Origin of the sequence: Falsiroseomonas selenitidurans, assembly GCF_012103215.1 — a bacterium.
Lineage (GTDB): Bacteria > Pseudomonadota > Alphaproteobacteria > Acetobacterales > Acetobacteraceae > Falsiroseomonas > Falsiroseomonas selenitidurans.
This window is the reverse complement of record NZ_JAAVNE010000028.1, coordinates 1-55867: the sequence shown is the minus strand read 5'-3', so window position 1 is coordinate 55867 and position 55867 is coordinate 1. Positions and strand designations below refer to the sequence as shown.

Sequence of the window (55867 nt, the reverse complement as noted above, 5' to 3'; positions counted from 1 at the left end):
GTCACCCAGGCCAGCGCCGCCGCGTGGCCGTCCAGATCGGCCATCACCTGTGCGCCGGAATTGCCGCCGCCCACCACCAGCACGCGCTGCCCGGCGAAATCCTGCGGCCGGCGATACTGGGCGGAGTGGATCTGCCGACCGGCGAAGCGGGCGCGGCCGGGCAGGTCCGGCAGGTGCGGCGCGCTCCAGGTTCCGGTGGCGCTGATCACGGCGGGGGCGGTCCAGCTTCGCCCATCCTCGGCTTCCGCCCGCAGCCCCGCCGCCGCGCGATGCAGGCCGGTGACCCGCACCGGGCGCAGCACCGGGATGGCATAGCGCGCTTCATAGGCGGCGAGGTAGGCGATGACGGCGTCGCGGCCGGGAAAGCCGCCCCCGGGCAGCGGCGGCATGGCCCAGCCGGGCAGCGCATTGTGCTGCGCCGGGGAGAACAGGGTGAGCGTGTCCCACCCATGCTGCCAGGCGCCGCCTTGTGCCGGGCCGGCATCCAGCAGCTGGAAGGAAAGCCCGGCGCGGCGCAGGAAATAGCCGGCGGCGAGTCCGGCCTGGCCGCCGCCCAGCACCAGGACCTGCGGCATGGTCACGCCCGGGGCGTGGCCGGCGCGGCCTGCAGCAGCAGCAGCGCCAGGCAGGCGGCGACCGAGAGCCCGCCGGTCAGCAGCAGCGCGGCGCCGACGCCGCCGGCTTCCAGCAGCAGGCCGAACAGGAAGGGCGCGCCGGACTGCAGCAGCCGTGCCGGGGCGCCGAGCAGGCCCTGCCGCGCGCCATAGCCGCCGGGACCGAAGACGGCGAGCGGCAGCGTGCCCTTGGCGATGGTCATCACGCCATTGCCCATGCCGTGCAGCACCGCGAAGGCCGCCGCCGCCGGCCCGCCGAACACGGCCAGCACCAGCGCCCCCAGCGGATGGCCGAGCGCGGCCAGGCGGGCGGACACCAGCGGGTGGAAGCGCCGCAGCAGGCCGAATTCGGCGACGCGCGCCGCCACCTGCGCCGGGCCGATCAGCGCCCCCGCCGCCACCGCCGCGGCGCTGGTGGCGCCGGCCGCCTGCAGCAGCGTGGGCAGGTGCGCCGCCATGGCGCCGGCAATGAACCAGGTCGCGGCGAAGACGAAGGCCAGCAGCGGCATGGCCAGGCGCGAGGGCGGCGGCCCGGCTTCCGCCGCCGCCGCGGCGTGGCGTTCCGGCGGCGGCGCCGGCGGCACCAGCAGCCGGTTCAGCGGCAGGCCCAGCAGCAGGTGCAGCCCGGCCCAGGCGAGGCAGGTGCCGCGCCAGCCGAAGCCTTCCTCCAGCAGGGCGGAGACCGGCCAGGCGACGGTGGAGGCGAAGCCGGCGATCAGCGTGATGCCGGTGATCGGCGCCCGCGCGGCGCGGCCATACAGCCCGGCCAGGGTGGCGAAGGCGGCATCGTAGAGGCCGAGCGACATGGCCAGCCCCATCACCAGCCAGGCCGCCGCCAGCCACCAGAAGCCGGGCGCCAGCGCCAGCCCCGCCAGCCCCGCGGCGAAGACCAGGTTGGACAGCGCCAGCACGCCGCGGCCGCCGCGCACATCGATGGCCCGGCCCACCGCCGGGGCGACGAGCGCGGAGAGGATCAGGCTGGCGGAGAAGGCGCCGAAGACCCAGGAGGAAGGGATGCCGAAGCTGTCCGCCATCGGCACCGCCAGGATCGCCGGCAGGTAGTAGGAGGACCCCCAGGCCAGGGTCTGCGCCGAGCCCAGCGCGATGACGACGCGGCGCGACCCCGCCGGGGCAGGCTCGTTCACGGCGTGCCGCAGCAGGGGGCGGTGGCGGCCAGGGCGGGCTTCGGCGCGCAGCAGGCACCCTGCGGCGTCACCGGGGTGCAGCAGGCGGCGGCCGCGGTGTCGGTGCGGCAGACGCCGGTTTCCGGCAGCACCAGTTCCACCCGCCGTGCCGCGGCCAGGTCGCCGGCCAGATGCGCGGCGATGCTGCGCACCTGCTCATGCCCCGTGGCCAGCAGGAAGGTGGGCGCGCGGCCGTAGCTCTTCATGCCGGCGATCCAGAAGCCGGGCTCCGGATGCCGCAACTCGGCCTCGCCATGCGGGCGTACGGTGCCGCAGCTGTGCAGGTTGGGGTCGATCAGCGGCGCCAGGGCGGGGGTTGCCTCCACCGCCGGGTCCAAGGCCAGCCGCACCTCCCCCAGGAAGGACAGGTCCGGGCGGAAGCCGGTGGCGGTGACCAGGCGGTCGGCGCGCAGCGTGACCGTTTCCTCCCCCTGCCGGCCCTGGATCGCCAGCGCACCCGCCTCCTCCGAGATGCCGTCGAGCAGGAAGGGGGCGATGAGGCTGACGGCGCCGGCTTCCACCAGCGCCCGCGCCTCCGCCCCCAGCGCGCCGCGCGCCGCCAGCCCATCCGCCGCGCCGCCGCCGAAGCTGATCGCATCCGGTGCCCGGCGCATCGCCCAGAGGATGCGCGTGCCCGGTGCCTGCCGCGCCAGTGCCACCAGATCCAGCACCGCGTTCATGGCCGAATGGCCGCCGCCGAGCACCAGCGTGGTGCGGCCGGCATGGGCGGCCCGCGCCGCGCCCAGCACATCCGGGATGCCGGTGGCGATGCGCGCGGCGTGCGCCGCCTCGCCCGGCGCCGGCATGCCATGCGCGCCGGCGGGGTTGGGGCGGGACCAGGTGCCGGAACAGTCCAGCACCGCCCGCGCGGCCAGCACCGCCTCGCCCCGTGCGGTGGCCAGGTGCAGCATCAGCGGCAGGGCGGCACGATCCGCCGCATCGCGCAGCCGGCCATGGTCGCGCCGCGCCACGCCGAGCACGCGCGCGCCGGTGCGCACCACCGGGCCCAGCGCCTCGGCCAGCGGCTCCAGGTATTGCGCGACCATCTCCGCCCCGGTGGGGAAGGTCTCGGGGTCCGGCGCCGTCCAGCCGCCGGCTTCCAGCAGGCCGCGCGCCGCGGCATCCGTGTTGTAGCGCCAGGGGGAGAACAGCCGCACATGGCCCCATTCCCGCATGGCGGCGGCAATGCGCGGCCCGGCTTCCAGCACCACCGCTTCCTGCCCGCGGGCGCGGAGATGCGCGGCGGCGGCCAGCCCGATGGGGCCGGCGCCGATGATGGCGACGGGCAGGGTCATGCGGGATCGTCCTTTCCACAGCCAAAGGCGCGGCCGGTATCGGCCAGCGCGGTGGTCGCTTCCATCCAGGCCTCCAGCGCCACGGCGAAGGCGGCGCGGCCGGCGGGTGTCAGGGCATAGACCCGGCGCGTGCGCCCCTGCACCAGCGCATCCTGGCCGGTGACGAAGCCGCCGGCCTCGAAATCACGCAGCACCGGGTAGATGGTGCCCTCGCTGGGGGAACAGCAGCCGCCGGTGACGCGGGCGACGCGGCGCGCGATCTCGTAGCCATGCAGCGCCTCGTCATGCAGGACGCGCAGGATGAAGAATTTGGACAGGCCCATCTTGATGGTGCCCGCCCAATAATCCCGGGCGCCGTAGTCGATGCGCGGCGGGGCCGCGCGGGGGGGGTGTTCCATGCCCCGCAGTCTAATACCGCAAGGCTCAAGGCATCAACCCCCGATGCAGTACCTCAGGCCGGCGCGGGCGCCACCGGCAGCCGGGCCCGGCGCGGCGTCGCCAGCCGTTCCAGCGCCAGGTAGACCGCCGGCGTGGTATACAGAGTCAGCAGTTGGGACAGCACCAGCCCGCCGATGATGGTGATGCCCAGCGGCTGGCGCAGTTCCGCCCCCGGCCCGGTGGCGATGGCCAGCGGCACGGCGCCGAACAGCGCGGCCAGGGTGGTCATCAGGATGGGGCGGAAGCGTTCGCGGCAGGCTTCCAGGATCGCCACCATGCCGCCCGCGCCGCCTTCGCGTTCATGCGCCAGGGCGAAATCCACCATCATGATGGCGTTCTTCTTCACGATGCCCATCAGCAGGATCACGCCGATCATCGCGATCACGCTGAAGGGGGTGCCGGTGGCCAGCAGTGCCAGCAGCGCGCCGATCCCCGCCGTGGGCAGGGTGGACAGGATGGTCAGCGGGTGGATCAGGCTTTCGTACAGCACGCCCAGCACGATGTAGATGGTGACCAGCGCCGCCAGGATCAGCAGCGGCAGGCCGCTGAGGAAGCTCTGGAAGGTGCGGGCATTGCCGGCGAATTCGCCGCGGATGCCGGGCGGCATCTGGATATCGAGCGCCGCCTGCTCCACCAGCCGCGTCGCCGCCCCCAGTTCCACCCCCTCGGCCAGCGAGAAGCTGATGCTGGCGGCCGGGAACAGCCCCTGATGGGTGATCGAGCGCGGTGCCACGCTGCGTTCCAGCCGCACCAGCGCGCCCAGCGGCACCGGCCCGTCGCGGCCGGGGACGAAGATGTCCTGCAGCTGCCCCGGATCCTGCGTCAGCAGCGGGTCGATCTCCAGCACCACGCGGTACTGGTTGCGGGTGCGGTAGATGGTGGAGACCTGGCGCTGCGCGAAGGCGTTGTTCAGCGCGCCACCCAGGGCGGAGATGGACACCCCGAGCCGCGCCGCCGCGTCGCGGTCGATGACGAGGCGGGAGATCAGCCCGGTGCGTTCCTGGTCCGAGGACACGTCCACCACCTGCGGCAGGCTGCGCAATTGCTGCACCAGCCGGTCGCTCCAGATGCCCAGCTCCTCGAGGTCCGGGGTCAGCAGCACATACTGGTAGGAGGCATTGCCCTGCCGCCCGCCGACATTGATGTCCGCCTGCGGCCGCATGAAGGTCTGCACGCCGGTGACGCGCGAAAGCGGCGCGCGCAGCCGTGTGATCACCTGCACCGCGGTCAGCCCGCCGCGTGCCGCGCGCGGCTTCAGCCCGATCTGCAGCCGGATGTTGGAGGAGGAGCCGAAGAAGCCGCCGCCGCCGACGGAGGCGGAGATGCTTTCCACCGCCGGATCGGCGCGGATGATCTCCACCACCTGCTCCTGGTAGCCGACCATCGCCTGGAAGGAGGTATCGGGCTGCGCCACGGCGGCGCCGAACAGCAGGTTGGTGTCCTGTTCCGGGAAGAAGGCCTTGGGCACCTGCATGTAGAGCCAGACGGTCAGCACCACGAGGCCGAGGGTGAAGACCACGGTCAGGCGACGCCAGCGCAGCACCACGGCCAGGCTGCGCATGTAGCCCGCCACCAGCGCATCCATCGCGCGCTCGAACCCGCGGCCGAACCGGCCGGGCGGGCGGGGCGCGGCGCTGCCGAGCGCGACGGCGACCATCGGCGTGACGGTCAGGGAAATGACCGCGGAGATGGCGACGGCGACCGACAGCGTCGCGGCAAACTCGAAGAACATCCGGCCGACCAGCCCGCCCATGAACAGCAGCGGGATGAACACGGCGATGAGCGAGATGCTCATCGACACCACGGTGAAGCCGATCTGCCGCGCGCCTTCCAGCGCCGCCTGGCGCGGCTTCATGCCGCGTTCCACCAGGCGGGCCATGTTCTCGATCATGATGATGGCGTCGTCCACCACGAAGCCGACCGAGATGGTCAGCGCCATCAGCGAGAAGTTGTTCAGCGAGTAGCCCAGCATCCACATCACGCCGAGCGTGCCGAGCAGCGACAGCGGCACGGAGATGCCGGCGGCCACCACCGCGGATTTGCGGCGGAGGAACATGGCCACCACCAGCACCACCAGCACGATGCTGATCAGCAGCGCGTGCTGCACCTCCGCCACGCTGGCGCGGATGGTCTCCGACCGGTCGCGCATCACGGTGATGTCGATGCCGGCAGGGATCCAGCGCTGCAGTTGCGGGATCAGCGCGGTGATGCCGTCCACCACCTCCAGCACATTGGCGTCGGCCTGCTTGTAGACGGTGAGGATGACGGCCGGGCGGCCGTTGAAGGATCCCGCCTGCCGCCGGTCCCGCGGCCCCTGGGAAACCCGGGCCAGGCTGGACAGGCGCACGATGGCGCCATCCGCCTGGCGCACCACGATGTCGCCGAACTGCTCCGGCGTCACCAGCCGGTCGTTCACCGCGATGGCGGCGGATTGCTCGGGCCCGTCGATCAACCCGGTGGCCTGGGTGACGTTGGCGCCGGTGATGGCGGCGCGGATCTGCTCCAGCGAGACATTGGCCGCCGTCGCCGCGCCCGGGTTCACCGCGACACGGATCGCCGGCTGCTCGGCGCCGGAGATGTTCACCTGCGCCGTGCCATCCACCTGCGACAGGCGCGGCACCACGATGCTGTCCGCCGCGTCGTAGATCTCGCCGGAGGTGACGGTGTCGGACGTCATCGCCAGGATCAGCACCGGCGCATCGCCCGGGTTCAGCTTGCGGAAGCTGGGCTGGCTGGTGAGGCCGGAGGGCAGATCCGCCTGCGCCGCGTTGATCGCCGCCTGCACGTCCCGTGCCGCGCTCTCGATGGAGCGGGAGAGTTCGAACTGCACGATGATGCGGGTGGAGCCGAGCGAGGAGGTGGAGGTCATCTCGCTGATGCCGGGGATCTCGCCCAGCTTGCGCTCCAGCGGTGCGGCGACGGAGGCCGCCATGATGGCGGGGTCGGCGCCGGGCTGGCTGGCCGTCACCGCGATGGTCGGGAAATCCACCTTCGGCAGCGGCGCCACCGGCAGGTCGAAATAGGCCACCAGCCCGGCCAGGGCCAGGCCGATGGCCAGCAGCGTGGTGCCGATGGGCCGCGCGATGAAGGGGGCGGAGATCGACATGCCGCTATTCCGCCGGCGCCGGCGGGGGCACGGGCGCCCGGCCTGCCCAGCGCTGCGCCGCCCCCCGGATCCGCTCCATCGCCAGGTAGATCACCGGCGTGGTGTAGAGCGTGATGACCTGGCTCAGCAGCAGCCCGCCGATGACCGACACGCCGAGCGGCAGCCGCAATTCGCTGCCCGCGCCGCTGCCCAGCACCAGCGGCAGGGCGCCCAGCAGGGCCGCCATGGTGGTCATCATGATGGGGCGGAAGCGCAGCAGGCAGGCTTCGCGGATCGCATCGCGCGGGGCCAGGCCGTGTTCGCGCTGCGCCTCCAGCGCGAAATCGATCATCATGATGGCGTTCTTCTTCACGATGCCCATCAGCAGCACGATGCCGATCAGCCCGATCACCGACAGGTCCAGCCCGAACAGCGCCAGCCCCAGCAGCGCGCCGATGCCGGCGGAAGGCAGGGTGGAGAGGATGGTGATCGGGTGGATGACGCTTTCGTACAGCACGCCCAGGACGATGTAGATGACGACGATGGCGGCCAGGATCAGCCAGCCCTGCCCGGCGAGCGACCGGGTGAATTCCGCCGCATCGCCGCCGAAGGTCCCGGCCGTCGAATCCGGCAGGCCGAGGCTGGCGCGCGTCTCCCGGATCGCCTCCAGCGCGGCGCCGAGCGAGGTGCCGGGGGCGAGGTTGAAGCCGATGGTCACGGCCGGGAACTGGTCCGCGCGGGTGATGGTCAGCGGCCCGCGGCCGCGGGTGATGGTGGCGATCTCCGCCAGCGGGATCTGCGGCGCGATGCCGGTTGCGGTGCCGCCGAGCTGCGTGCTGCTGCCCGGCACGCGCAGCAGGCCGATCGCCGCCGGGTCGCCGGCCTGCGCCGGATCGGCTTCCAGCACCACGCGGTACTGGTTGTTCTGCGCGTAGATGGTGGAGATCTGCCGCTGGCCGAAGGCGTTGTAGAGCGTGGCATCCACCGCCTCCATCGTCACGCCCAGCCGGGCGGCGCGCAGCCGGTCCACCTGCACCATCACGCGCAGCCCGTCCTCCCGCTGGTCGCTGTTCACATCGGCCAGTTCCGGCCGCTGGCGCAGCGCCGCCACCAGCCGCGGCGCCCATTCGCCCAGCGTCGCCGCATCGCTGTCCATCAGCGTGTACTGGTACTGCGTGGCGCCGGGCCGGGTGCCGATCTGGATGTCCTGCACCGGCTGCATGAAGGTCTCGACGCCGGGGATGGCGGCAAGCCGCGGCGCCAGCCGCGCCATCACCGCGCCGACATCGTCCTCGCGTTCCGCCCGCGGCCGCAGCACCGCGGTCAGCCGGCCGGAGTTCTGCGCCGCGTTCACGGTGCCGGCGCCGGCGACCGAGGTGACGGACACCACATCCGGGTCCTGGCGCACCACCTCCGACACCTGGCGCTGCAGGGCGGACATGCGGGCGAAGGAAACGTCCTGCGGCGCCTCCGTCGTGATGGTGATGAGGCCGGTGTCCTGCAGCGGCAGGAAGCCCTTCGGCATCACCACATACAGCGCGATGGTGCCGGCCAGCGTCAGGCCGGCGATCGCCAGCATCAGCGCCTCCCGCGCCAGGGCCCAGTCCAGCGTGCGGGCATAGAGCCGGCGCAGCGCCTCGAACCCGGCCTCGAACAGCTGGGAGATGCGGCCGGGGCGGTCCTGGCCGTGGTCGCGCAGCAGCAGGCCGCACATCATCGGCGTCAGTGTCAGCGACACCACCATGGACACCAGGACGGAGACCGTCAGCACCATGGCGAATTCGCGGAACAGCCGGCCGACCACGCCTTCCATGAACAGCAGCGGGATGAACACCGCAATCAGGGAGACGGTGAGGCTGACGATGGTGAAGCCGATCTGCCTCGCCCCCTCATAGGCCGCGCGCAGCGGCTTCTTCCCCTCCTCGATCAGGCGGACGATGTTCTCGATCATCACGATCGCATCGTCCACCACGAAGCCTGTCGCGATGGTCAGCGCCATCAGCGAGAGGTTGTCCATCGAATAGCCCAGCAGCGCCATCACGCCGAAGGTGCCGATGATGGAGAGCGGCAGGGCCACGCCGGGCACCAGCGTGGCGCGGAGGGTGCGCAGGAACAGGAAGATCACCAGCACCACCAGCACGATGGACAGCACCAGGGTGAACTGCACCTCGTGCACCGAGGCGCGGATCGTCTCCGTCCGGTCCGCCACCACGGAAAGCTGCGCGCCGGCGGGCAGGGCGCGTTGCAGCCCTTCCAGCTGGCCGCGCAGCGCCTCCACCGTCTGCACGATGTTGGCGCCCGGCTGGCGCTGCACGTCGAGCAGCACGGCGGGCTGGCCGTTGTACCAGGCCGCGGTCAGCGTGTTCTCCAGATCCTCCACCGCCACGCCCACGTCGCGCAGCCGCACCGGCGCTTCGTCGCGCCAGGCGATGATGAGGTCCTGGAAGCCCTGCACCGTGGTGATCTGGTCGTTGGCCATGACGGCGGAGGCCTGCTGCGGCCCATCGACCGAGCCCTTGGCGCCGGCGACGTTGCCGGCGGTGACGGCGGTGCGTACCGTCTCCAGCCCGATGCCGTAGGCGGCCAGCCGCCGCGGGTCCACCTGCAGCCGGACCGCCGGGCGCATGTTGCCCTGCACGCCGACGCGTCCCACCCCGCCCACCTGCGCCAGGCGCTGCGCCAGCAGCGTGTCGACGATATCCGAAAGCCGGGCCACCGGCAGCGTCTCGCTGGTCAGCGCCAGGGTCAGGATCGGCGGGTCCGCCGGGTTCACCTTCGCATAGGTTGGCGGGTAGGGCAGGGAGGAGGGCAGGGTGCCGCGCGCCGCGTTGATCGCCGCCTGCACGTCCTGCGCCGCATCGTCGATGTCGCGGCCGAGGTTGAACTGCAGGGTGATGCGGCTGACCGAGGGGCCGGAGACCGAGACCATCTCCGCCAGCCCCGAGATCTGCGCCAATTGCCGTTCGAGGGAGGCCGTGACCAGCACCGCCACCGTGTCCGGCGAGGCGCCGGGCAATTGCGTGGTGACCTGGATGGTGGGGAAATCCACCTCCGGCAGGGAGGAGACGGGCAGGCGGAGATAGCCGTAGAGGCCGGTCAGCAGCACCGCGATGGCGAGCAGCGAGGTGGCGATCGGCCGGGCGATGAAGGGCGCGGAAATGTTCATCCGGGCGCCGCCTCAGCGCCCGGGCGGCGTGGCCGGCGCGCCCCCAGCGGGGCCAGCCGGCGGGGCGCCTGGTGGACCACCCGGGCGGCGCCGCGCCTGGCGCGGGATGGCCACCGGCACCACCGGTTCGGCCACCTGCACGCGGCTGCCATTCACCAGGCGCAGCGCGCCGGAGGAGACGGCGCGTTCGCCGGGCCGGATGCCGCGCTGCACCACGGCCTGCGGCCCGGCGATGGTGCCGAGCGTCAGTGGCCGCTGTTCCACCGTGCCATCCGGCTTGACGATGAAGGCGTAGGGCCCCTGCGGGCCGCGCTGGATGGCGACCAGCGGCAGCAGCACCACGTCGCGCAGCTCCGCCACCTGGATGCGGGTGTTGACGAAGGCGCCGGGCCACAGGCGCTGGTCCGCGTTGTCGAACACCGCCTTCAGCTTGATGGTGCCGGTCGTGGCGTCCACCTGGTTGTCCAGCGTCACCAGCCGGCCGATCGGGTTGGGCGGCGGCGCGCTGCCATCCAGCGGCGCCGGCGCGGCCTCCGCCAGCCGCGCCTCCACCGGCACTGCTCCCGCGGCCAGCGCGTCCCGCACCTGGCCCAGCTGCTGCTGCGGCAGGGTGAAGGTGACGTTGATCGGCCGCAGCTGCGTCACGGTCACGATGCCGGTGGTGCTGCTGCTGCTGACGAAATTGCCGATATCCACCTGCCGCAGCCCGACCCGCCCATCGAAGGGCGCGCGGATGGTGGTGTCGTCCAGATTGGCCCGGGCGTTGGCGATGGTCGCGTCATCGAACTGGAGCTGCGCTTCCAGCTGCGCCACCGTGGCGCGCTGCGTGTCCAGCGTCTGCTGCGAGGTGCCGTTGCTGCGGGCCAGCTGGACATATCGTTGCAGGTCGCGCCGGGCATTGGCCAGCTGCGCTTCCCGCTGCGCCCTTGTCGCCACCGCCTGGTCCAGCGCCGCCTGGTAGCTGCGCGGGTCGATGCGCACCAGCACGTCGCCGGCCGCTACCTGCTGGCCTTCCTCGAAGACGATCTCCGTGATGCGGCCGGAGACCTGTGGCACCACGGTGACGGTGTTGAAGGCCTGCACCGTGCCCAGCGCATCCAGCAGGATGGGCAGGTTGCCGACCGCGGCCGTGGCGGCGGTGACGGGGATGGCGGGCGGGCCGCCGCGCGGCCCCCCGGCGGTGGTGGCCGGCGGCGTGGCGCCGACCCAGCCCTGGCGCCAGGCATGCCAGCCGCCCGCGCCCAGCAGCAGCAGCAGCGCCAGCAGCAGCCAGGGCCAGCGGCGGCGGCGCCTGGCGGAAGGCGGTGGCGCCGCGGCTTCCGGCGCCGGCACCCCGGGCGGCGGGGCCAGGGCGGCTGTGGGCGCGCGCGTGGCCGCGGGTGTGGTCGCGGAGGTGGCGGCTTCGGGCCTGGGGGGGCGGGGCAGGTCGTTCATCGGGCGGAACTCGCTTGGCCGGGCAGCGCAACCGGAAGGGGGGCAGGCGCCGGCGGAACATCGCTCCAGCCGCCGCCCAGCGCCGTGAACAGCCCGGCGGCGGCCAGCAGCCGGTCGGTCTGCGCATCGGCCAGCGCGTTGCGGGCGCTGAACAGGCTGGATTGCACGGACAGCACGGTCAGCAGGTCCACCGTGCCGGCCTGCAGCTGGGCCTCCGCGATCTGGTAGGCGCGCTGGGCGGCACGTTCCCGCGCCCGTTGCAGCGCCACCGCTTCGGTTGCGCGTTGCAGGGCGGAGAGGCTGGTTTCCGTGTCCTGCAGCGCGGCCAGGATCGCCAGGCGGTAAGTCGCCAGCAATTCCTGCTGCCGGGCGCTGAACTGCGCCACCTGGGCGCGCAGCGCGCCGCCGTCGAAGATCGGCGCGGTCAGGCCAGCAGTCAGGCTGTACAGGGTGGAGCCGGGGCGCAGCAGCGTCTCCAGCGCCAGGGACTGCACGCCGCCGCTGCCGGTCAGCGCGATGGTCGGGAACAGCGCGGCGCGGGCGGCGGCGACATTGGCATTGGCAGCCAGCAGGTTGGCCTCCGCCTGCTGCACATCCGGCCGGCGCGCCAGCAGCTCGGCCGGCAGGCCGGGCTCGATCCCCGGCACGGTGATCTCCTCCAGCCGCAGGGCGGCGATGTCGATGGCCCCGGGCGGCACGCCGGTCAGCGTGCCGAGCGCGAAGGCGTTCTGCTCCACGGTCCGTTGCAGGCCGGGGATGGCGGCGCGCTGCTGCGCCACCACGGTTTCCTGCTGCGCCACGTCCAGCCCGGTGGCGGTGCCCACCGCCAGGCGCTGGCGCAGGATGGTCAGGTTGCGGGTCGCGACCTCCAGGTTGCCGCGCTGGATCTCCAGCTGCTCCAGCGCGCCCAGCGCGTTGAACAGGGCATTGGCGACCGCCGACTGGGTGCTGAGCGCGGTGACGCCGATGGCATAGCGTGCGGCGGTGGCGGAGGCGCGGGCGGAGTCCAGGATCGCCCGGTTGCGGCCCCAGAAATCCACCTCGTAGCTGGCGGACAGGCCGGCGCCGAAGCTGTTGCCGGCGGGCGCCGCGCTGCCCGGGTTGCGGTTGCTGGCGCGGGAGCGGCGGGCGGAGGCATCGGCATCCAGGCTCGGCAGCAGCGCGGCGCCGGAAATCCGCACCTCCGCATCCGCCTGGCGCAGCCGCGCGGCGGCGGCGGCCAGGTCGAGATTGCCGGCCATGGCGGCGCGCATCAGCGCATCCAGCTGCGGCGCGTTGAAGCCCTGCCACCAGGTGGCGTCGGGCCAGCGCATCGCCCCCGGCACCGGCGCGGCGGCGGCGCCGCGGAACAGGCCTGGCAGACGAAGGCCGGAGGCGGCCGGGTCGATCCGGGCGGCGCAGCCACTCGCCAGCCCCCCGAGCAGGAGAAGGGCGGAGGCGCGGAGCAAGGGGCGGCGGGTGGCTGGGGAAACCGGCATGCGGCTGTCTATGGACCTGCTGTTGGGCATGGGCGTGGCGCTGGCCGGCGCGATGAAACCTTCTTTGGCCCCACAGCCCGCCGGCCGCCACAGACTTTTGGCTACGAAGCGTTGCGCCGGGTAAGCCGCTGCGACAGCGCCCCGCCACGGCCCGCGGCCGCGTCACAATGCCGGGAGATGCCCCGCCGCCACCCCGGCGCGGGCCAGCCGCCTGGATGAGTCGCGGACATGTCCGGAGACAAGGTTAACGCGCGTTAAGCAAAACTGACTTCTGGACGTAATACGGGGCGGATAGGTGTCCGGCGATGAAACGGCAGCCGACCCAATCCACACGCATGCGCGCCTTCCAGGGACGGCCACCGGCCAGCCCGGGTGCTATGCCGAGTCGCCCCGCCGCATCCCCTATCGCCTGACGCCCTTGGCCGGCCACGCGGTCGGCGACGTTCCGGAGTAATGCCATGAGCCTCAGCACCACCGCGACCAACGCCCTGACCTTCAGCCAGTCCGGCAACCTGGCCCTGGCCGGCGCCGAGATTTCGGCCTTCGATCCGGCGAGCGACAGGCTCTTCGTGACCTCCAGCGCCGGGCTGCAGGTGGTTGACCTGTCCGACCCCGCCGCGCCGTCGCTGGTCTCGACCATCGACTTCACGACGCTGGGCTTCGCCACCACGGACATCACCAGCGTCGCGGTGAAGAACGGCCTGGTCGCCGTGGCCCTGCCGAACGCCGACAAGACCCTGCCGGGCCAGGTGGTTTTCCTGAACGCCGCCGATGGCAGCCTGATCAACGCCGTCACCGTCGGCGCCCTGCCGGACAGCGTGACCTTCACCCCGGACGGCACCAAGCTGCTGGTCGCCAATGAGGCCGAGCTGAACGAGACCGGCACGGATGCCGATGGCAGCGTCAGCATCATCGATGTCAGCGCCGGCGCCGCCAACGCCACCGTCACCACCGCCACCTTCGATGCCTTCGACGGGCAGGAGGACGCGCTGCGCGCCGAGGGCGTGCGCATCTTCGCCGGCCGCAGCGTCTCCCAGGATGTGGAGCCGGAATACATCGGCGTCTCCGCCGACGGCAGCACCGCGCTGGTGACGCTGCAGGAAGCCAATGCCGTGGCGGTGCTCGACATCGCGACCGCCACCTTCACGGACATCGTGGCGCTCGGCACCAAGGATTTCTCGACCCTGCTGGCCGACTACAGCGACCGCGACGGCCCGGGCAACGACCCGCTGCCGGCCAACCTGGTCAACGCCCCGGTCTTCGGCCTGTACATGCCGGACGCGATCGACAGCTTCCAGGCGAACGGCCAGACCTTCTACGTCATCGCCAATGAGGGCGACGACCGTGACGACTTCCTGCCGGATGGCGAGACCATCCGCGTCGGCTCCGGCAGCTACGACCTCGACGACACGGTGTTCCCGAACGAGGCGGATCTGAAGGACAGCGACAATCTCGGCCGCCTCACCGTCTCCAACGCGCCGGGCTTGCGCGGCGACACGGACAATGACGGCGACATCGACCAGATCCTGATGTACGGCGCGCGCTCCTTCTCCATCCTCGACGCCGGCGGCAACATCGTGTTCGACAGCGCCGACGTGATCGAGCGCATCGTCGCCGAGCAGTTCCCGGCCCTGCTGGCCGACGGCCGCAGCGACAACAAGGGTCCGGAGCCCGAGGGCGTCGAGATCGGCCAGATCGGCGACCGCGCCTACGCCTTCGTGGCGCTCGAGCGGTCCAACATGTCGCTGGCCTTCGACGTGACGGACCCGGCGAACGTGACCTACACCGGCGCCATCCAGCGCGACGGCGACGTGAGCCCGGAAGGCGTGCTGCTGATCCCGGCCGCCGATTCGCCCACCGGCCAGGCGCTGCTGGTCACCAGCAACGAGGTGAGCAACACCATCTCCGTCACCGTGGTGGAGGAGACTCCGGCCTTCACGCTTCAGCTGCTGCACTTCTCCGACGGCGAGGCCGGCCTGCTGGCCGGCGAGACGGCGCCGCTGCTGGCCGCGCTGGTCGACGGCTATGACGACACCTTCGCCAACACGCTGATCCTGGCGGGCGGCGACAACTTCATCCCCGGTCCCTTCCTGGCCGCCGGCACCGACAGCTCGGTGGGCGCGGTGCACAGCCGCGGCACCAACCCGGGCGCGGCGGACATCGAGATCCACAACCGCATCGGCGTCGAAGCCTCGACCATCGGCAACCATGAATTCGACCTGGGCACCAACGCCTTCGCCGATGCCGTGGCCGACGCGGCCTTCCCCTACCTCTCCGCCAACCTCGACTTCTCGGCCGAGAGCTCGCTGAACGCCCGCTACACCGAGACGGTCGGCGTGGGCGGCCTGGAGAACGCGACTTCCCTGAACGGCCGCATCGTCTCCTCCGCCGTGGTCGAGAAGGGCGGCGAGGTGATCGGCCTGGTCGGCGCCACCACCCAGGTGCTGGAGGACATCTCCTCCACCGGCAATGTCGAGGTGAAGGGCTTCGAGGGCGAGAACGAAACCAACGACATGGCGCTGCTGGCCGCGCAGCTGCAGCCGGTGATCGACGACCTGATCAGCCAGGGCGTCAACAAGATCATCCTGATGGCGCATCTGCAGCAGATCCAGTTCGAGAAGGAGCTGGCCACCCTGCTGCGCGGCGTGGACATCATCCTCTCCGCCGGCTCCAACACCCGCCTGGGCGACGAGAATGACGAGGCGGTGGCCTTCCCGGGCCATGCCGCCGACTTCGCCGACACCTACCCGCTGATCGCCACCGGCGCCGATGGCGGCACCACGCTGATCGTCAACACCGACAACGAGTACACCTATCTCGGCCGCCTGGTGGTGGACTTCGATGCCGAGGGCCGGATCATCGTCGAGAACCTCGACAACACGATCAACGGTGCCATCGCGGCGACCGAGGAGAACGTGGCCGCGGCCTGGGGCGTCGGCGTCGAGGATCTGGACACCACCGCCTTCGCCGAAGGCACCAAGGGCGCCGAGGTGGCCGAGATCACCCAGGCCGTCGACGCGGTGATCGCCGCCAAGGACGGCAACGTGTTCGGCTTCACCGACGTCTACCTGGAAGGCGAGCGCGCCCAGGTCCGCAGCCAGGAGACCAACCTCGGCAACCTGACGGCCGATGCGAACCGCGAGGCGGCCTCCGACGCGCTGGGCGACCAGCCCTTCATCTTCTCGCTGAAGAATGGCGGCGGCATCCGCGCGCAGATCGGCGCCATCGACGTGGTGAGCGGCGACAAGGAGCCGCCGCTGGCCAATCCGGATGCCGGCAAGCCGGAAGGCGGCATCTCCGAGCTCGACATCGAGAACGCTCTGCGCTTCGACAACCGGCTGATGGTGTTCGACACCACGCCGCAGGGCCTGCTGAACATCCTGGAGTTCGCGGCCGGCATCAACCCGGGTGCCGGCGGCTTCATCCAGCTCGGCGGCGTGCGCTTCGCCTATGACCCGGACAATGCGGCCGGCGAGAAGGTGACCAGCGTCGCGCTGACCAACCAGGCAGGCGAGGTCATCGCCCGCGTGGTGGAGGATGGCGAGATCCTGGCCTCCGCCCCGTCGCTGATCAGCGTGGTGGCGCTGAACTTCACCGCCAACGGCGGCGACGGCTACCCGGTCAAGGCGAACGGCACCAATTTCCGCTATCTGCTGACGGACGGCACGCTGAGCGCGCCGATCGACGCCTCGCAGGATTTCACCGCCTCCGCCAACGTCCCGGCCAATTCGCTGGGCGAGCAGCAGGCGCTGGAGGCCTTCCTGCAGGAATTCCACGGCACGCCGGAGACCGCCTTCAACCAGGCGGACACCCCGGCTTCCGAGGACACCCGCATCCAGAACCTCAACGCCAAGGCCGCTGACACCGTCTTCATGGGCGAGGAAGCGACCGGCGGCGACGGCGCCGACCGCTTCGTCGGCACCGCCGGCGACGACACCCAGACCGGCGGCGCCGGCGCGGACCGCCTGCTGGGCCGCGATGGCGACGACCTGCTGGCCGGCGATGCGGGCGCGGACCGCGTGGTCGGCGATGCCGGTGCCGACACGCTGCTGGGCGGTGACGACAACGACACGATGTGGGGCGGCGCGGGCAACGACACGGTCGTCGGCGATGCGGGCAACGACCGCATCCTGGGCGATGCCGGCGACGACAACCTGTTCGGCCTGGCCGATGACGACGTCATCCTGGGCGGTGCGGACAACGACTTCATCAACGGCGGCGAGGGTGCCGACCGCCTGCTGGGCCAGGCCGGCAACGACACCATCTATGGTGGCCTGGGCGCCGATGTGCTGCTGGGTGGCGCCGGTGCGGACATCTTCAGCTTCGCGGCCTTCGAGGAGAGCCTGCGCGGGCAGTCCGACCGCATCCGCGACTTCTCGATCGCCGACGGCGACAAGATCAGCTTCCAGGATATCGACACCAACGGCGACCTGCCGGGCGACCAGGGCTTCACCTTCGTCGGCGAAGGCGCCTTCCTGGGCGGCGGCGAAGCCTCCATCCGCCTGCTGTTCGGCGCCACCGGCACGGCCATCCAGCTGGATGCCGGCGATGGCGGCGCGGCCGAGATGGTGGTGCTGCTTGTCGGCCAGCCGGCGCTGACGGCGAGCGACTTCATCCTGTAACACCCGTCACGGCACCAGATCCCGGGCGGGCGCCTCGGCGCCCGTCCGGCCTGCCGCCCCGGCGCGGCCCCCTGGCGCTCCGATGATCCATCGGAGCGTTTTTTCGCGTCAGGCGAGGGCCGCGGTGGCGGGCAGCGCCGCGAAGCTCTGCGGTGGCAGGGGCCCCAGGCAGCGCAGGTCGAGGCGGCCAGCCTCGGCAAGGCCCAGGCGGCGCACGGCCGCCTGGAAGTCCGGCACCGCGGCGCGCCGCAGCAGGTAGGCGCGGTGCAGAACCACGCCATTTTCCACCGGCGGCAGCGCCAGGCCGCGTTCCGCGAGCGGGTCCAGCACGGCGGTCAGCGCCGCGGCCTCCGCGTCGCGCAGCGCCGCGAGGGCGGTGTCCACCCGTTCCGCCAGCTGCCGTCGTTCCGCCGGGTCGGACTCCGGGTCGCGCAGCCTTTCGCGCTGATCACGCAGCGCCGGGTCGGCTTCCAGCGCGGCGCGCAGGGCGACGCCATCCTGCCAGCTTGCCTGCACCACCAGTTCCACCCGCCCGGCGATGGCGTCCAGCCCCTCGATCAGCGCCGTGGCATGGCGAGAAAGCCAGGCATCCAGGCCGCGCGGGCCCGGCAGCAGCGTGGCGAAGCGGGCCGGCAGCAGGTCCGTGCGCGCCAGCAGCTGGTCCAGCACCCTCGCATGCGCCAGCAGGTTGCGCCGCGTCGGTTCCGGCACCGCCATGGCCGGCGCCACCAGCGCCGCCAGCTTCCCGATGCGCCGCAGTTCCAGCCTTCCGCCATCCGGTGCCTGGTCCAGCTCCCGCGGGTCGAGCGGGGCATCGGCGCGCATCACGCCGATCAGCTGCAACTGCGCCGGGCAGCCCTTCGCCTGTGCGACACCAATCATGGCGGTCGCCATCGGACTCAGCCTCCACTTCTCGGGCCGCGAGACCCCCTCGGCGCGACACTAGCCGGGCTCGGGTTACCCGCCGGTAAAGGCGGGCCGCAGGCTGGACTTGCGTGCGCCGGCAGTCAGGCGAGTCTTTCCACCGAGACCTCGTGCAGCGCGCGCCCGGTGGCGGCGAAGGCGGAAAGGTTGCCCAGCGTGGTCGCGGCGATGGCGGTCATCGCCTCCGCCGTGAAGAAGGCCTGGTGGGCGGTGACCAGCACATTGGGGAAGGTCAGCAGCCGCGCGAAGACATCGTCCTGCAGCATCCGGCCGGACAGATCCTCGAAGAACAGGTCGCCCTCCTCCTCGTAGACATCCAGGCCGAGCAGCCCGATGCGGCCGGATTTCAGCCCGGCGATCACCGCCCGCGTGTCGACGATGGCGCCGCGGCTGGTGTTCACCAGCATGGCGCCGGGCCGCATCCGGGCGATGGCGGCGGCGTCGATCAGGTGGTGCGTCGCCGGCGTCAGCGGGCAGTGCAGGGTGACGATGTCGGCCTGCGCCAGCAGGGTCTCCAGCGGCACATAGGCGAGGTCCAGCGCCGCGGCTTCCGCCGCCGGGTGCGGGTCGTGCGCCAGCAGCCGGCAGCCGAAGCCGCGCAGGATGCGCGCCACGGCCAGGCCGATGCGCCCGGTGCCGACGATGCCGGCGGTGCGGCCGTGCATGTCGAAGCCGAGCAGCCCGTCGAGCGCGAAATTCCCGTCCCGCACCCGGTGATAGGCGCGGTGGATGTGGCGGTTCAGCGCCAGCATCATCGCCACCGTGTGCTCCGCCACCGATTCCGGCGAATAGGCCGGCACCCGCGCCACGGTGATGCCCAGGCGCTGCGCCGCCACCAGGTCCACATTGTTGAAGCCGGCGCAGCGCAGCGCCAGGATGCGCACGCCGGCCGCTGCCAGGCTCTCCAGCACCGCAGCGCCGGCCTGGTCGTTGACGAAGACGCAGGCAGCCTCCGCCCCCCGCGCCAGCGCCGCCGTCTCCGGCGCCAGCCGCGCCTCCTGGAACACGAGGCGGTGCGGATGCCCCGCCGCCGCATTGGCGGCTCCCAGGAACCGGCGATCATAGGGCTTGGTGCTGAAGACGACGATCTGCATGCGCGGGTCTCTCCCAGGGCGGTCGGTCAGGCGGGCGGGCGGATTGTCATCGCATCGCAGGGCAGGCAGGCCAGCAGGTGCCGGGCGACGCTGCCGGGGAGGAAGCCGGCCAGGCCGCTGCGGCCCCGGGTCCCCAGCACCACCCGCGGAACGCGCCCCGCCTGCCCATCGTCGCAGATCAGCGCCTGCGCCGGGCCATGGTCCAGCAGCGGCGCCACGCGGCTGCGCCAGCCGGGCGTGCCGGGCCCAGCCTGGAGTTCGGACTGCGACATGGCGTGCCCCCGCCTGTGAGGCTGCAGGCTGACAAAAGGGCAGGGCGCTGGCATTGATGAAAATCAATGTGGCCCGCCGAAGATCACGCCAGTCTGGCCTGAAGGAAAGATGGGCGTCGCGAGGCATTGCGGGGCGCCGCCTGGCGCGGCGAACAGCACAAAGGTCACGTTGGCGTGTGAATCGGGGGCGTTGTTCTGAAGGGTTGCATGGCCGATGGAGGTGGCACCGGGCGTGGTGCTGGCGGCGCTGCTGCCGGTCGGGCTGATCGTGCTGCTGATGGCCGGGCTTGGCCGCAGGGCGTCCGTGGCGGGGCTGGCCGGGTTGGTGGTGGCGCTGCCGGTGGCGCTGCTGGGCTTCGGCTGGCCGGCGCCCGGCCGGGCCCTGGGCGCGCTGGCAGGGGTGGCGGCGGAGGCCGGGTTCACCACCCTCACCATCCTGTGGATCGTCGCCCCGGCGCTGTGCCTGCATGAATGGCAGCAGGCCAATGGCGGGGCGGCGGTGCTGCGCCAGGGGCTGCTGGGCCTGTCGGCGGACCGGCGGGTGACGGCGCTGCTGGTTGCCTGGTTCTTCGCCCTGTTCGCCGAGGGCGCGGCCGGCTTCGGCACGCCCGTGGTGCTGGCGGCGCCGATCCTGGTGGGGCTGGGCTTCCCGCCGGCCCAGGCGGTGGCGATGGCCCTGCTGGGGCATGCGGTGGGCGTCTCCTTCGGCGCGGTGGGCACGCCGGTGCTGCCGCAACTGGCGGCCAGCGGGTTGGATCCGCGGGAGCTGGCCGGTGCCACCGCCCTGCTGCACGCCGCCGGCGGCTGGATCATGGCGCTGGCGCTGCATCGGGTGACAGGCAGTGGTGGGCTGCGGCTGGCGCTGGGCGCCGCGCTGGCCTTCCTGCTGCCCTTCACCGCCATCGCCATGCTGGTGGGGCCGGAACTGCCGACGCTGGGCGGCGCGCTGCTCGGCGGGCTGGTCTTCGTCCTGGCCCTGCCGCGCGCGGCGCCACCGGCGGCGGCGGCCCCGGACAGGCGGGCGCTGCTGCTGGCGGCGCTGCCCTACCTGCTGCTGCTGGGGCTGATCCTGGCCACCCGGCTGGTGCCGCCGCTGCGTCAGGCACTGGAGGGCGTGACGATCGCCTGGTCGCTGGCCGGCGGCGCCTTTCAGGGGCAGGTGGCGCCGCTGTACCACCCGGGGACGCTGCTGCTGGCCAGCCTGCTGCTGGCCGCCGCCATCCGCTGGCGTGCGGGGCACCAGGGCGCGTCGGCCGGTGCGGCAGCGCTGCGCCGGGCCGCCGGCCGCGCCCTGGCCGGCCTGCCGCCGGTGCTGCTGGCGCTGCTGCTGATGCTGGGGCTGGCCCGGCTGATGGTGCATGCCGGCATGATCGACGCCCTGGCCCTGGCGGCCGCCGCCCTGGCCGGTGCCGCCTGGCCCGGCTTCGCCGCCGCGGTCGGCGTGCTTGGCACCTTCGTCACCGGCTCCGCCACCGCGTCCAACATCCTGCTGACCGACTTCCAGCTGGCCGCCGCCGCGGCGCTGTCGCTGCCGGCGCTGCCGCTGCTGGCGGCGCAGGGGGTGGGGGCGGCGATCGGCAACGTGATCTGCCCGCACAACATCGTCGCCGGCGGTGCCAGCGTCGGCCTGGCGGGGCAGGAGGGCCGGGTGCTGCGCGCCACGCTGCCGGCGGCGCTGGCCTCCGCCGCGCTGGCCGGGGCGCTGACCCTGGCCGCCCTGGCGATCCGCCCCGGATGAGGTAGGTTGCACGCCATGCACCAGGACAGCCTGATCGTCACGCTGACGCCGAACCCCTCCGTCGACCTGGCCTGCGAGGCCGAGGCGGTGCGCCCGGTGCGCAAGATCCGCACCCGGCATGAGCGCTTCGACCCCGGCGGTGGCGGCGTGAACGTCGCCCGCGTGCTGCGGGAGTTGGGCGGGCGGACGCTTGCGGTGGTGCTGGCCGGCGGCGTCACCGGCCGCTTCATCGAGGAATTGATCGATGCGGAGGGCGTGCCCCGCCGCAGCGTGGCGATCGCCGGCCGCACCCGCATCAGCCAGATCGTGCAGGACCTGTCGAGCGGCCTGGAATACCGCTTCGTTCCCGAGGGGCCGGAGGTCTCCGCCGCCGAGGCGCAGGCCACCCTGGCCGCCCTGGCGGAGGCCGGTGGCGGCTGGCTGGTGCTCAGCGGCAGCCTGCCGCGCGGCATGCCGGAGGATTTCTTCGCCCGCGCGGCGGCGGAGGCCCGGGGCCGGGGACAGCGCGTGGTGGTGGACAGCTCCGGCGCCCCGCTGCGGGCCGCGATCGCTGCCGGGGGGCTGGAACTGGTGAAGCCCAGCCTGGGCGAGTTCGAGTCGCTGCTCGGCCGCAAGCTGCCGGAGGCCGCGGCGCAGGAAGAAGCGGCGCAGGCGCTGGCGCGCAGCGGCGCGGCGCGGCTGGTCGCCGTCACGCTCGGCCATCGCGGCGCCGTGCTGGCAAGTGCGGAGCAGGTGTGGCGGCTGCCGGCGCCGGACGTGCCGGTGCGCGGCGCCGCCGGCGCCGGGGACAGCTTCGTTGCCGCCATGACCCTGTCGCTGGCGCGCGGCGAGCCGGCGGCGGAGGCCTTCGCCTGGGGCAGCGCCGCCGGGGGGGCCACCGTGGCGCAATCCGGCACTGCGCACGCCCAGCGGGCGGAGGTCGTGGCGCTCCATGCGCAGATGCGGCGGCTGCTGCGCGCGGTCTGAACCCGCTACGGGGGTTCGGGAACCGCCGACCAGCCGATGGTGACGACCTCCGGCGCCGGCCCGGCCTCCTCCTCCAGCACGAGGGTCAGTTCCAGCCGCAATGGCGCCGCCCGTTCGGCCAGCCGCCAGGCCAGCACCAGCAGGTCCAGGTCGCGGCCGCGCCGGCGTTCCTGTTCCCGGCGCTCCGACACAGGCGGGCCATGCCGGGCAATGGCGACAGCGCGCAGGGCCGCAAGCGGCTGCGGCACGGACAGGACCCAGCTTTGCCAGATCGCCTGCACCGATGCCTCCGGCCCGGCGCTGGCGACGGCCAGGCGCAGGCCGGGGCAGAGCAGCCAGGCGGCACGGGGGCTGCAGGTATCGGCGGCCGGCGCTGCCAGATGCAGGACCAGCCCGCCCGGCATCGGCGACGGCGCCGCGGGCACCAGGCCGGATCCGGCGGCATGGCGCAGGGCGGCCGAAAGGGGCATCGGGGGCAGGGGCAGCGCGGGCAGCGAGGCCGGGGCGTCGGCCGCCAGCGATGACCTGGGCGCAAACAGCGTCAGCAGCAGGCCGGGGATGGCACGTCGCTTCATCCTCCAAGACTAGGCCAAACGCCAGGCGCAGGATTGATGAGCATCAATGATTTGAGGCGGCGGCCTGCTTTTATGCACAGGACGGATTCAGGTACGCTTCGCTGCTGGGAGATTTCATTGTGCAACTTGCTCCGGCCGCCCTTGCCGCAATCCAGCGTCCGGCCGAGACTGCACGTATACGTTGAGGGAAGGCGCCGGACATGCAGCCGCCGCCCGTGCTTCCCCGCGCCAGACAGCGCCCGATCACCCGCCGCGGCATGGCGGGCCTTGGCGCGAGCCTTGGTGCCACGCTTCCCGCGGCGCTGCCCCTGGCAGCCCGTCCTGCCCTGGCGGATGTCGGTGCGGAGCGCGACCGGGACAATTGGCAGGTGTTCTGTGGCCGCTGGCTGGACCGCAGCGGCCGCGTCATTGATTCGGCCAACCGGGGCGTCTCGCACAGCGAGGGACAGGGCACCGGCCTGATCTTTGCCGTCCGCCACGGCGACCGCGCGACCTTCGAGCGCATCCTGGCCTGGACCGAGGGCGCCCTGCGCCGTCCGGGCGATGCGCTGCATCCCTGGCGCTGGACCCCCGGCGCCGCCATCCCGGTGGATGACCCGAACAATGCCTCGGACGGCGACCTGCTGATCGCCTGGGCCCTGGTGCTGGCGCATGACCGCTGGGGCGAGGCGGCGCATCGCAGCCTGGCCGAGGCGATCGCGCGCGACCTGCTGCGGCTGTGTACCCTGCGGCAGGGCGCTTCCCTGCTGCTGCTGCCGGGCGTGCAGGGCTTCACCCATCCCGACCGCATCGTGGTCAACCCCTCCTACTGGCTGTTCGGTGCCCTGCGCGACCTGGACCGGGCGTTTCCGGACCCGGCCTGGGGGGCGCTTCGCGACACCGGGCTTTCGCTGATGCGCCAGGCCCGCTTCGGCCGCTGGGGCCTGCCGCCGGATTGGCTCAGCCTGCCGCGCGGCGGCGGCAACCCGGCACCGGCGCCACCCTGGCCGCCCCGGTTTTCCTGGGATGCGGTGCGGGTGCCGCTGCACCTGGTGTGGGGCGGCCACGGCCGGGAACCCGCGGTGCGCGCCTGCGCCGATTTCTGGGCCGATGCGACGCGCCCCTTCATGCCCGCCTGGGCGGATCTGCGCACCGGTGCCCTGGCGCCCTATGCGGCCACCGCCGGCATCCTGGCGGTGGCGCAATTGACCATGGCGGCGCAGGCCGGCTGGGGCCGCCACACGGCCCTGCCGCGCGTCGTCGCAGCACGCGACTACTACGCCGCCAAGCTGGTGATGATGGCCCATTACGCCTGGGACGCGCACGACCTGGACATGACGGAGGAACCCCGGATGCGGCAGCGCCAGGCGCAGGCCCGCCAAGGCTGAGGTGCCGGCAGCGAACGCTTTGTTCATCGGGCGGGGGCAGACTGCGCCGAGCAATGCTCGATGCCCCCACCACCGCCTTCGATGGTTTTGCCGCGGCGCTGCCCGAGCGGCAGGGAAGCTTTGCCGAACGCGGCTGCGCCATGCCCTTCACCGCGCCGCTGCTGGGCGGCGCCCGGCTGCGCCGCAGCCCGCTCGGCCGGGCCGAGGTGATCCTGCCGGCGCTGAGCGGCCGCGGCTTCTACGTGCTGGACTGGTCCGCCTGCCTGCTCCATTGCGCGCCCTCGTTGCATGACCGGCGGCTCTGGTTGCTGGTGTGCGACCAGGAAAATCCCACGCCCGCCCTGGTGCGCGCCGCCGCGCGGGAAGTGGCGCGCCAGGGCTATGCCGGGCGCGGCGCGCAATCCGCGGCGGATGCGGCGCTGCGCCAGCAGGATCAGGTGCGGGACGGCGTGCGCGCCGCCCTCGGGAAGCGCTTCGCCGGCGTGCCGGGCGCTGCCGGCATCCTGGGCGCCATGGTCGCCGTGCTGGCGCAGGCCGGCGTCGGCCCGGGCCACCTGGGTAACGCCGCCGCCGCCGCGCTGCCGCAAGCCCTTGTCGCGCTGGAAGCCTTCGCCGCGAGTCTCGTCGTCTGGGCGGAGATGGCGTCAACCCCGCAGGCCCGTCGCGCCGCCGCCGTGGCGCAGGGCGCGGCGCGGATGACGCTGCCCGCCGCCGATGCGGCGCTGGAGGCCCTGTGGCAGGAGGTGGAGGATCTGCCCGCCCGCCTGGCGCGAGAGGAACTGCGCCCGGATCATGCCCTGCAACGCCTGGTGGAACTGGCGGCGCGGCCCGACTGGCTGCTGGATGGCTGGCCGACGATCTGCGCGCTGTGGGCTGCGGCAGGCCCCTCCGGCAGGCAGGCGGCGCTGACCGAGGTGGTCGCCATGCTGCCCATCCCGCCGAAGGAAGCCGATGTCTGGCCCGGCCCCCGGGTGGACTGGGACACGCTGATGCGCGCCCGCCGCGTGGTGGCGCCAGCCGGTGGCGGCGGCGGCGGCGGGCTGGTGCAGCTGGTGCAGCGCAACGAAACCCTGCGGGGGCTGGCACCGTGAGCCTGCTGGGCGGCCAGGCGCGGCAGTTGCGCGTCGCCCTGCAGCAGGCGCCGGACCACGCCGTGGGCCGCGTCGTCGCCATGCTGGACGGGCTGAACGACCGCGGCGCGGCGGATGCCGTGCTGGACAGCGTGCGGCCGCGGCTGCGGCGGCTGCAGCCACCGCGGCCCCTTCGCCTGCCGCGCCTGCTGTTCCTGCCGGTGGAAGGGGCGCTGGTGGAAGCCCGGGACTGGCGGCCGGGCAACCCTTATGTGCCGCGCAGCGCCATCGCCCCGATCGCCGCGCTGCTGGCCCGCGACATGCCCGCCCTGGCGGAGGAGATCGAGGCGGCGGCACTGGGCCACACCCTGGCCAACCGCGCCCTGGTGTCCCAGCTCGGCGGCCTGCTGTGGCCGGCCGCCGGTGCAGGCCTGCGCTTCGCCATCCCGCCAAACTGGGCCGCCAGCGGCCTGCCGCCCGAGGCGGCGGAGCCGATCCTGGCGCTGTGCTGCGGGCTGTGGCGGCACGCCGTGGCGCTGTGGCAGGCTCGCAGCGCGGCCGAGGAAGGCCCGCCCGAGCCGCTGGTGCGCGCCGCCCTGGCGCCGCTGGCGCTGGAGGGCAACGGGCCGCTGACGGCGGGGATGACCCTGCTGCTGCGCAGCGCCACCCAGCCCGCCCAGGTCGCCGCCGTGGCCGCCACCCTGTCCAACATCATGAGCCCGCTGGTGGAGCGTGAGCTGACGGCCCTGCTGGTGGCGGATGCGGCGGCCGTGGCGGAAGCCGAGACGGCGCGGGAAATGGCGGATACGGCCGGGCGGCTTGGCCGACGCCTGGCGGATATGGAATGCACCGGCACCGCCACGCAGCGCGAGGAGCGGCGCCGCCAGGCCGTGACCCTGCGGCGGGACACCAGCCAGGCCTGCCACCAGCATCTTGCGCAGGCGGTGGTCAAGACGCTGCTGCTGCCGGCGGTGCGCGCCGCGGCCGGCCCGCCGGCGGCAGACGAAACCGTGCTGGCGCTGGAGATCGCGGCGCGGGACCTGCGGCAGCTGGAGGTGGCGGGACGGCGGCTGGGGCACGAGGCCGCCTTCGACCGCACGCTGCGCGACGCTCTGCAGCAACTGCACCGCCTGGCCCAGGCGCCGGGCGGGCTGGGGCGGATCGAGCTGGCGCGGCTGGCGGAGATCCTGGCCGGCCCCGAGGCCGGCTGCGCCCTGCTGGCCGACACCGGCCGCCCGGCCTGACCCCAGCGCCGCGCCTCCCCAGGCGCCGGGGGGGTGTCCTCCCTCAGGCGCCGGGAGGCTGTCCTCCCTCAGGCGCCGGGAGGCTGGCCCTCATGCGTTTCGCTGCCCGCCCGCCAGCGATGCGTGGAGGCGCCGAAGGCCACCATCTGGCCGGCGGCGTCGAACACCTCGGTGCGCACGAAGAAGATGTTGCGGCCGCGCTGGGCCACCCGCCCCTCCGCGATCAGGCGCCCGCCCTTCACCTGCCCGGTGAAGCGGCAATCCAGGTCCAGCGTCACCGCCTTGCGGACATGCCCCGGCACGCTGCACCACAGCCCGGCATAGCCCGCCGCCTGGTCGATCATCGACAGGATCAGCCCGCCATGGATGATGCCGGAGCGGTTGCGATGCGCATCCCCGGCCTCGCAGGCCAGCCGCGCGAAGCCGTCCTCCCAATGCACCAGGGTGAGGCCGAGCAGCGCGTGATACGCCGCACCAGGGTCAAGGTCTGTCATGTCCGTCATGCGATCCCCGTTGCCGCGAAGCGCGGCGGCGGTCAACCTCGGCGCGGCCCTGGATGGCGGAGGCGGCAATGGCGTGGCCCGACCGGGTGGAGATCGACGCCGCCGGCGACGTGGCGCTGACGGCGGAACAGGCGGCCGGCCTGCTGGGCTGCGCGCTGGAGGACTTCCTGGCCGATCTGCGCGCCGGCCGCGTCTTCTCCGTGGTGGAACGGGGCGAGGGCGCGGATGCCGGACGGCTGCGCCTGACCCTGCAGCGGCGCGCGACGCGCCGGCAGATCCTGGTTGCGGCGCAGGACGGGCGGGTGCTGCGGATCACCTGACCTTCCCATCATGGGATTGAGGTTGCCGCCTTAACACAATCGTAGCAGCTTTGTCGCAAGTCGCCGCGGCGTGCTTCCCGGATCATGCGCGACGTGCGAGCCCAGCCGGCCACCGAGGTCGCCCTTGAACCAGAACCCGCTGCTCGATCGCCTTGCGGAATGCCTGCCGGACGGCGCCATCATCCGCCTGGCGGGTGATGGCCGCATCGCCAGCTGGCCCGCTGCCGCGCAACAACTGCTGGGCCACGCGCCGGATGCAGCGCTGGGGCAGCCGCTCGCCCTGCTCTACCTGCCGCATGAGGTGTCGGAGGACCGTCCGCGCCACGACCTGGGCCGCGCCAGGGCGGAAGGCCGGCTGGTGGAGGAGGCGGCCCGCCGGCACCGGGAGGGTAGCCCGGTCTGGATCAACAGCACGCTGCTGCCGGACCCCGGGCCGCCGCCGGGCTTCCTGCTCCTGCTGCAGGATCGGGGCCCGCGGCGCCGCGCGCAGCAGGCGCTGGAATCCGCCGGGCGGACGCTGGCGGCGCGGGAGGCGGAGATCGCCGCGCTGCGGCGGGCGGCGGGCGCCGGCAGCGGCGACCGTTTCCGCCAGATGGTGGAAGCGGCGCCCGACGCGATGGTGATGGTCGATGCCACCGGGCGGATCGAGGTGGTCAACGCCCAGGCCGAGCGCATCTTCGGCTATGCGCGGGAGGAGATGCTGGGCCGGGCGGTGGAGATGCTGGTGCCCGCGCGCTTCCGCGGCCAGCATCCCGCCCTGCGCGGCGCCTTCGGCGCCGACCCGGCCTCCCGCCCCATGGGCGCGGGGCGGGACCTGCATGGGCTGCGCAAGGATGGCAGCGAATTCCCGGTGGAGATCGGGCTCAATCCGATCGGGACCGAGGACGGCCCGATGGTGCTGTCCGCCATCGTCGACATCTCCGCCCGCAGGCGGCAGGAGGAACGCTTCCGCCGCGTCGTGGAAGCGGCCCCCAACGCCATGGTCATGGTGAACGCCGCCGGCCGGATCGAGATGGTGAACGCCCAGGCGGAGCGCGTCTTCGGCCATGCGCGGGAGGAGATGCTGGGCCGGATGGTGGAGATGCTGGTCCCGGCCCGCTTCCGCGGCCAGCATCCAGGCCTGCGCGGCGGCTTCTTCCACGCACCGCAATCCCGCCCCATGGGCGCCGGCCGCGACCTGTTCGGCCTGCGCCGCGATGGCAGCGAGTTTCCGGTGGAGATCGGGCTGAACCCGATCGAGACCGAGGACGGGCCGATGGTGCTGTCCTCCATCCTCGACCTCTCGGCCCGCGTGCAGCTGGAGGCGCTGCTGCGCCAGGCGCAGAAGATGGAGGCGGTGGGCCGGCTGACCGCCGGCGTGGCGCACGATTTCAACAATCTGCTGCAGAGCATGATGGGCAGCCTGGAACTGCTGCGCGACCAGGTGCAGGACGATGTCGAGGCGGAGGAGCTGGTCGGCGGCTGCATCGATGCCGCGATGCGCGGTGCGCGGCTGACGCACCACCTGCTCGCCTTCTCCCGCAAGCAGGTGCTGCGGCCGAGCCGGATCGAGATCGCCGGCCTGCTGCGCAAGACGGTCGCGATGCTGGAACGCACGCTGGGGCCGAACATCCGCATCCAGGCGACGGAGGAAGCCGGCGGGCTGCACGCCTTCGCCGATTCGGCGCAGCTGGAAGCCTGCATCCTGAACCTGGCGATCAATGCGCGGGACGCCATGCCGCGCGGCGGCAGCCTGACCATCCGCGCCTTCAGCCGCCGCATCACCGCGGCCGAGGCGACCGAGACGCTGCAGCCGGGCGACTACGCCGTGCTAGCCGTGGAGGACACCGGCGCCGGCATCGAGGCCGGGATCCTGGACAAGATCTTCGAACCCTTCTTCACCACCAAGAATGTCGGCGAGGGCTCGGGCCTCGGCCTGCCGATGGTGCTGGGCTATGCGCGGCAATCCGGCGGCGACGTGCGCGTGACCAGCAGGCTGGGCCAGGGCACGCGGGTGGAGGTGCTGCTGCCGCGCGTGGCGCCCGCGCTGTCGGAGGCGGCAGCGAAGGCGCTGCGGGCGCAGGACGGCGCAGGCGGCCATGTGCTGCTGGTGGATGATGCGCCCGCCGTGCTGCTGACCCTCGGCCATTTCCTGACCGGCGCCGGCTACACCGTGACCAAGGCATCCGGTGCCGACGAGGCGATGCGCATCGTCGCCGGCGCTGCGCCGCTGGACTGCGTGGTGACGGATTACGCGATGCCCGGCATGTCCGGCGTGGAGCTGCTGGTCCGGGTGATGGAGCAGCGCCCCGGCCTGCCGGTGCTGGTGGTGACCGGCTACCCGACGGTGGAGAGGCTGCGCAACCTGCCGGATCACGTGCAGATCCTGCGCAAGCCCTTCCTGCGGGCGGAGTTGCTGCGCCGCGTCGGGGCGCTGATCCGGCGCGCGGCGGAGCGGCAGGGCTGAAGGTCAGGCGATCTGCAGGTTCTGCAGCGCCTCCTCCAGCTCCGCGAAGCTCGGCATGGAGTGGCTGGGCGCTGCCTTGCGGCCGGCCTCCACCGCCACCTGCGGCGCATTGCCGTGCAGATGCGCCACCAGCACGGCGCGGATCACCTCGTAGTACTTGCAGTCCTCCTCGATCACGCCGTTGAGCCGCGTCGCCATGGGCCCCATCACGCCATAGGCCAGCAGGATGCCGAGGAAGGTGCCCACCAGCGCGCCGCCGATCATGCCGCCCAGCACGGCGGGCGGTGAATCGATGGCCGCCATGGTCTTGATGACGCCCAGCACGGCGGCGACGATGCCGAGCGCGGGCAGCGCATCCGCCGTGTTCTGGAACACATGCGCGACGTGCAGCTCCTCCTCCCGCACCTTCTTCAGCTCCTTGGACATGATGTCCTCGATCTGGTGCGGGTCGTCGGCGTTCATGCCGACCATGCGCAGGTAGTCGCAGATCATCGCCAGCGCGATCTTGTCGGCCAGGATCTTCGGGAATTTCTGGAAGGCCGGGCTTTCGGAGGGCTTCTCGATATGCGCTTCCAGCGCCATCGCGCCCTTGGTCTGCGCCAGCCGCACGAACCAGTACAGCAGCGACAGCAGGTCGACATATTCGTGCTTGTGGAAGCGCTCGCCCTTGATGATCTTCCCGAAGCCGCCCAGCGTGTGCTTCACGCTGTGCATGCTGTTCCCCATGACGAGCGCGCCGATGGCGGCGCCGCCGATCATCATCATCTCATAGGGCAGCGACTTCAGGATGATGCCGAACTTGCCGCCGGCGATCACGTAGCCGCCGAACACCATGGCCAGCAGGAAGACCAGGCCGCCGATCGTCGTCATCGGCCGGGTGCCTCCGCGGCCCGCGGCGCCGTCGCGGGGGCTGCGGGCTCGGCGCGCAGCAGGGTGATGGAGACGCGCCGGTTGGCCGCGGCGTTCGGCGTTTCCGGCAGCAGCAGGTCGCGCTCCGCATTGCCGGTGACGCTGCGGATGCGCGCCTCCGGCAGCCCGGATTCGGCCAGCAGCCGGCGGGTGACGTTGGCGCGGTCGGCGGAGAGATCCCAATTCGACCGTGCGCCGCCGTCGCGGAAGGGCGTGGCGTCGGTATGGCCGGCGATGGCGATGCGGTTGGGCAGGCGCCCGATCACCTGGCTGATGCGCGCCAGGAGCTGCCGGGCACGGTCGTTCGGCGCGCTGCCGCCGAGCGCGAACATCGGCTGCCGGTCGGCATCCAGAAGCTGGATGCGCAGCCCTTCCGGCACCTGTTCCACCAGCATCTGCCGCGCCAGGTCGGCCAGCGCCGGATCCTCCTCCACCGCCTGGCGCAGCTCCTCCGCCGCCTGCTCGAAGGCCTCGCGTTCACGCCGCTCATGCTCCGCCCGCAGCGCGGCATCGGACAGGGCGCGCGCCTCCGCCTCCGCCGCATCGGCCTGCAGCGCCAGGGCGCGCGGATCGGAATCGCCCGGCGGCGCATCGGCGCGGGCCTGGCGCACGCGGCGCGGATCGGCTTCGTCATCCTCGCCATCCGGACCCTCGCGCATCGGCACCGGGCGGGCGACGGTGGGCACGTCCTCCTCCACCTCCACATCCTCCAGCACCGGCAGCGGGCCGCGCTGCAGGCGGATGGCGCCGGCGTTCTGGGTGTTCTGGGCCGATTCGTTGGGCGTGCGGCCGCCGAAGGGCTGGCCGCTGCCGGTCTGGTTCTGGCCCAGCACGTTGGTCGGCGCGAAGTAGTCCGCCAGCCCCCGGCGCTGTTCCTCCGTGGTGGCGTTCAGCAGCCACATCAGCAGGAAGAAGGCCATCATCGCCGTCACGAAGTCGGCGTAGGCCACCTTCCACGCGCCACCATGGTGGCCGTGCCCGCCCTCCTCGATGCGCTTGATGACGATCGTGCCACCACCCTTGCCGCCCTTGGCCATGAAGCTCCGCGCCATCTGCCCGCGCCGGTCCCGGCGCCGTCGCAGGGTAGGGCAGGGGCGGTTAAGGCGGGCCTAAGCGGGCGCCGGCGGGCTCGAACCGCCAGGGGCTGGCGGTGTCCTCGTTGGGGTCCAGTTGCAGCCGATGTTCCAGCGGCGGGAAGGCGCGGCTGCGGCAGGTGGCGCGGTCGCACAGCCGGCAGGACAGGCCGATGCCGACCGTCGCACCCGCCAGATCCAGCCCGTCGCCATAGACCACCTCCGCCGCCCGCCCCACGTCGCAGCCCATCGCCACCACATGCAGCGGTGCGGGTTCCCCCCAGTGCGGCGCGGGCGCGGCGATGGCGCGCGCAAAGCACAGGAAGGCGGCACCGTCCGGCAGTTGCGCCACCTGCACCCGCGTCACCGCCGGCGTGGCGAAGGCCTGGTGCACCACCCATTTCGGGCAGGACCCGCCGAAGCGCGCGAAGGGAAAGCCGGCGGCGGAGAAGCGCTTGTCCACATTGCCCGCCGGGTCGACGCGCAGGAAGAAGAAGGGCAGGCCGCGCGCTTCCGGCCGCTGCAGCGTGCACAGCCGGTGCGCCGCCTGTTCGTAGGAGACACCGAAGCGTGCCGCCAGCGCCTCCACCTCGTGCCTTAGGGCGCGGGCGGCGGCCAGGAAGGCGGCATAGGGCATCAGCAGGGCGCCCGCGGCGTAGTTCAGCAGGCCGATCCGCACCAGCGCCACCGCGTCCGGCGTGGAAAGCCCGGCGCGGGCGACAACCGTCTCCACCGTCTCCCGCGCTTCCAGCAGCATCAGCTGGAAGGCCAGCTGGAAGCCGCGGCTTTCGCGCGGCAGTGATTCCGAAAGGTCCAGCCGCCGGCGGGCCGGGTCGAAGCGCCGCAGCGCCCCTTCCAGCGGCCCGACGGCGACAGCCACGCCATGCGCCTGGCGCAGCCGTTCCGCCACCGCGTGGTTCATCTCCGCCGGTGCGGCGCGCAGCGCGGCGCCCATCGCTTCCGCCACCTGCTCCAACTCGGGGAAGTGGTTGGCGTGTTCATGGAAGAAGTCCCGCGCCTCCTCCAGCGGCAGCAGCAGGCGACGGCCCGACGGCAGGGTCAGGCCGGAGGCATCCTCCCGCGCCACGCGCCAGGCGCGGTACAGTGCCAGCATGGCGCGCGCGGCCTGCGGTGCGCTTCCGGCCAGCATCGCAACCTCCGCCTCCGGCACCGAATCCAGCCCCAGCAGCGGGTCGGCCAGCACCTCCCGCAGCCCGGCCTCCACCTCCCGCTCCCGCGTACCGGAAAGCGCGGCCAGGTCGACGCCCAGCACCTGCGCCAGCTTGATCAGCAGGCTCGCGGTGACGGCGCGCTGGTCGTGCTCGATCAGGTTCAGGTAGCTGGCGGAAATGCCGAGCCGGAGCGCCAGGGCCTGCTGGCTGAGGCCCTGCTCACTGCGCAGGCGGCGGATGCTGCGGCCGATCAGGGGACGGGTCATCGGTTAAGTCTTTACAGATTTTCCGGCGAACTGGTGAAGGGCAGCACAGGATTGCGGCGCCCGACGCAGGATTCCAGAGGATTTTCGGCGCCGCAATGTGAATGATTGACAGGCGCCGCACCCAGAGCGGCCCGTCGAGGAGAAAACGAGCATGCGTCCTTCCCCCGCCCCCTTGTCGGCCCCGGATGGCGGCTTCGGTGGCGGCCCGGCCCAGCCAGGTCGCTTCGACGGCATCCGCCGGGACTACACGCCGGCCGATGTCGCCCGCCTGGCCGGAAGTTTTCGCATCGCCCACACCCTGGCTGACCGCGGTGCGCGGCGGTTGTGGCAGTTGCTGCAGTCGGAGCCCTTCGTGCCGACGCTCGGCGCGCTCACCGGCATGCAGGCGGTGCAGCAGGTGAAGGCGGGGCTGAAGGCCATCTACCTGTCCGGCTGGCAGGTGGCGGCGGATGCGAATTCCGGCGCGCAGATGTATCCTGACCAGTCGCTGTATCCGGTGGATTCCGTGCCGACCGTGGTGCGGCGGATCAACAACGCGCTGCGCCGCTGCGACCAGATCGCGGTGCAGGAAGGCAGGGGCGACGCGACGCCGTGGATGGCGCCGGTCATCGCCGATGCCGAGGCCGGGTTCGGCGGCGCGCTGAACGCCTATGAGCTGATGCGCGCGATGATCGATGCCGGCGCCGCCGGCGTGCATTTCGAGGACCAGCTCGCGTCCGAGAAGAAGTGCGGCCATCTGGGCGGCAAGGTGCTGGTGCCGATCAGCCAGCACATCCGCACGCTGAACGCCGCGCGGCTGGCCGCGGATGTGGAGGGCGTGACCACCGTGCTGCTGTGCCGCACCGACGCGGAATCGGCGCAATTGCTGACCAGCGATGTGGACGAGCGCGACCGCCGCTTCCTGAGCGGCGAGCGCACCCCGGAGGGCTTCCACCGCATCGCCCCCGGCATGGGCAAGGCCTACGCCATCGCGCGCAGCCTCGCCTATGCGCCCTATGCCGACCTGCTGTGGTGGGAGACATCCGACCCCGACCTGTCGGATGCCCGCGACTTCGCCGAGGCGATCCATCGCGACTTCCCCGGCAAGATGCTGGCCTACAACTGCTCCCCCAGCTTCAACTGGCAGCGCAAGATGGGCGTGGAGGCCGCGGCGCGGTTCCAGCGCGAACTCGGCGCCATGGGCTACAAGTTCCAGTTCGTCACGCTGGCCGGCTTCCACAGCCTGAACCTGTCCATGTTCCAGCTTGCCCGCGGCTATGCCGAGCGCGGCATGGGCGCCTATTCCGACCTGCAGCAGGCGGAATTCGCGGCCGAGGCCGAGGGCTTCACCGCCATCCGTCACCAGCGCGAGGTCGGCGTCGGCTACTTCGATGCCGTCGCCACCGCGGCCAGCGGCGGCACCGCCAGCACCACGGCGCTGGCGGCCAGCACCGAGGCCGCGCAATTCGCGCCCGCCCCGCTCGCCCACGCCCATTGACCCGAGGAGAGGAGGAACGACCATGACCCAGGACCAGTACGATGACGGCCTTGTCCACGCGCATGGCTGGGCGTGCCGGGAGCGCGGCCGCATGGTGCACCGCCCGCAGCCGGCGCCGGTGGAGCCGGACGCCTATGATGACGGGCTGGTGCACCCGCATGGCTGGGCCTGCAGCGAGCGCGGCCGCATGGCCGGCGGCTGACCCGCGCGCAACCATCGCTTCGGCCGGGCGCTGACCGGGCATTGCGGGAGGATCATCGCGATGCCCGGGAAGCACATTCCCGATCGGTCCCTCAGGCCGCCAGCGCCTGGGCGAACACCGCCGGGTCCACATTGCCGCCGCTGACGACGACGCCGACAGTGCGTCCGCGCGTCTCCAGCTTGCCCGCCAGCACCGCGGCCAGCGCCACGGCGCCGCCCGGCTCCGCGACGATCTTCAGGTGCAGGAAGGCGAAGCGCATGGCGGCGAAGACCTCCGCCGCCGTCACCACCAGGCCGCCGGCCAGGCGCGGCTGGTTCACCGCGAAGGTTAGCGCGCCGGGCCGCAGCGACAGCAGCGCATCGCACAGCGTGGCGCCCTGCCCGTCATTCGCCACCCGCGTCCCGGCGGCCAGGGACAGCCGCGTGTCGTCCCAGCCCTCCGGCTCCACCGCCCAGAGGCGGGTGCCGGGTGAGGCATCCTCCGCCGCCAGGGCGCAGCCGGCCATGAGCCCGCCGCCGCCGGTGCAGACCGCCAGCGCATCCAGCGACAGCCCGGCGGTGGCCGCGTCCTCGAACAGCTCCAGCGCCAGCGTGCCCTGACCGGCGATCACGTCCGGGTGGTCGAAGGGCGGCAGCACGGTGCCGCCGCGCGCCGCCGCCAACTGCCCGGCGAGCGCTTCCCGATCCGTCTTGGCACGGTCGAAGAAGGTGATCTCCGCGCCCCAGCGGCGCGTGCTCTCCACCTTGATGGCGGGGGCGTCCTGCGGCATTGCGATCAGCGCGCGCATGCCCAGCATCGCCGCCGCGCAGGCCACGGCCTGGCCATGATTGCCGGAGGAATGCGTCACCACCCCGCCGGCGCGGGCGGCTTCCGGCAGCAGCAGCGCCGCGTTGGTGGCGCCGCGCAGCTTGAAGCTGCCGGTGCGCTGCAGCGGCTCCGGCTTCACCAGGATGGTGCCGCCGGTCATCTGGTCCAGCAGCGCGTGGCGCAGCATGGGCGTGCGCACCACATGCGGGGCGATGCGGGCGGCGGCGGCGCGGACATCGGCCGCGGTCGGCAGGGGGCTCATGCGCGGGCGCTCCTGAAGCGGGCGGGATCGACGAGGGGGACCACCGGCATCAGCGCCTCCGCCACCGCGCCGGCCACGAGCCCGGCCACCAGCCGGCCGGCCGCCGGCGCGGTCTGGATGCCGTAGCCGCCCTGGCCGATCATCCACAGGAAGCCGGGCGCGTCCGGGTCGAAGCCGATGGCCAGGCTGCGGTCGGGGGTGAAGCTGCGCAGCCCGGCCCAGCGGTGCTCCACCCGCGTCACCGGGATGTCCAGCGCCTGCTGCATGCGGTCGATGGCGATGGCGATGTCGAGCTCGTCCGGCTGCACGTCGTGCGGCGGCATGTCGGTCTCGTCGGCCGGGGAGACCATCAGCTTGCGCCGCGCCTCCGGCCGCACGTACCAGCTGTGCGCGGCATCGCCGACCAGCGGCCAGGCGCTGCAATCATGCTGGCCGGGATCGATGATCAGCGCGGTGCGCCGCTTCGGCTGCAGGCCGATGGGCGCGACGCCGGCCAGCGCCGCCACCTCGTCGCCCCAGGCGCCGGCGGCGTTCACCAGCACCCTGCCGCGGAACACGGTGCCATCGGTCGCGGCGGCGTGCCACAGGCCCCTGTCGTGCCAGATGCGCCCGGCGCGCGTGCGCAGCGCCAGCACGCCGCCGGCGGCGCGCGCCGCCTTCAGGAAGCCGGCATGCAGGGCGGCCACGTCGATGTCGAAGGCATCGCGCTCGATCGCGGCGGCGACGGCGTAGCCCGGGCGGAGCGGCGGGCCCATGGCCGCCACCTCCGCCACCGGCAGCGGCTCCAGCCCCTCGCCCTCGCTCAGCATGGCCTGCATGACGGCGGCCTGCCCGGCGGGCGCCACGGTCACCACCGGGCGGCGGGCGAACAGCGGCCCGGCGGCGAAGCCCGCGGGCGGCGCGGCGAAGAAGGCGCGGGAGGCGGCGGACAGGCGGCGGACATCCGGCGGGCCGTAGTTCTGGATCCAGATGGCGGCAGAGCGCCCGGTGCTGTGGAAGCCGGCCGTCTCCTCCGCCTCCATCAGCGCCACGCGGGCGGTGGCGGCGCAATGCGCGGCGGCGGTGGCACCAGCGATGCCGGCGCCGATGACGAGAACGTCGAAGCTTTCCATGCGCGGCATCGTCCCGCGCCGGGGCCGCGCCGGTCAATCCTCGCCGCCGGCGTCCCCGGATCAGCGCCCGTCGTGGCGCACGCCGCGGTGGCGCGGGGTGGCGCTGTCCGCGGCGGCGGCGGCCCAGCCCTGGCGGCGCCAGTCGCCCTCCCGCGCATGGTCCGGCATCAGCAGGTCGGCCAGCGCCGCCAGCACGCCGCCTTCCTCCGGCGCATGGTGGGGCGCCCGCGCCGGCTGCCCGGCGGCGTGCAGGCGCAGCCCGGTGGGGTTGAGGTCGCGCAGCGCCAGCGCGGCACGGGCGGCTTCGCGCGTGTCGAACAGGGCGGTGAGGGGGCGGGTCAGGGCGAACATCCTGCAATCTGTCGCGCGCACCTTTCGGCGCGCCGGAGCGCAACGGGTCGGAGGCCGCCACGTTCCGCGCCGTGGCGCGCGGCGTGCTCTCCGCCTTGTGTGCGACGGGGGCCGGGCGATGCCGGCGCCCCGGTGCGCGAAGTGTTTTCGCATCCTGGGATTTCCTGGGGAAATCGCTGCGGTGCAGCACGGAACGGCGCAGTCGGGATGCCCTGCCGGATGCCAACACGCCAGCCCCGCCAACGGCTTTCGGGGTTGCGGCGCGCGCGGAGCGGTGCCTAACCTGCGGCATAATCACCCAGGCCGGAAAACGGCTGGAGACAGGGCAGGAGGAGTACAGGGATGAGCCACGGAATTTCCCGTCGCGATGTGCTGCGTGCTGGTGCCGCCGCCACGATCGTCGGATCCAGCCTCGCCGCGCCGCATGTCCATGCCCAGGGCACCGGCGGGCGCCTGGCGCTGGGCCTGTGGGACCATTGGGTGGGCGCCGTCGCGAATGACGCGCTGCGCGCCATCATCATGGATTGGGGCCAGAAGAACCGCGTGGAGATCACGCTGGATTTCATCACCTCGGTCGGCAACAAGAACCTGATCACCATCGCGGCGGAAGCGCAGGCGCGGTCGGGCCACGACGTGCTGTCCTTCCCCACCTGGATGATCCACGACCAGCAGCGCCTGCTGGAGCCGATGGACGACGTGATGGGCCGGCTGACCGCCAAGTACGGCGCGGTGAACGACGCCAGCGCCTATCTGGCGAAGATCGAGGGCCGCTGGCTGGCGGTGCCGCAGACCACGGGCAGCCAGTTCAAGGGCTCCGCCGCGCGCGTCGACCTGATGAAGCAGCATGCCGGCATCGACGTGCAGGCGATGTACCCGGCGGAGAACCGGCTGGGTGACGCGGCCGCCAGCTGGAACTGGGAAACCTTCCTGACGGCGGCGGACAAGTGCAACAAGGCGGGCTTCCCCTTCGCCCTGCCGGCCGGCACCTTCACCGACGCCACCGACTGGATCGGCGCCATGTTCGCCGGCTACGGCGCGAACCTGGTGGACGCCAACGGCAACATCACCATCCGCAACAACGACAAGGTGCGGCAGGTGATGGACTACGCCAAGCGCCTGTTCCAGCACATCCCGAACGAGATGTTCGCGGCCGATGACGCGACCAACAACCGGGCGCTGATTTCCGGCCGCTCCGCGCTCATCTTCAACCCGCCCTCCGCCTGGGCGGTGGCGAAGCGCGATGCGCCGGACGTGGCGAGCCAGGTCTGGCACTTCCCGAGCCCGATGGGCCCGGCAAGCCACACCGTGCCGCACCTGCCCTACTTCTTCGGCCTGTGGAGCTTCAGCCGCGCCAAGTCGCAGGCCAAGGCGCTGCTGGAACACCTGTCGCAGATCGAGCAGGTGCAGAAGATGGTCGATGCCTCGGTCGGCTACGACATCCCCGCCTTCGCCAGCATGTTCGACGACATCGCCACCTGGCGGAATGTCAGCCCACCGGCCGGCGTGGTCTACAACTACCCGGTGCGCGCCCACCACAAGGCGGTGCCCGGCATCGCCTATGCCCCGGCGCCGGCGGAAATCGCCGTGCAGATGTACAACCAGGGCATCCAGGCGAAGATGATCGCGCGCATGGTCCAGAACAACGAGCCGCTGGACCGCGTGCTCGCTTGGGCCGAGCGCGAGGTCGAAGGCTTCAAGCGCGGCTGATTCGGCGCCGCGGCCGGGCGGGAAGGCCCTGCGGGGCCCGGGGGAACCCGGGCAACGCGGGGCTTTCCGCCCCGGACCGCGGCCGGTTCGGACCTGGAACTTCGGACCTGGAACAGGGGGTGGCCGCATGGCCGACGGCAATCTGGTGATGCAGGGGGGATCGGCGCGCCCGCAGGGCGGCACGCTGGCGCGGCTGGCGCGCAAGCGCTCCACGCTGGCGTTCCTGATGACGGTGCCGCTGCTGGCCGTCATCGGCGGGCTGGTCGCCTATCCGTTCTTCTACGCGCTGTATCTCTCCATGTTGAACAAGCGGATGACGCGCTTCATCGGCCTGGAGAACTACACCTTCCTGCTGAGCCGGGAGACCTTCCAGTCGGTCATCTGGCAGAGCGTGCTGTTCGCCGTCGGCGCGGTGATCGCCAAGGCGCTGATCGGCTTCATCCTGGCGCATGTGCTGCACGAGCTGCCTTCGAAGGGCCAGCGCAAATGGCGCGGCATGCTGCTGGTGCCCTGGGTGATCCCGCCAGCCGTCTCCACCCTTGCCTGGTGGTGGCTGTTCGACCCGTCCTACTCCGCCATCAACTGGGCGGTGGCCACCATCGGCATCCCGCCGGTGGCCTGGCTGGGGGAGCCTTCCTGGGCACGGTTCTCCGTCATCCTGGTGAATGTCTGGTACGGCGCGCCGTTCTTCATGATCATGTACCTGGCGGCGCTGAAATCGGTGCCGGACCAGCTGTACGAGGCGGCGGCGATCGATGGCGCCACGGGCTGGCAGAAGCTGCGCCACGTGACCGTGCCGATGATGCGCAACATCATCTCCATCACCGTGCTGTTCAGCCTGATCGTCACCTTCGCCAATTTTGACATCGTCCGGATCCTCACCAATGGCGGACCGCAGGACAAGACGCACATCTTCGGCACCTACGCCTTCCAGGTGGGCATCCAGTCCGGCGACCTGCCGCTCGGCGCCTCCGTCTCGTTGTTCATGTTCCCGATCCTCGCGATCTTCGCGGTGTTCGTGCTGCGCGGCGTGACGCGCCGTTCCAAGGAGATGGCCGGATGAGCACCACCGCCGCCACCGAGTCGACGGCGCCGCTGCCGATGTACCACGCGGCGGGCAGCATCAAGCGCGAACGCCGCTGGGCGCTGATCGGCGCCTATGTCGCGCTGGCCGTCTTCGTCATCTTCTTCATGTTCCCGCCCTTCCACATGCTGATCACCAGCCTGAAGAGCAGCGCGGAGATCGCCGACCTGAACGGCAATCCGTGGATCGTCAGCGCGCCGACGCTGCAGAACTACCGGGAGCTGCTGACGGAGGGCAACTACGTCATCCACTTCAGGAACTCGATCATCGTCACGCTGACGGTGGTGGCCATCACCATGGTGATCAGCACGCTGGCGGCCTTCGCCCTGGCGCGGATGCGCTTCTGGGGCAGCGCGGCGCTGGCCACCGGGGTGTTCCTGACCTACCTGGTGCCGGAGACGCTGCTGTTCATCCCGCTGTTCCAGATCATCGGCGGGCTCGGCCTGTACAACAACCTCGGCGCGATGATCCTGATCTACCCGACGCTAACGGTGCCCTTCTGCACCTGGATCATGATCGGCTACTTCTCCTCCATCCCGAAGGAGCTGGACGAGGCGGCGCTGATCGATGGCGCGAACCACCTGCAGATGCTGTGGAAGATCTTCATCCCGGTGGCGCTGCCCGGCATCCTGGCGGCGACGATCTTCGCCTTCACCGTCTCCTGGGCGCAGTTCCTGTACCCGATGGCCTTCCTGGTCAGCTCCGACCAGATGGTGCTGACGGTCGGCATCGTCTCCGACCTGATCCGCGGCGACACCTTCCAGTGGGGCAAGATCATGGCCGGCGCGCTGATGGCGGCCGCGCCGCCGCTGCTCGTCTATGCCTTCCTGATGGACTACTACATCGCCGGGCTGACCGCCGGCGCAACCAAAGGCTAGGGGCTCCCGATGGCGCAGGTTTCCGTCCGCAAGATCGTCAAGGCCTATGAGGGCAACGTCCAGGCGGTGAAGGGCATCGACCTGGAGATCGCGGACCATGAGTTCGTCGTCCTCGTCGGCCCGTCCGGCTGCGGCAAATCCACCACGCTGCGCATGATCGCGGGGCTGGAGGAGATCACCTCGGGCGAGATCGCCATCGGCGGCACGGTGGTGAACGACATCCCGCCGCGCGACCGCGACATCGCCATGGTGTTCCAGAACTACGCGCTGTACCCGCACATGTCGGTGTACGAGAACATGGCCTTCGGCCTGACGCTGCGGAAATTCCCGAAGGACGAGATCGCCCGGCGCGTGAACAACGCGGCGCGGATCCTGGACATCGAGCCGCTGCTGGAGCGCAAGCCCAAGGCATTGTCCGGCGGCCAGCGGCAGCGCGTGGCCATGGGCCGCGCCATCGTGCGCGACCCGAAGGTGTTCCTGTTCGACGAGCCGCTGTCCAACCTGGACGCCAAGCTGCGCGTGCAGATGCGCACCGAGATCAAGAAGGTGCACCAGACGGTGCGCACCACCACCGTCTACGTCACCCACGACCAGGTGGAGGCGATGACGCTGGCGGATCGCGTGGTGGTGATGAACCACGGCATCATCGAGCAGGTCGGCCCGCCGCAGGAATTGTACCACCATCCGAAGACGCGGTTCGTCGCCGGCTTCATCGGCAGCCCGGCGATGAACTTCTTCCCGGCGCGGGTGGAGAACGCCTCCGGCGCGCTGCGCGTGCTGCTGCCCAACGACATCGTTCTGCCGGTACCGGCCGAACGCACGGCGCGCTACCAGGGGGCGGTGGGGCGGGAGGTGCTGTTCGGCATCCGTCCGGAACACCTGACGGAGGTGAAGAACCTCGACCGCGACAACATCTCGGTCTTCGAGGTGACGCCGGAGGTGATCGAGCCGATGGGCATGGAGACGCTGGTGCATTTCTGGATGCAGGGGGCGGAGATCTGCGCCCGCATCGACCCGACCACCCCGGCGGAACCGGGCCGGCCGATGCAGCTGGCGGCAGACCTGAACCACATGCATCTGATCGATGCCGAAAGCGGGCGGGTGCTGTAGTTCCGCGCGCGCGGGGTCTGGCCTACACTTCCGCACCGGAAACCTTCGAAAGACCCTGCGCAAGATGGCCGCCCAATACGTCACCGTGCCCGCTCCGGCGCTCGAATCCGTGGTGGAGAAGATTTTTGGCGCCGCCGGCTGCGACGGCGCCGAGGCCAACCGCATCAGCACCCATCTGCTCGGCGCCAACCTGGCCGGGCATGACAGCCACGGCGTGGCGCGGGTGCCGCGCTATGTGGAATGGCTGGAATCCGGCTTCGTGCTGAAGGGCCAGACGGCGGAGATCGTCACCGATGGCGGCTGCTTCGCGCTGCTGGACGGCAAGTTCGGCTTCGGCCAGACGGTGGCGCCGCAGGCGGTGGACCTCGGCATCGCCCGCGCGCTGCAGCACGGCATCGCCGTGGTCGGCCTGCGCAATGCCGGCCATATCGGCCGCGTCGGCGAGTATTCGGAAAAGGCGATCGCGGCCGGGCTGATCTCGGTGCATTTCGTCAATGTCGCCGGCAGCGTGCTGGTGGCGCCCTTCGGTGGCACGGAACGCCGCTTCTCCACCGCCCCCTTCAGCGTCGGCGTGCCGCTGCCGGGCCGGCCGCTGATCCTGGATTTCGCGACCTCCCTGGTGGCGGAGGGCAAGGTGCTGGTGGCGTCCAATGGCGGGAAGGCGCTGCCGGCGGATGCGCTGATCGAGCCGGATGGGCGGCTTTCGGGCGACCCGCACACGCTGTACGGCGACTACCCGCAGATCGGCCCGCGCAACCCCTCCAACGGCCGCGGCGCGATCCGGGCCTTTGGCGAGCACAAGGGCTCCGGGCTCGCCTTCATGTGCGAGATGCTGGCCGGCGCGCTGACCGGGGGCGGCACCTCCGGCCCGGTGGAGGCGCGCGGTCGCATCGCCAACGGGATGCTGAGCTTCTATGTCTCGCCGAAGCATTTCGGCACCCAGGCGGAATTCGAGGCGACCGGCCGCGCCTATGTGGACTGGGTGATGGAAACCAGCCCGGCGGACCCGGAAAGCCCGGTGCTGGCCCCCGGCGACAAGGAAGCCGCGACGCGCGCCGACCGCCTGGCGCATGGCGTGCCGCTGCAGCCGGATACCTGGGAGAGCATCCTGCAGGTGGCGCGGCGGCTGGGCGTGCCGACGAACGGGTAGCCTTGGACCCGCTCACCCGGATCCTGTGGCGGCTGGCACAGTGGTGGCGCCATCCGCCCTCGCCCTATTTCGTGCGCATCCTGGTGGCGACGCTGCTGGTCGTGCTGGCCGTGGTGTTGGTGGAACGCTTCATCGGCTGGCCGGAGTGGCTGCGCACTGAGCGGGTGCCGATCCGGCGCCTCTGACGTTCCTACAGCAGCGCCAATTGCCGCGGCGCCGCCTGCGGGGCGCGGAACTGGCTGCAATCCAGCCCGCCGCGCATGCCCTGCCGCCCGTCCAGCCCGAAGCGGCGCAGCGCCAGGCGGAAACGCTGGGCCAGCAGTTCCGCATAGGGGCCGGTGCCGGTCTGGCGCTGGCCGAAGCGCGCATCGTAAAGCCGGCCGCCGCGCGTCTCCCGCACCAGGGCCAGCACGCGCGCGGCGCGGTCCGGGTGGTGTTCCTGCAGCCAGGCCTCGAACATCGCCTTGATCTCCAGCGGCAGGCGCAGCAGCACATAGCCGGCCCTTGTGGCGCCCGCCCGCGCCGAGGCTTCCAGGATGCGCTCCATCTCCATGTCGTTCAGGCCCGGGATCATCGGTGCCGCCAGCACCCCCACCGGCACGCCGGCCTTGGCCAGGTCCGTCACCGCCGCCAGGCGCTTCAGCGGGTTGGCCGCGCGCGGTTCCATCACCCGCGCCAGCTTCATGTCCAGCGTGGTGACGGACAGGCACACATGCACCAGGTTGCGCGCCGCCAGCCGCTGCAGGATGTCCAGGTCGCGCAGCACCAGCGCCCCCTTGGTGACGATCGTCACCGGATGGCCGAATGTCTCCAGCACCTCCAGCACCCGCCGCGTGATGCCCAGGGTGCGTTCCACCGGCTGGTAGGGGTCCGTGTTCGCGCCCAGCGCCACCGGCTTCGCCTCATAGCCCGGCCTGGAAAGCTCCTTTTCCAGCAGTTCCGGCAGGTTGGGCTTGAACATCAGCTTGGTCTCGAAATCGAGGCCGGGTGACATCCCGACATAGGCATGGGCCGGGCGTGCATAGCAGTAGACGCAGCCATGCTCGCAGCCACGATAGGGGTTCAGGGACCGGTCGAAGCCGAGATCCGGGCTGTCGTTCCAGGACAGGGCGCTGCGCGAGGCTTCCCTGGTCAGCGTCGTGCGCAGCGGCGGCAGCTCCGCGAAATCCGCGTCCAGCGTGCCCCAGCCGTCATCGTACAGCTCTGCATGGCTGCTCTCGTAGCGGACGCCCGGATTGGTGACGGCACCCCGGCCCTTGCGGGCCAGGGAGGGCATCGTGGTAGCTCCGCCGTAAGCTCCCCCATCCGGCATCGTCGGATCCTCTAATTCGTGGTTTGTTCCCATGCATCTGAAGCTGGACCTGCCCGGGCCGTCAAGAACAAAATGCGAATAGAGGGGCTTCCCGACCTCTCCGTGGTGATCCCGGCGCTGAACGCCGCCGCCTCCCTGCCGGCCACGCTGGCGGCCCTGGGCGGGGTGCCGGGGGAGATCATCCTGGTCGATGGCGGCAGCACCGATGGCACGCCGGCGCTGGCCCTGGCCGATGGCGCCCGGGTGCTGACGGCGCCGCGTGGCCGCGGCGGGCAGATCGCCGCCGGCATCGCCGCCGCGCGCGGGCCCTGGCTGCTGCTGCTGCATGCCGATACGCGGCTGGACCCTGGCTGGCCGGCCGCGCTGCACGCCGCCATGGCGGAACCCGCCCGCGCGCATTATTTTCGTTTCGCGCTGGATCATGCGGCGCCGCAGGCCCGGCGCCTGGAACGCGCCGTGGCCTGGCGATGCCGCTGGCTCGGCCTGCCCTATGGCGACCAGGGCCTGCTGATCCATCGCGACCTGCTGGCCGCGGTGGGCGGCATGCGGGCGCTGCCACTGATGGAGGATGTGGACCTGGTCCGCCGGCTCGGACCTGGGCGGCTGGCGACGCTGCCGGTGGCCGCCCTGACCAGCGCGGCGCGCTGGCAGCGGGAGGGCTGGTGGCGGCGCTCGGCGCGCAACCTGGCCTGCCTCGGCCTCTTCTACGCCGGCCTGCCGCCCCACATCATCGCGCGGCTGTATCGGGGGAAGGGATGAGGGGCGACACGCTGGTGATCTTCGCGCGCGCGCCGCGGCTGGGGGCGGTGAAGCGACGCCTGGCGCGCGGCATCGGCGCGCGCGGCGCGCTGCGTTTCTACCGCGGGCAGTTGGCGCGGCTGCTGCGGGCGGTGGCCGGCGACCGGCGCTGGCGCACCGTGCTGGCGGCCACGCCGGACCGCGCCCGCACGCGCTGGCCACGCCGCCTTCCCGTGCGCGACCAGGGGCGCGGCGACCTCGGCCAGCGGATGGCGCGCGCCATGCGGCCGCATCGCCGCGTCGTTCTGGTGGGCAGCGACATCCCCGGCATCGGTGCCGGCGACATCGCCGCCGCCTTCCGCGCGCTGGGCCGGGCGCGCGCCGTGTTCGGCCCGGCCGAGGATGGCGGCTACTGGCTGGTCGGCTTCGGCCCGCTGCGCCCGGCCCGCCCCTTTGACGGCGTCCGCTGGTCCGGCCCCGAGACCCTGGCCGATACGCTGGCCCGCTGCCACCCCCACCGCGTCGCCCTGCTGCGCCGACTGCGGGACGTGGACACGGCGGAGGATCTCCGGGCGCTGGGCCTGTGACCGAGGCGCCGGACTACCCGCCCGGCCTGTACGACCTGCTGGCCTGGCACGGCCTGCTGCGGCCGGGCATGCGGGCGCTGGACCTCGGCACCGGCGACGGCGCGCTGGCCCGGGGCCTTGCGGCGCAGGGCGCCAGCGTGCTGGGTCTCGATCCGGATCCGAGGGCGCTGGACCGCGCCCGCATCCTGTCCCCCGGCGGCAACCCGGCCTTCGCCTGCGGCCTCGCGGAGCGCACCGATCAGCCCGAGGCCGCCTTCGATCTGGTGACGGCCGGCCGTGCCTGGCACTGGTTCACCCGCGACCTGGCGGCGGCCGAGGTGCGGCGCGTGCTGAAGCCCGGCGGGGCGCTGGTGCTCTGCCATTACGACTGGGTGGCGCCGCCGGGCAGCGTCGCCCACGCCACCGAGCATCTGCTGGCGGCACTCATCCCCTCCCTCCGCCTGTCGCCCGGCAGCGGCTTCTACCCGGCCTGGGCGGAGGCGCTGGCGGGCGCCGGGCTGGTCGATTGCGGCTTCGGTGGCTTCGACGTGGTGCGGCACTGGGACCGCGCCGCCTGGTGCGCGCATGTCGCCGCCGTCGCCGGGGTTGGCCGGTGCAAGCGGGAGGGAGTCACGGCGACGCTGGCGGCGCTGCTGGCCGAGCGCTTTCCGGAGGGGAAGCTGCCGGTGACCTGGCGCCTGTTCGTCCTCTGGGCGCGCCGCGCTTAACCCTGCGGCAACCCCGGCCGGCGCAGCCTTCCAGGCCCGGCCGGAGCCTGCCGCATGACCGACACCGACCCGGCGCGGGAAGCGCGCCTCGCCATCGCCCGCCACCTGGCGGAGCTGCACCGCCTGCACGTGGCGCTGGCCGCCGACAGCCGCAGCCTGAAGGCGCTGACCACGGCCGGCCGGCCACTGGCCGAGATCGAGATCGCGGCGGAGATGCTGGAACAATACATGGCCGCCAGCGGCGCCTTCCTGGAGAACATGCGCGGCCGCTTCGAGAACCGGCTGGGCCTGCTGCGCCGCGGCGACCCCCAGGGGCCGGATGCCGCGCTCGGGCAGGGGCCGGTCGGGCATGGCCCCTTCTGGTATGCCTTCTCCCGCCTCTGTGTCGCGCTGCGCCAGGCGGAAAGGCGGGCGGGCTGAGGCTCAGGCGTAGCCGCGCCGGCTGGGGTCGGCTGCCTCGCGCCGCGCATCCGCCTGCGCCGCCTCGTCCACCTTCCGCGCGCCCGGCGCCGGCTGCGTGCCGTCCGACGCCTTCCCGGCCGCCGCCTCGTCCTCGGCCGGCTCGAAGTCGAAATCGCCGTGCCGCGACTGCCAGCTCTGCACCGTCAGCAGCCTGGCGCCGCCGCGGCTTTCATGCGGGCCGTGCACCACGCCGGCGGCATGGGTCAGGCAGGTGCCGGGCGCCACCGGCTCCCCGGCCTCGATCAGGTCGCCTTCCAGCAGAAAGTGCATCTCCGCCCCCGCCTGGTGGCGATGCGCCGGAATGCGGCCGCCGGCGGGGATGTGGACGATGGTCGTCACCACCCCCGCCGCCTGGTCCTGGTTGAGGATCTGGATGCGGAAGGTGCCGCCCGTCGCCCCGGGAATCTCGAAAGGCGTCGGCGCCACCTGGTCCGTCGCCACGCGCAGGCTGCCATCGGGCATGGCTATGCTCCCCCATCCGGTTTGCAGCCGAACGCCGGGGCGGCGCGGCGGGTTGCCGGCTGACGTGGCCTTCCCCCGGCGCTATGCCATCCGCCATGCCGGATTACACCTACGAGTCGGAGGCGGGCGGCCGCGTGGCCGGGGTGGACGAGGTCGGGCGCGGCCCGCTCGCCGGCCCGGTGCTGGCCGCCGCCGTGGTGTTCCGGGGCCCGCCACCCGCGGCCCTGGCGGCGCTGCTGGACGACAGCAAGAAGCTCTCCGCCGCCCGCCGCGAGATCGCCTTCGCGGCCCTGCAGGAAGCCTTCCGCCAGGGGCTGGCGGAGGGCGCCGTTGCGGCGGCCAGCGTGGCGGAGATCGCCCGGCTGAACATCCTGCACGCCAGCCACCTGGCGATGCTGCGCGCGCTCCGCCGCCTGCCGCCCTGCGACCTGGCGCTGGTGGATGGCAGGCAGGTGCCGCCGCTGCCCTGCCGGGTGCGCTGCCTGGTGGGCGGGGATGCGCTGAGCCTGTCCATCGCCGCCGCCTCCATCCTCGCCAAGGTGGTGCGGGACCGGGCGATGGCGCGGCTGGACCGCCGCTTCCCGGCCTGGGGCTTCGCCCGCCACCAAGGCTACCCCACGGCGGAACACCGTGCCTGCCTGGCCCGGCTGGGCCCCACGCCGCATCACCGGCGCGGCTTTGCGCCGGTCGACCAGGCCTGGCTGCCCCTGCCCCGGGCGATTGTGGCCCAGGATGCACCGCTGGCGACAACGGGTTGATAAGACGCGGAGTTGACGGCGCGACTCGGCAGCCGGCATGGTGTTCCGCGATTCGCGGGGGTGCGTGACGGAACGATGGGCACGGGACTCGACCTGCCGCTGGACGAGGTGCTGCTGGGCGAGTGCATCAGCACCCTGAAGCGCCTGCCGCCGGCCTCGGTCCACATGATCTTCGCGGACCCGCCCTACAACCTGCAACTCAAGGGCACGCTGCGCCGGCCGGATGACAGCCTGGTGGATGGCGTGGACGATGCCTGGGACCAGTTCCAGAGCTTCGCGGCCTATGACGCCTTCACCCGCGAGTGGCTGATCGAGGCGCGGCGCGTGCTGCGCAAGGACGGCACGATCTGGGTGATCGGGTCCTACCACAACATCTTCCGCATCGGCGCGCTGCTTCAGGATCTGGGCTTCTGGATCCTGAACGACGTGATCTGGCGCAAGGCCAACCCGATGCCGAATTTCCGCGGCCGGCGCTTCACCAATGCGCATGAGACGATGATCTGGGCGGCGCGCGGCCCGGAGAGCCGCTACCGCTTCAACTACGCCGCGATGAAGGCGCTGAACGACGACGTGCAGATGCGCAGCGACTGGTATTTCCCGCTCTGCACGGGGGCGGAGCGGTTGCGCGACGAGGCCGGCGGCAAGCTGCACCCGACCCAGAAGCCGGAAGCCCTGGTCGCCCGCGTGCTGCTGGCCAGCACCGCGCCGGGGGAGGTGGTGCTGGACCCCTTCTCCGGCACCGGCACCACGGCCGCCGCGGCCCGTCGGCTGGGCCGGCGCTATATCGGCATCGAGCAGGACCCGGCCTATGTCGCGGCCTCGGAGGCGCGGCTGCGGCAGGTGGTGCCGATGGATGAAAGCGCCGCGCTGGCCCTGCCGAACAAGCGCGAACAGCCGCGCATCGCCTTCGGGGTGCTGGTGGAACGCGGGCTGGTGCCGGCCGGCAGCGCGCTGGTTGACCGCAACCGCCGCTGGCGCGCCACGGTGGGCGCCGATGCCACGCTGCGCTGCGGCACGGCCACGGGCTCCATCCACAAGGTCGGCGCGGCACTGCAGGCCGCGCCGTCCTGCAATGGCTGGACCTTCTGGCATGTCGAGACGGCCGACGGCCGGCTGCGCCTGCTGGACGAGCTGCGGCAGGAGATCATCGGCCGGGACGGCGGCTGAGAGCCCCCGGCTGGAGCATTTTCACGCCCTGCGGCTTCGCAAGGCGACCCGGAAGATGCGTCAAAACAATAAGCCGGAGCATTTTCAAGCCTTGCGGCTTGGCAAGGCGACTCGGAAAATGCGTCAAAACAATAAGCTAGAGCCGATCCACCGTCTTCGCTTGCGGTGAAACGGCTTCAGCGGCTCAGCGCCGGGCGAGCGCCCGCAGCAGCGCCAGCGCCAGCGCCGTCTTCACCAGCGTGCCGGGGATGAACAGCAGGAAGCCGGCCTCGAAGGCCCGCGCCAGGCCCACATAGCCGGCCAGCCAGGCGATGCCGGGCAGGAACAGCAGCAGATGTGCCGCCAGCAGCACCACTGCCTGGCGAACAAGGCCCTGGCCACGGGCGAAGCCGGCCAGCCAGGCGGCCAGCGCGAAGCCGATCAGGTAGCCACCGGTCGGCCCGGCCAGCGCCGCTGGCCCGGCGGCGCCATTGGCGAAGACCGGCAGGCCCATGGCGCCCTGCGCCAGATAGGCGGCCACCGCGGCGAGTCCCGCCGCCGGCCCGCCCAGGGCGCCCAGCAGCAGCACGGCCAGGCTCTGCAGCGTCGCCGGCACCGGCCACATCGGCAGGCTGACCTGGGCGGAGGCCGCCAGGATCCAGGAGCCGAGCAGGGCCACCCCGGCCAGGCGCAGGGCGGGCCGGGCGGAGGTCAGGGCGAGGGCCATGGTTGGTGTCTCCGGCGTTTCGGGCCCCGGTTTGGCGCGCCCTCCGCCCGCTGTCCAGCAGGGCCGCCCGCCCGCCCCGCGCGTGGCAAACGCCCCTGGCCCGTCAGGCGGCGCGGATCGCCGCCAGGAAGCCGTCCACCTGGCCGCGCAGCGCCTCCGTCTGGCGCGACAGGCCGGAGGAAGCCTCCCGCAGGCCGGCGGTGGCGGCGGCGGTGGCCTCCGCGCCTTCCATCACCTCCGCTGTCTGGCGCGTCACCTGATCGGTCCCGGCGGCGGCTTCCGCCACGGCGCGGCCGATCTCCTGCGTCGCGGAGGATTGCTGTTCCGCCGCCGCGGCCACCTGGGTGGCGATGTTGGCCAACTCCTCGATGGTCGCGCCGATGCCGCGGATCGCGTCCACCGCCCGGCCGGTCTCGGCCTGCATGGCGCCGATCTGCGCCCCGATCTGTTCCGTGGCCTTGGCGGTCTGCGCCGCCAGCGCCTTCACCTCCCCCGCCACCACGGCGAAGCCCTTGCCGGCATCGCCGGCGCGTGCCGCCTCGATCGTCGCGTTCAGCGCCAGCAGGTTGGTCTGCCCGGCGATGGACTGGATCAGCCCGACCACGTCGCCGATCCGCGCCGCCACCTCCGCCAGCCCGCCCATCGCGGCGTCCGTGGTGCGCGCATCGGCCGCGGCGCGTTGGGCGATGCGGGCGCTTTCCGCCACCTGGCGGGCGACCTCCGCGATGCTGCTGGCGAGTTCCTCGGCGGAGGCGGCGACGGTCTGCACATTGCCCGCCGCGGTGCCGGCGGCCAGCGCCATGCTGCCCGCCTGTTCGCGCGCCTGCCCGGCGGCGCGGCCCAGCCGGTCCGCGGTTTCATCCAGCGGCGCGGCGGCGCCGGCCACGGCTTCCAGCACTTTGCCGACCTGCGATTCGAAGCCCTGCACCAGCGTCTGCAGCGTCTCCGCCCGTCGGCTCTTTGCCGCCTGTTCGGCGGCGGCGGCGTCTGCCACCTGGCGCGCTGTCAGCGCGTTGCGGCGCAGCACCTCCACCGCTTCCGCCATCTGGCCGATCTCGTCGGCGCGGCCGCGGCAGGGCACCGTCACCGTCTGGTCGCCCTGGGCCAGATTCTGCACCGTGCCGGTCAGCGCCACCACCGGCACCACCACGCGCCGCACCAGCACCAGGGCGAGCCCGGCCAGCACCAGGCCGGCCAGCAGCGTCAGCGCCGCTTCCGTCACCAGGGCAATCTCGGCCGCGCGTTCCTGCGCGGCGGCGGTGGCGGCGGCCTCGGCCAGGGCGGCATCGCGCACCGCCAGCAGGATGTTCAGCGACGGCGTGGCGAAGGCGGTGAAGGCGTCGCCATCCATCGGGTAGGTGCCGCCGGCGCGGCCGGCCGCGATCAGCGCCTGGGTCTTCGCCTCCGCCTCGCCGAAGAAGCGGCGCTGGACATCCTCGAAGGCCGCGGTCAGGCGCGGCGGGTTGCCCAGCATGGCGGCCATCTGGCGCATCTGCCGCCAGCCGGTCTGGATCACCTGGGCGGCGCCGGCGATGGTCTCCAGCTCCGCCGGGTTCAGCGCCCGCGCATTGCCGCGGGCGGTGCCGATGGCGACGATGCGGCGGCTGCCGGCGTCGCGCAGGTCCCAGCTCATCCGCGCCAGCTGAACCAGGCCTTCCAGCCCGCCGCCATCCGCGGCGATGGCGCGGTGGCTGTCATCCAGCGCCGCGGTGACCTGGCCCAGCATCTGGTCATAGACGCGCTGCGGCTGGCCGCGCACCGCGGCGGGGCGATCCGCCAGCGGCAGCAGGGCCGCGGCGCGCACCGGCCCGCGCAAGGCGGCCAAGGCCGCCGGCATCGCCTCCAGCGGCGCCGCCGCGCCGCCGGCGGCCCGCAGCTTCGCCAGGGCCTGCGCCAGCGCCGCATCGGTCCGGGCCTGCACGCCGTCCAGCCGTGTCGTCAGCGCCGCGTCCATCGGCGCCGTGGCATGCATGCGCAGCACCCAGTTGCCGCGCTCCACCACCAGCGTCTCGGTCAGGCGCAGCAGCGCGGCGGTGGCCTCCACCTGCCGGCTGGCCTCGGCCGCCGCGGCCTGGCGTTGCCATTGGCCGAAGGCGGCGGTGCCGCCGACCGCGGCGCCGATGCCCGCTATGCCGAGCATGACCAGGGTGAACAGGGTTCTGATGCGCATGGGGCGGGGGGGTCCGGATGACGCGAAGGGGCCTCATCCTTCCCATAACGGCCTTGCCGGAATGCTAATCGGTTTCGGAACGTCGCAACCGGATCAGGCTCAGACGCCGGGCCACAGCGCCAGCAGGCGGCGCATGGCGGTGGGCATGGCGGCGCGGGCCTCGGCCGCGGCCATCCAGGCCAGCCCCGACCCGGCCGGAAGCGCGTCCCCTTCCGCCGGGGCGGCCAGCAGCAGCTGCAGGCGCAGCTCGAAATGGGTGAAGCCGTGCCGGGCCTCCCCTTCCAGCGCCTGAAAGGGCAGGCCGGGCAGCGGCGCATGGGACAGGGCCTCCGCCGCCGGCCAGGGCTCCGCCCGCCACGGCGTGCCCGGGATCTCCAGCATGCCGCCCAGCAGGCCGGTCTCCGGCCGCCGCCGCACCAGGAGGCGGCCGGCGCCGTCGGTCAGCAGGAAATGCGTGCCGTGGCGGATCGGCCGCTGCGGCTTCGGTGCCTTGCGCGGCAGGGCGGCCTGCACGCCGGCCGCCTGCGCGGCGCAGCCGCCGAGCCAGGGGCACAGTGTGCAGGCCGGGTTGCGCGGGGTGCAGAGCGTGGCGCCCAGGTCGAACAGCGCCTGGGCGAAGTCGCCCGGCCGGGCGCGCGCGGCCGGCTGCACCATGAAGCCCTGGGCCAGCGCGTCCAGCGCCTTGCGCGCGGCGGGCAGCGGCGCCTCCACCCGCGCCAGCCGCGCCACCACGCGTTCCACATTGCCGTCCAGCGGCACCACCGGCGCATCGAAAGCGATGGCGGCGATGGCGGCGGCGGTATAGGCGCCGATGCCGGGGATCGCCCGCAGCCCGGCCACATCGTCCGGGAATCCCTGGGCGGCCAGGGACCGGGCGCCGGCATGCAGGTTGCGGGCGCGGGCGTAGTAGCCCAGCCCCGCCCATTCCTCCGCCACCGCCGGCCAATCCGCGGCGGCCAGCGCGGCGACATCGGGAAACCGGGCGAGGAACCTGCTATAGCGGGGGCCGACCGTGGCGACGGTGGTCTGCTGCAGCATCACCTCCGACAGCCAGACCCGGTAGGGATCGGGCCGGCGGTTGGCCCCGGGCGGCCCGCGCCAGGGCAGGCTGCGGCGATGCCGGTCGTACCAGGCCAGCAGCAGGCCGGCATCGGGCAGGGCGGGTTGGGAAGGGGGAGGGGTCACGCGTGGCACAGGATGGCGACCAGCGACGGTTTCCGACAGCCCCCCTGCCGCTGTCCGCCCTGATTCCGCGCCTGACCCGGCCCGCCTTCCGCAAGCGCAGCCCGGCCGGGGCCATGCTGATGGCGGATTGGCCGCAGGTGGTGGGGCCGGCGCTGGCCGCGGTGACGCAGCCGGTGCGCCTGACCGCCGGCAGCCTGACGATCGCCTGCGCCGGGTCGGTGGCCATGGAATTGCAGCACCTTGCGCCGGAACTGATGGGCCGGATCAACGCCCATCTCGGCCGCACGGCGGTGGAACGGCTGCGCTTCGTGCAGCAGGCGCCGTCCGGCCAGCCGCCGCCGCCACCGCGCCCGCGCGCGGTGCCGCTGCCCGCGGAATTGCAGGCCCGGCTGGGCACGCTGCCGGAAGGTCCGCTGCGGGAGGCCCTGGCAAAGCTGGCGCTCGGCGTCTATCGGAAGCGCTGACCCCTTCCTGCCCCCAGGCCGGCACCTGATATGCCGCCCATGAGGAACAATTCCCCGGAGGCTGCCCGCATGATCGACCGCCGCTCCCTGCTCACCCTCGCGGCCACCGGCGCCGCCGGCCTGCTGCTGCCCCGCCTGGGCTGGGCGCAGGCCGCCGCCCCGGCCCCCCTGGCCGAGGATGACCCGCGCCTGGCGGAGCGCAGCGCCGGGCCGGCCGATGCGCCGGTGACGGTGCTGGAGTATTTCTCCCTCACCTGCGGCCATTGCGCCGCCTTCCACCGGGAGACCTGGCCGCGCGTGAAGACGGAGCTGGTGCAGGCCGGCCGCATGCGCATGGTGTTCCGCGACTTCCCGCTGGACGGGCTGGCCCTGGCCGCCGCCGCCGTGGCGCGGTCGCTGCCGGCGCCGCAATACGAGCCCTTCATTTCTGCGCTGCTCGGCTCCCAGGACCGCTGGGCCTTCAACCGCAATGCCGACCCGCGGGAGGAGCTGTACAAGATGGCCGCGCTGGCCGGCATGTCCCGCGCCAGATACGACGAGGTGCTGGCCGACCAGGCGCTGCAGCGCGCCATCCTCGCCGCCCGGGTGAAGGGGCAGCAGGAGCACAACGTCACCTCCACCCCCACCTTCGTCTTCGGCAGACGCGCGGTGCCCGGCAACATGGCCTTCGGGCGCTTCGCCGCCCTGGTCGCCGAGACCCGCTGATCCATGCCGCCGCCGCCTGACGCAGCGGAGGAGGCCGAGGAGCCCGCACGCACCGAGGAACAGGCGGAAGCCGCGCGCCGCGCGCGGCTCACCCGGCTGCGCATCGCGGGCTTCAAATCCTTCGCCGAGCCGACGGTGGTGGAGGTGATGCCGGGCCTGACCGGCATCGTCGGGCCGAATGGCTGCGGCAAGTCCAATGTGGTGGAGGCGCTGCGCTGGGCGATGGGCGAGACCAACGCCCGGTCCATGCGCGGCGGCGAGATGGACGACGTCATCTTCGCCGGCACCTCCACCCGCCCGGGCCGCAACCTGGCCGAGGTGACGCTGACGCTGGAGGAGGCGGAGGGCCTGGCGCCGCCGCCCAACGCCGCGGCGCAGGATCTTGAGATTTCACGCAAGATCGCGCGCGGGGAGGGCAGTTCCTTCCGCGTCAACGGGCGGGAACTCCGCGCCCGCGACGTGCAGACGATGTTCGCCGACATCGGCTCCGGCGCCCGGTCCTCCGCCATGGTCAGCCAGGGGCGCGTCGCCGCGCTGATCCAGGCGCGGCCGGAGGATCGGCGCGCGGTGCTGGAGGAAGCCGCCGGCATTGCCGGGCTGCGCGCCCGCAAGCATGAGGCGGAGTTGAAGCTGCGCCAGGCGGAGACCAATCTGGGCCGGGCGGAGGACCTGATCGGCCAGATCGAGGCCGGCCGGCAGAACCTGCAGCGCCAGGCCCGCCAGGCCGCCCGCTACCGCAACCTGTCCGGCCTGGTGCGGGATGCGGAGGTGGAGTGGCTGGCCATCCTGCGCGGCCGCGCCCAGGCGACGCTGGACGCCGCCCGCGCCCGCTTCGCGGCCGCCCGCCACGCCACCAGCCAGGCGGAAGCCGCCGCCGAGGCCGGCGCCATCCGCGCCTTCACCGCCGAGCGCGCCCTGCCCGCGCCGCGGGAGGCGGAGGGCGCCGCCCGCACCGCGCTGGAGCGAAGGCGGGTGGAGGCGGAGACGCTGGGGGCAGAGGAAGCCCGCGCGCGGGACGCCCTGGCCGGCGCCGAGGCGCGCCACAAGGC

General features: G+C 72.7%; 49 protein-coding genes (1 of these 49 cut by a window edge). 25 read left to right on the top strand and 24 right to left on the bottom strand.

Features of this window, described 5'->3' with window-relative positions:
* The 8 genes in view from HEQ75_RS16980 to HEQ75_RS16945 are tightly spaced (at most 53 nt apart) and all read right to left on the bottom strand, a layout consistent with a single transcriptional unit that may run on beyond the window.
* On the bottom strand, positions 1-575 hold the 5' portion of the coding sequence (locus tag HEQ75_RS16980) for an ArsO family NAD(P)H-dependent flavin-containing monooxygenase (protein ID WP_168032794.1). Its footprint begins 487 nt before the window's first position; 575 of the gene's 1062 nt are visible here — the first part of the coding sequence; its start codon is at positions 573-575; its stop codon lies beyond the left edge, outside the window.
* A gap of 2 nt (positions 576-577) precedes the next feature.
* Positions 578-1759: an MFS transporter gene (locus HEQ75_RS16975; protein WP_168032792.1), complete on the bottom strand. Its 1182-nt coding sequence runs from the start codon at positions 1757-1759 to the stop codon at positions 578-580.
* Positions 1756-3093 (bottom strand): FAD-dependent oxidoreductase, encoded by a 1338-nt coding sequence (locus tag HEQ75_RS16970; RefSeq protein WP_168032790.1) that lies wholly within the window; start codon positions 3091-3093, stop codon positions 1756-1758. The genes HEQ75_RS16975 and HEQ75_RS16970 overlap by 4 nt, the downstream gene beginning before the upstream one ends.
* Entirely contained in the window at positions 3090-3491 is a 402-nt protein-coding gene (locus HEQ75_RS16965; protein ID WP_235961830.1) for a PadR family transcriptional regulator, read from the bottom strand. Before HEQ75_RS16965 ends, HEQ75_RS16970 begins: the two co-directional genes overlap by 4 nt.
* Positions 3492-3544: 53 nt before the next feature.
* Positions 3545-6637, bottom strand: a complete 3093-nt coding sequence (locus HEQ75_RS16960; RefSeq protein WP_168032788.1) for an efflux RND transporter permease subunit — start codon at positions 6635-6637, stop codon at positions 3545-3547.
* A gap of 4 nt (positions 6638-6641) precedes the next feature.
* Positions 6642-9782, bottom strand: coding sequence for an efflux RND transporter permease subunit (locus HEQ75_RS16955; protein WP_168032786.1), 3141 nt, complete (start codon positions 9780-9782; stop codon positions 6642-6644).
* Positions 9783-9794: 12 nt separating this feature from the next.
* On the bottom strand, positions 9795-11216 hold the full coding sequence (locus HEQ75_RS16950; protein ID WP_168032784.1) for an efflux RND transporter periplasmic adaptor subunit: 1422 nt from the start codon (positions 11214-11216) through the stop codon (positions 9795-9797).
* On the bottom strand, positions 11213-12694 hold the full coding sequence (locus tag HEQ75_RS16945) for an efflux transporter outer membrane subunit (protein ID WP_168032782.1): 1482 nt from the start codon (positions 12692-12694) through the stop codon (positions 11213-11215). Before HEQ75_RS16945 ends, HEQ75_RS16950 begins: the two co-directional genes overlap by 4 nt.
* 458 nt (positions 12695-13152) lie before the next feature.
* Here HEQ75_RS16945 and HEQ75_RS16940 point away from each other — a divergent pair, with 458 nt between their 5' ends.
* Positions 13153-17316: a choice-of-anchor I family protein gene (locus tag HEQ75_RS16940; RefSeq protein ID WP_168032780.1), complete on the top strand. Its 4164-nt coding sequence runs from the start codon at positions 13153-13155 to the stop codon at positions 17314-17316.
* 108 nt (positions 17317-17424) lie between these two features.
* Here HEQ75_RS16940 and HEQ75_RS16935 read toward each other — a convergent pair whose 3' ends face one another.
* The 3 genes from HEQ75_RS16935 to HEQ75_RS16925 all read right to left on the bottom strand — a co-directional run bounded on the left by HEQ75_RS16935 (position 17425) and on the right by HEQ75_RS16925 (position 19606).
* Positions 17425-18210: a GvpL/GvpF family gas vesicle protein gene (locus tag HEQ75_RS16935; protein WP_168032778.1), complete on the bottom strand. Its 786-nt coding sequence runs from the start codon at positions 18208-18210 to the stop codon at positions 17425-17427.
* A 113-nt stretch (positions 18211-18323) separates the two neighbouring features.
* Positions 18324-19334, bottom strand: a complete 1011-nt coding sequence (locus tag HEQ75_RS16930) for a 2-hydroxyacid dehydrogenase (RefSeq protein ID WP_168032776.1) — start codon at positions 19332-19334, stop codon at positions 18324-18326.
* Positions 19335-19360: 26 nt separating this feature from the next.
* Positions 19361-19606 (bottom strand): universal stress protein, encoded by a 246-nt coding sequence (locus HEQ75_RS16925; RefSeq protein ID WP_168032774.1) that lies wholly within the window; start codon positions 19604-19606, stop codon positions 19361-19363.
* 214 nt (positions 19607-19820) lie between these two features.
* Here HEQ75_RS16925 and HEQ75_RS16920 point away from each other — a divergent pair, with 214 nt between their 5' ends.
* Both HEQ75_RS16920 and HEQ75_RS16915 read left to right on the top strand, forming a co-directional pair.
* Positions 19821-21344, top strand: coding sequence for an L-lactate permease (locus HEQ75_RS16920; RefSeq protein WP_168032772.1), 1524 nt, complete (start codon positions 19821-19823; stop codon positions 21342-21344).
* A gap of 15 nt (positions 21345-21359) precedes the next feature.
* Positions 21360-22310 carry a 1-phosphofructokinase family hexose kinase gene (locus HEQ75_RS16915; RefSeq protein WP_168032770.1) on the top strand — a complete coding sequence of 317 codons (951 nt, stop codon included), beginning with the start codon at positions 21360-21362 and terminating at the stop codon, positions 22308-22310.
* A gap of 5 nt (positions 22311-22315) precedes the next feature.
* Here the strand turns inward: HEQ75_RS16915 and HEQ75_RS16910 are convergent, their stop codons facing one another.
* Entirely contained in the window at positions 22316-22885 is a 570-nt protein-coding gene (locus HEQ75_RS16910; RefSeq protein WP_168032768.1) for a hypothetical protein, read from the bottom strand.
* 200 nt (positions 22886-23085) lie between these two features.
* Between HEQ75_RS16910 and HEQ75_RS16905 the strand changes: the two genes are divergently transcribed.
* The 3 genes from HEQ75_RS16905 to HEQ75_RS16895 are packed head-to-tail and all read left to right on the top strand — an operon-like array spanning position 23086 to position 26566.
* Entirely contained in the window at positions 23086-24252 is a 1167-nt protein-coding gene (locus HEQ75_RS16905; RefSeq protein ID WP_168032766.1) for a glycosyl hydrolase family 8, read from the top strand.
* A gap of 53 nt (positions 24253-24305) precedes the next feature.
* Complete coding sequence (locus tag HEQ75_RS16900; RefSeq protein WP_168032765.1) at positions 24306-25343, top strand: hypothetical protein; 1038 nt, start codon at positions 24306-24308, stop codon at positions 25341-25343.
* The gene (locus HEQ75_RS16895; RefSeq protein WP_168032763.1) at positions 25340-26566 is read left to right on the top strand and encodes a hypothetical protein; all 1227 of its coding nucleotides are present in this window, start codon (positions 25340-25342) and stop codon (positions 26564-26566) included. Before HEQ75_RS16900 ends, HEQ75_RS16895 begins: the two co-directional genes overlap by 4 nt.
* 68 nt (positions 26567-26634) lie before the next feature.
* Here HEQ75_RS16895 and HEQ75_RS16890 read toward each other — a convergent pair whose 3' ends face one another.
* Entirely contained in the window at positions 26635-27069 is a 435-nt protein-coding gene (locus HEQ75_RS16890) for a PaaI family thioesterase (RefSeq protein WP_168032761.1), read from the bottom strand.
* 68 nt (positions 27070-27137) lie between these two features.
* On the opposite strand from HEQ75_RS16890, the gene HEQ75_RS16885 reads away from it, so the two are divergent.
* Together HEQ75_RS16885 and HEQ75_RS16880 are read left to right on the top strand one after the other, a co-directional pair.
* Entirely contained in the window at positions 27138-27389 is a 252-nt protein-coding gene (locus HEQ75_RS16885) for a DUF6522 family protein (RefSeq protein ID WP_168032759.1), read from the top strand.
* Positions 27390-27513: 124 nt separating this feature from the next.
* Positions 27514-29835 carry a hybrid sensor histidine kinase/response regulator gene (locus tag HEQ75_RS16880; protein ID WP_168032757.1) on the top strand — a complete coding sequence of 774 codons (2322 nt, stop codon included), beginning with the start codon at positions 27514-27516 and terminating at the stop codon, positions 29833-29835.
* 3 nt (positions 29836-29838) lie between these two features.
* Here the strand turns inward: HEQ75_RS16880 and motA are convergent, their stop codons facing one another.
* The 3 genes from motA to HEQ75_RS16865 are packed head-to-tail and all read right to left on the bottom strand — an operon-like array spanning position 29839 to position 33255.
* On the bottom strand, positions 29839-30705 hold the full coding sequence (gene motA, locus HEQ75_RS16875; protein ID WP_168032755.1) for a flagellar motor stator protein MotA: 867 nt from the start codon (positions 30703-30705) through the stop codon (positions 29839-29841).
* Positions 30702-31796, bottom strand: a complete 1095-nt coding sequence (locus HEQ75_RS16870) for a flagellar motor protein MotB (protein ID WP_168032753.1) — start codon at positions 31794-31796, stop codon at positions 30702-30704. Before HEQ75_RS16870 ends, motA begins: the two co-directional genes overlap by 4 nt.
* A 46-nt stretch (positions 31797-31842) precedes the next feature.
* A complete protein-coding gene (locus HEQ75_RS16865) occupies positions 31843-33255 on the bottom strand; it encodes a helix-turn-helix domain-containing protein (RefSeq protein ID WP_168032751.1) in 1413 nt (470 codons plus the stop codon).
* A gap of 151 nt (positions 33256-33406) precedes the next feature.
* Here HEQ75_RS16865 and aceA point away from each other — a divergent pair, with 151 nt between their 5' ends.
* Both aceA and HEQ75_RS16855 read left to right on the top strand, forming a co-directional pair.
* A complete protein-coding gene (gene aceA / locus HEQ75_RS16860) occupies positions 33407-34732 on the top strand; it encodes an isocitrate lyase (protein ID WP_168032749.1) in 1326 nt (441 codons plus the stop codon).
* 22 nt (positions 34733-34754) lie between these two features.
* Positions 34755-34934 carry a hypothetical protein gene (locus tag HEQ75_RS16855; RefSeq protein WP_168032747.1) on the top strand — a complete coding sequence of 60 codons (180 nt, stop codon included), beginning with the start codon at positions 34755-34757 and terminating at the stop codon, positions 34932-34934.
* Between the two features lie 91 nt (positions 34935-35025).
* Here HEQ75_RS16855 and HEQ75_RS16850 read toward each other — a convergent pair whose 3' ends face one another.
* From HEQ75_RS16850 to HEQ75_RS16840, 3 genes are read right to left on the bottom strand one after another with little or no spacing between them, the layout of a single operon-like run.
* Positions 35026-36003, bottom strand: coding sequence for a threonine/serine dehydratase (locus tag HEQ75_RS16850; RefSeq protein ID WP_168032745.1), 978 nt, complete (start codon positions 36001-36003; stop codon positions 35026-35028).
* Positions 36000-37115: an NAD(P)/FAD-dependent oxidoreductase gene (locus tag HEQ75_RS16845; protein WP_168032743.1), complete on the bottom strand. Its 1116-nt coding sequence runs from the start codon at positions 37113-37115 to the stop codon at positions 36000-36002. Before HEQ75_RS16845 ends, HEQ75_RS16850 begins: the two co-directional genes overlap by 4 nt.
* 60 nt (positions 37116-37175) lie before the next feature.
* Entirely contained in the window at positions 37176-37466 is a 291-nt protein-coding gene (locus HEQ75_RS16840; protein WP_168032741.1) for a hypothetical protein, read from the bottom strand.
* A 342-nt stretch (positions 37467-37808) separates the two neighbouring features.
* Between HEQ75_RS16840 and HEQ75_RS16835 the strand changes: the two genes are divergently transcribed.
* The 6 genes from HEQ75_RS16835 (at position 37809) to HEQ75_RS16810 (ending at position 43580) form a co-directional block, all read left to right on the top strand.
* Positions 37809-39173: an ABC transporter substrate-binding protein gene (locus HEQ75_RS16835; RefSeq protein ID WP_168032739.1), complete on the top strand. Its 1365-nt coding sequence runs from the start codon at positions 37809-37811 to the stop codon at positions 39171-39173.
* A 127-nt stretch (positions 39174-39300) separates the two neighbouring features.
* Complete coding sequence (locus tag HEQ75_RS16830) at positions 39301-40236, top strand: carbohydrate ABC transporter permease (RefSeq protein WP_168032737.1); 936 nt, start codon at positions 39301-39303, stop codon at positions 40234-40236.
* Entirely contained in the window at positions 40233-41135 is a 903-nt protein-coding gene (locus HEQ75_RS16825; protein ID WP_209318612.1) for a carbohydrate ABC transporter permease, read from the top strand. Before HEQ75_RS16830 ends, HEQ75_RS16825 begins: the two co-directional genes overlap by 4 nt.
* 9 nt (positions 41136-41144) lie before the next feature.
* Complete coding sequence (locus HEQ75_RS16820; RefSeq protein ID WP_168032735.1) at positions 41145-42245, top strand: ABC transporter ATP-binding protein; 1101 nt, start codon at positions 41145-41147, stop codon at positions 42243-42245.
* 64 nt (positions 42246-42309) lie between these two features.
* Positions 42310-43395 (top strand): malate/lactate/ureidoglycolate dehydrogenase, encoded by a 1086-nt coding sequence (locus tag HEQ75_RS16815; RefSeq protein WP_168032733.1) that lies wholly within the window; start codon positions 42310-42312, stop codon positions 43393-43395.
* Between the two features lie 2 nt (positions 43396-43397).
* The gene (locus tag HEQ75_RS16810) at positions 43398-43580 is read left to right on the top strand and encodes a hypothetical protein (RefSeq protein WP_168032731.1); all 183 of its coding nucleotides are present in this window, start codon (positions 43398-43400) and stop codon (positions 43578-43580) included.
* 5 nt (positions 43581-43585) lie between these two features.
* Here HEQ75_RS16810 and HEQ75_RS16805 read toward each other — a convergent pair whose 3' ends face one another.
* Complete coding sequence (locus HEQ75_RS16805; protein WP_235961828.1) at positions 43586-44671, bottom strand: PA0069 family radical SAM protein; 1086 nt, start codon at positions 44669-44671, stop codon at positions 43586-43588.
* Between the two features lie 108 nt (positions 44672-44779).
* Here HEQ75_RS16805 and HEQ75_RS16800 point away from each other — a divergent pair, with 108 nt between their 5' ends.
* The 4 genes from HEQ75_RS16800 to HEQ75_RS16785 are packed head-to-tail and all read left to right on the top strand — an operon-like array spanning position 44780 to position 47159.
* Positions 44780-45466 carry a TIGR04283 family arsenosugar biosynthesis glycosyltransferase gene (locus HEQ75_RS16800; protein ID WP_168032727.1) on the top strand — a complete coding sequence of 229 codons (687 nt, stop codon included), beginning with the start codon at positions 44780-44782 and terminating at the stop codon, positions 45464-45466.
* Positions 45463-46032, top strand: a complete 570-nt coding sequence (locus HEQ75_RS16795; RefSeq protein ID WP_168032725.1) for a TIGR04282 family arsenosugar biosynthesis glycosyltransferase — start codon at positions 45463-45465, stop codon at positions 46030-46032. The genes HEQ75_RS16800 and HEQ75_RS16795 overlap by 4 nt, the downstream gene beginning before the upstream one ends.
* Entirely contained in the window at positions 46029-46739 is a 711-nt protein-coding gene (locus HEQ75_RS16790) for a class I SAM-dependent methyltransferase (protein ID WP_168032723.1), read from the top strand. Before HEQ75_RS16795 ends, HEQ75_RS16790 begins: the two co-directional genes overlap by 4 nt.
* A 54-nt stretch (positions 46740-46793) precedes the next feature.
* Positions 46794-47159 (top strand): hypothetical protein, encoded by a 366-nt coding sequence (locus tag HEQ75_RS16785; protein ID WP_168032721.1) that lies wholly within the window; start codon positions 46794-46796, stop codon positions 47157-47159.
* Positions 47160-47162: 3 nt separating this feature from the next.
* On the opposite strand, the gene HEQ75_RS16780 is transcribed toward HEQ75_RS16785, so the two are convergent.
* A complete protein-coding gene (locus HEQ75_RS16780) occupies positions 47163-47663 on the bottom strand; it encodes a cupin domain-containing protein (protein ID WP_168032720.1) in 501 nt (166 codons plus the stop codon).
* A gap of 95 nt (positions 47664-47758) precedes the next feature.
* Between HEQ75_RS16780 and HEQ75_RS16775 the strand changes: the two genes are divergently transcribed.
* The gene (locus HEQ75_RS16775; RefSeq protein WP_168032718.1) at positions 47759-48421 is read left to right on the top strand and encodes a ribonuclease HII; all 663 of its coding nucleotides are present in this window, start codon (positions 47759-47761) and stop codon (positions 48419-48421) included.
* A 75-nt stretch (positions 48422-48496) separates the two neighbouring features.
* Positions 48497-49588 (top strand): site-specific DNA-methyltransferase, encoded by a 1092-nt coding sequence (locus HEQ75_RS16770; protein WP_168032716.1) that lies wholly within the window; start codon positions 48497-48499, stop codon positions 49586-49588.
* 184 nt (positions 49589-49772) lie between these two features.
* On the opposite strand, the gene HEQ75_RS16765 is transcribed toward HEQ75_RS16770, so the two are convergent.
* The 3 genes from HEQ75_RS16765 to HEQ75_RS16755 all read right to left on the bottom strand — a co-directional run bounded on the left by HEQ75_RS16765 (position 49773) and on the right by HEQ75_RS16755 (position 53649).
* The gene (locus HEQ75_RS16765; RefSeq protein WP_168032714.1) at positions 49773-50294 is read right to left on the bottom strand and encodes a biotin transporter BioY; all 522 of its coding nucleotides are present in this window, start codon (positions 50292-50294) and stop codon (positions 49773-49775) included.
* A gap of 103 nt (positions 50295-50397) precedes the next feature.
* Positions 50398-52464: a methyl-accepting chemotaxis protein gene (locus HEQ75_RS16760; RefSeq protein WP_168032712.1), complete on the bottom strand. Its 2067-nt coding sequence runs from the start codon at positions 52462-52464 to the stop codon at positions 50398-50400.
* A gap of 99 nt (positions 52465-52563) precedes the next feature.
* Positions 52564-53649 carry an A/G-specific adenine glycosylase gene (locus HEQ75_RS16755; protein WP_328734186.1) on the bottom strand — a complete coding sequence of 362 codons (1086 nt, stop codon included), beginning with the start codon at positions 53647-53649 and terminating at the stop codon, positions 52564-52566.
* 2 nt (positions 53650-53651) lie between these two features.
* On the opposite strand from HEQ75_RS16755, the gene HEQ75_RS16750 reads away from it, so the two are divergent.
* From HEQ75_RS16750 to HEQ75_RS16740, 3 genes are all read left to right on the top strand, one after another.
* Positions 53652-54113 (top strand): DUF721 domain-containing protein, encoded by a 462-nt coding sequence (locus tag HEQ75_RS16750; RefSeq protein ID WP_328734184.1) that lies wholly within the window; start codon positions 53652-53654, stop codon positions 54111-54113.
* A 39-nt stretch (positions 54114-54152) separates the two neighbouring features.
* Positions 54153-54818: a thioredoxin domain-containing protein gene (locus tag HEQ75_RS16745; RefSeq protein WP_235961826.1), complete on the top strand. Its 666-nt coding sequence runs from the start codon at positions 54153-54155 to the stop codon at positions 54816-54818.
* A gap of 3 nt (positions 54819-54821) precedes the next feature.
* Positions 54822-55867, top strand: a 1046-nt coding sequence (locus tag HEQ75_RS16740) for an AAA family ATPase (RefSeq protein WP_168032710.1), incomplete at its 3' end; no start/stop codon positions are given.

What these genes read in the sequence shown, in the direction of transcription:
- HEQ75_RS16760 (WP_168032712.1), bottom strand. Translation starts at nt 52,464, where the DNA reads ATGCGCATCAGAACCCTGTTCACCCTGGTCATGCTCGGCATAGCGGGC.
- HEQ75_RS16910 (WP_168032768.1), bottom strand. Translation starts at nt 22,885, where the DNA reads ATGAAGCGACGTGCCATCCCCGGCCTGCTGCTGACGCTGTTTGCGCCC.
- HEQ75_RS16785 (WP_168032721.1), top strand. Translation starts at nt 46,794, where the DNA reads ATGACCGACACCGACCCGGCGCGGGAAGCGCGCCTCGCCATCGCCCGC.
- HEQ75_RS16855 (WP_168032747.1), top strand. Translation starts at nt 34,755, where the DNA reads ATGACCCAGGACCAGTACGATGACGGCCTTGTCCACGCGCATGGCTGG.
- HEQ75_RS16845 (WP_168032743.1), bottom strand. Translation starts at nt 37,115, where the DNA reads ATGGAAAGCTTCGACGTTCTCGTCATCGGCGCCGGCATCGCTGGTGCC.
- HEQ75_RS16915 (WP_168032770.1), top strand. Translation starts at nt 21,360, where the DNA reads ATGCACCAGGACAGCCTGATCGTCACGCTGACGCCGAACCCCTCCGTC.
- HEQ75_RS16830 (WP_168032737.1), top strand. Translation starts at nt 39,301, where the DNA reads ATGGCCGACGGCAATCTGGTGATGCAGGGGGGATCGGCGCGCCCGCAG.
- HEQ75_RS16850 (WP_168032745.1), bottom strand. Translation starts at nt 36,003, where the DNA reads ATGAGCCCCCTGCCGACCGCGGCCGATGTCCGCGCCGCCGCCGCCCGC.
- HEQ75_RS16795 (WP_168032725.1), top strand. Translation starts at nt 45,463, where the DNA reads ATGAGGGGCGACACGCTGGTGATCTTCGCGCGCGCGCCGCGGCTGGGG.
- HEQ75_RS16905 (WP_168032766.1), top strand. Translation starts at nt 23,086, where the DNA reads ATGCAGCCGCCGCCCGTGCTTCCCCGCGCCAGACAGCGCCCGATCACC.
- HEQ75_RS16780 (WP_168032720.1), bottom strand. Translation starts at nt 47,663, where the DNA reads ATGCCCGATGGCAGCCTGCGCGTGGCGACGGACCAGGTGGCGCCGACG.
- HEQ75_RS16955 (WP_168032786.1), bottom strand. Translation starts at nt 9,782, where the DNA reads ATGAACATTTCCGCGCCCTTCATCGCCCGGCCGATCGCCACCTCGCTG.
- HEQ75_RS16960 (WP_168032788.1), bottom strand. Translation starts at nt 6,637, where the DNA reads ATGTCGATCTCCGCCCCCTTCATCGCGCGGCCCATCGGCACCACGCTG.
- HEQ75_RS16745 (WP_235961826.1), top strand. Translation starts at nt 54,153, where the DNA reads ATGAGGAACAATTCCCCGGAGGCTGCCCGCATGATCGACCGCCGCTCC.
- HEQ75_RS16865 (WP_168032751.1), bottom strand. Translation starts at nt 33,255, where the DNA reads ATGACCCGTCCCCTGATCGGCCGCAGCATCCGCCGCCTGCGCAGTGAG.
- HEQ75_RS16820 (WP_168032735.1), top strand. Translation starts at nt 41,145, where the DNA reads ATGGCGCAGGTTTCCGTCCGCAAGATCGTCAAGGCCTATGAGGGCAAC.
- HEQ75_RS16805 (WP_235961828.1), bottom strand. Translation starts at nt 44,671, where the DNA reads ATGCCCTCCCTGGCCCGCAAGGGCCGGGGTGCCGTCACCAATCCGGGC.
- HEQ75_RS16945 (WP_168032782.1), bottom strand. Translation starts at nt 12,694, where the DNA reads ATGCCGGTTTCCCCAGCCACCCGCCGCCCCTTGCTCCGCGCCTCCGCC.
- HEQ75_RS16775 (WP_168032718.1), top strand. Translation starts at nt 47,759, where the DNA reads ATGCCGGATTACACCTACGAGTCGGAGGCGGGCGGCCGCGTGGCCGGG.
- aceA (WP_168032749.1), top strand. Translation starts at nt 33,407, where the DNA reads ATGCGTCCTTCCCCCGCCCCCTTGTCGGCCCCGGATGGCGGCTTCGGT.
- HEQ75_RS16950 (WP_168032784.1), bottom strand. Translation starts at nt 11,216, where the DNA reads ATGAACGACCTGCCCCGCCCCCCCAGGCCCGAAGCCGCCACCTCCGCG.
- HEQ75_RS16970 (WP_168032790.1), bottom strand. Translation starts at nt 3,093, where the DNA reads ATGACCCTGCCCGTCGCCATCATCGGCGCCGGCCCCATCGGGCTGGCC.
- HEQ75_RS16930 (WP_168032776.1), bottom strand. Translation starts at nt 19,334, where the DNA reads ATGCAGATCGTCGTCTTCAGCACCAAGCCCTATGATCGCCGGTTCCTG.
- HEQ75_RS16965 (WP_235961830.1), bottom strand. Translation starts at nt 3,491, where the DNA reads ATGGAACACCCCCCCCGCGCGGCCCCGCCGCGCATCGACTACGGCGCC.
- HEQ75_RS16825 (WP_209318612.1), top strand. Translation starts at nt 40,233, where the DNA reads ATGAGCACCACCGCCGCCACCGAGTCGACGGCGCCGCTGCCGATGTAC.
- HEQ75_RS16800 (WP_168032727.1), top strand. Translation starts at nt 44,780, where the DNA reads ATGCGAATAGAGGGGCTTCCCGACCTCTCCGTGGTGATCCCGGCGCTG.
- HEQ75_RS16840 (WP_168032741.1), bottom strand. Translation starts at nt 37,466, where the DNA reads ATGTTCGCCCTGACCCGCCCCCTCACCGCCCTGTTCGACACGCGCGAA.
- HEQ75_RS16925 (WP_168032774.1), bottom strand. Translation starts at nt 19,606, where the DNA reads ATGTCGCAGTCCGAACTCCAGGCTGGGCCCGGCACGCCCGGCTGGCGC.
- HEQ75_RS16885 (WP_168032759.1), top strand. Translation starts at nt 27,138, where the DNA reads ATGGCGTGGCCCGACCGGGTGGAGATCGACGCCGCCGGCGACGTGGCG.
- HEQ75_RS16890 (WP_168032761.1), bottom strand. Translation starts at nt 27,069, where the DNA reads ATGACGGACATGACAGACCTTGACCCTGGTGCGGCGTATCACGCGCTG.
- HEQ75_RS16835 (WP_168032739.1), top strand. Translation starts at nt 37,809, where the DNA reads ATGAGCCACGGAATTTCCCGTCGCGATGTGCTGCGTGCTGGTGCCGCC.
- HEQ75_RS16935 (WP_168032778.1), bottom strand. Translation starts at nt 18,210, where the DNA reads ATGGCGACCGCCATGATTGGTGTCGCACAGGCGAAGGGCTGCCCGGCG.
- HEQ75_RS16900 (WP_168032765.1), top strand. Translation starts at nt 24,306, where the DNA reads ATGCTCGATGCCCCCACCACCGCCTTCGATGGTTTTGCCGCGGCGCTG.
- HEQ75_RS16870 (WP_168032753.1), bottom strand. Translation starts at nt 31,796, where the DNA reads ATGGCGCGGAGCTTCATGGCCAAGGGCGGCAAGGGTGGTGGCACGATC.
- HEQ75_RS16815 (WP_168032733.1), top strand. Translation starts at nt 42,310, where the DNA reads ATGGCCGCCCAATACGTCACCGTGCCCGCTCCGGCGCTCGAATCCGTG.
- HEQ75_RS16770 (WP_168032716.1), top strand. Translation starts at nt 48,497, where the DNA reads ATGGGCACGGGACTCGACCTGCCGCTGGACGAGGTGCTGCTGGGCGAG.
- motA (WP_168032755.1), bottom strand. Translation starts at nt 30,705, where the DNA reads ATGACGACGATCGGCGGCCTGGTCTTCCTGCTGGCCATGGTGTTCGGC.
- HEQ75_RS16940 (WP_168032780.1), top strand. Translation starts at nt 13,153, where the DNA reads ATGAGCCTCAGCACCACCGCGACCAACGCCCTGACCTTCAGCCAGTCC.
- HEQ75_RS16765 (WP_168032714.1), bottom strand. Translation starts at nt 50,294, where the DNA reads ATGGCCCTCGCCCTGACCTCCGCCCGGCCCGCCCTGCGCCTGGCCGGG.
- HEQ75_RS16920 (WP_168032772.1), top strand. Translation starts at nt 19,821, where the DNA reads ATGGAGGTGGCACCGGGCGTGGTGCTGGCGGCGCTGCTGCCGGTCGGG.